This window comes from Micromonospora andamanensis, from assembly GCF_016863495.1.
Classification (GTDB): Bacteria; Actinomycetota; Actinomycetes; order Mycobacteriales; family Micromonosporaceae; genus Micromonospora; species Micromonospora andamanensis.
This window is the reverse complement of sequence record NZ_BOOZ01000001.1, coordinates 57,672-115,342: the sequence shown is the minus strand read 5'-3', so window position 1 is coordinate 115,342 and position 57,671 is coordinate 57,672. Positions and strand designations below refer to the sequence as shown.

Genomic DNA, 57,671 nt, shown 5'->3' with positions numbered 1-57,671 from the left:
GGACCAGCTACCAAAGTCGAGACCTCGGCGTCGACCTTTGTCGGTGCGGGGCCAGCCCGATGGCCGCTGCGGACGGCCGGCCGGCTCGGACACGCTGGCAGCCATGATCGCCGTACATCAGCTCACCAGACGGTACGGACGGCACACCGCCGTGGAGGACGTGTCGTTCCACTGCGAGCCGGGCACCGTCACCGGTTTCCTGGGGCCCAACGGGGCCGGCAAGTCCACCACGATGCGAATGATCTGCGGGCTCACCCCGCCGACCTCCGGTACGGCGACAGTCGACGGTCGCCCGTACCGGCACCTGCCCAACCCGGGCCGGATCGTCGGGGTGCTCCTGGACGCCTCCGCCCAGCACGCCGGGCGGACCGGCCGGGAGGCGCTGACCGTAGCCGCGGCCACGATGGGTGTCGATCGGCGTCGGGTGGGTGAGGTGCTCGACCGGGTGGGGCTGGGCCCGGCGGCGGCCCGGCGGCGGGTGCGGGCGTACTCGCTGGGCATGCGTCAGCGGCTCGGCCTGGCACACGCGCTGCTGGGTGATCCCCGGGTGCTGGTCCTGGACGAGCCGGCCAACGGCCTGGACCCGGAAGGCATCTTCTGGATGCGTGGCCTGCTCCGGGACTTCGCCGACCGGGGCGGCACCGTGCTGCTCTCCTCCCACCTGCTGCGCGAGGTGGAGGCGGTCGCGGACCGGCTGGTGGTCATCGGGGGCGGCCGGATCGTGGCCCAGGGCGGCAAGGACGAACTGCTGGCCGGTGCCGGCACTGTGGTGCGGGCCCGCGACGGTGCGGCGCTGCGGGCCGCGTTGCAGCGGGCCGGCCTGACGGTGAGCGAGGGCTCCGAGGGCCTGCTTGTCGGTGCCGACACCGACGCGGTCGGCGAGGTCGCCCGGACCGCCGGGGTGGCTCTCAGCGAGCTACGTCCGGCCGGCGGCGGCGGCCTGGAACAACTGTTCCTCACCCTGACCGCCACCGCACCGGGCCCTGTCACGCACTCCACCACCAGCGCCGAACCGACCGGGGAGGTCGTCCGATGACCACAGTCAGCACCGCACCAGAGGTCACCCCGGGTCACCGCCCGAGCGAACACCTACCGTCGCTGGCCCGGCTGACCGCCGTGGAGCTGCGCAAGCTCGTCGACACCCGGGCCGGCCGCTGGTTGCTGATCACCATCGGCCTGATCAGCGCCGTGATCGTCTTGCTCCTCCTGGTGTACGCCGAAGCGCCGGAACAGAACTTCACGATCTTCTTCACCACCGCCCTGCTGCCGATCGGGGTGCTCCTTCCGGTGCTCGGCATCCTGTCGATCACCAGTGAGTGGTCCCAGCGCACCGCACTCACCACGTTCGCCCTGGTGCCGCGGCGGGAACGGGTGATCACCGCCAAACTCGTCGCGGTGGTGCTGGCGGCGCTCGGGGCGGTGCTGAGCAGCCTGGCGTTCGCCGCCGTCGGCACCGCGATCGCCGGTGCCACGGGTGGCGCGGGCACCTGGCGGATCGAGGCGGCCCTGGTGGCGCACGCCGTGGTGTTCCAGGTGGCGAGCGTGCTGATGGGCGCCGGGTTCGGGCTGCTGCTGTTGAACACTCCGTTGGCCATCGTGAGCTACCTGGTACTGCCGATCATCTGGTCGATCGTCGGGGAACTGGTCCGGCCGCTGAACCGCGCGGCCGAGTGGCTGGACACCGGGCGGACCATGGAGCCGCTGTTCACGGCCGAGGTGACCGCCGGGCAGTGGCAGCGACTGGTGGTGTCACTGCTGCTCTGGTTGGTCGTGCCGGTGGTCGCCGGTATGGTCCGCACCATGCGGCGGGAGGTGGCGTGAGGGCGTACGGGTCGCCGACGGTGGTCAGCGGTGGCAGCACCGAACTTGTCGTGCTCTGGGTCGGCATTCCGCTGGTGGGCGGCGCGCTCGGTGGGTTGCTGGTGGCCGGGGCGGGCTGGGTCGCCGACCTGCCCTGGGCTCCGGTGCAGGGCCTGTTCCGAGCGGTCGACGGCCTGCCGGACAGGTACGCGCTACCCGGTGGGGTGGGGGTGGGCATCCTGGTCGGGCTGGTGATCGCCGCCATCGGCACCGCCGAGCGGGTACGCGTGACAGTGTCCGGCACCGGCGTGCGGCTGCGCGAGGGCAGCGCCGAACGGGAGATCGAACGGCGCGACACCCGAGCGGTCTACCTGGACGGCAAGCACCTGGTGCTGCTCGACGCGGACGACGCCGAGCTGGCCCGGCAGACCAACGACCTACCGGCCAAGGAACTGGCCGAAGCCTTCCGGGAGCACGGTTGGCCGTGGACGGAGACGGACCCGCACCGCGAGGCGTACCGGCTCTGGGTGCCCGACCTGCCCGGCCTGCCGGCGGGAGCGGACGCGCTGCTGCGGGCCCGACGGGAGGCGCTGACGCACGACCGGGGCGGCGAGGCCAGGGAGTTGCGCGCCGAGCTGGCCCGCTACGGGGTGGTGGTCCGCGACGACAGCAAGCGACAGCACGTCCGGCTCACCCGCCGCGCCGCACTGCCCGACTGACCCGGCCGGCAGTGTCCGTGCCGGCCTGCCGGTGGTACCGGAGTACCACTGTCGGCCGGAAAGTGTCGACTGCGGTACCACGAACCTGACGCTTGGCGCACCTAGCGTTGCGACCATGATTCAGATACGTGAAGTAACCAAGCGGTACGGCGCGAAGACGGTCGTCGACCGCCTGTCGTTCACCGCGAAGCCCGGACAGGTCACCGGCTTCCTCGGCCCCAACGGGGCCGGCAAGTCGACGACCATGCGGATGGTGGTCGGCCTCGACGCGCCGAGCTCCGGCGACGTGCTGGTCAACGGTAAGCCGTACGCGTCGTCGAAGGCGCCGCTGCGCGAGATCGGCGTGCTGCTCGAAGCCAAGGCCGCGCACCCCGGCCGGACGGCGGTCAGCCACCTGCTGTCCCTGGCCCGTACGCACGGCATCCCGCGCTCGCGCGTCGATGAGGTGCTCGGCCTGGCCGGTCTCTCGGCCGTCGCCCACAAGCGGGTCGGCGCTTTCTCCCTCGGCATGGGCCAGCGGCTCGGCATCGCCGCCGCCCTGCTCGGTGACCCGGCCGTGGTGATGCTCGACGAGCCGGTCAACGGTCTCGACCCGGAGGGGGTCCTCTGGGTGCGCAAGCTGCTCACCGGTCTGGCCGCCGAGGGCCGCACCGTGATGTTGTCCTCGCACCTGATGAGCGAGGTGTCGCTGATCGCGGACCATCTGGTCATCGTGGGCCGGGGCAGGCTGCTGGCCGACACCACCGTTGCCGACTTCGTGGCGGCCGAGGGTGTCCGGGTCGTCACTCCCGCCCCTGACGCCCTGCGCACGACGATTGCCGGCCCGGGTGTCACGGTCACCTCGACCGGTGCGGAGGAACTGCTCGTCGCCGGCGCCTCCGCCCGCGTGATCGGGCTGGCCGCGGCCGCCCGCGGCATCCCGCTGTTCGAACTGACCCCGCAGAACGCCTCACTCGAAGAGGCGTTCATGGACCTGACCCGCGACGCTGTCGAATACGAGGCCTCCCGATGAAGATCACTCCTGGTGGCGTCGTCGCCGCCGAATGGACCAAGTTCTCCTCGCTGCGCTCCACCTGGATCACGACCGGCATATCCGTCTTCCTCCTGATCGCCTTCGGCATGATCGCCTCGGCTTCCTTCTCGGGCGACAACCTGACCTCGATCGACCTGGCCCTGTCCGGCAGCGCCCTGGCCGCGCTGTCCGTCGGCGTGCTCGGCGCGCTGCTGGGCGCCGGCGAATACACCACAGGCATGATCCGGGCGACCCTCGCCACGGTGCCGCGCCGGTTGCCGGTGCTCTGGTCGAAGAGCCTCGTGGCGGGGTCGGCCGCCTTCGTCACGATGACAGCCGGCGCCTTCGCCGCTTTCGTGGCGGGGTCGGCCGTGCTCAACGCCGAGATCGGTGCTCTGGACCTCGGCGACGACGGCGTGCTGCGGGCACTGCTCGGCGCTGGCCTCTATCTCGGCCTGGTCGCGGTGCTCGGGGTCGCGCTCGGCATGCTCGTCCGCTCCAGCGCCGGCGCCATCGCGATCCTGGCCGGCCTGCTGCTGATCGTGCCCGGGCTGGCCGCTCTGCTGCCGGACTCGATCTCCGAGGCCATCACCCCGTACCTGCCCAGCAACGCCGGCAGCGCCGTGATGACGCTTACCCACTCCGACGCCACCCTGGCCCCGTGGACCGGCCTCGCGGTCTTCGCCGGGTACGTGGTCGTGACGCTCGCCGCGACGGCGTACCGGCTGAAGACGACCGACGCGTGAGCGGGTAGAGGGAGAATCCGGTGATGAGTAGCCAGGGGTGGCTGGTGGACCGACAGGCACGGTTACGAGCCTTCGACCGTCGCCGCCCGTGGGTGATGGACACCCTGGTGGCCGTCCCGATCGTGCTCTTCAGCATCCCCAACATCATCGAGAATCCCCTCTCGGCGACGATCGCGACCCTGGCTCTGCTACCGCCGCTGTACTGGCGACGGCGGTACCCGTTCCCGGCGTTCCTGGTCACCGCGGCCATCGATCTGACAGAGGGACTGCTGGGCGTCGGTGTCGGTGCCGGAGTGATCCTGCTCGTGATGCTGTTCGGCGTGGCCTCCAGAGGTTCGTGGCGGGCGCTGGCCTGGGCCTCGGGGATCACCCTCGCGCTGCTGGTCGCCCAGATCTATCTGATCAATCCGGTCACGGAGAACCGCACCATCACGCTGTTCCTGGTGATCGGCACCTCAGCTGCCGCGGTCGCGTCCGGCATCGCGGTGCGCACCCGCCGGGCGTACCTCATCGCTCTCGAGGACCGCGCCGCCCGCCTGGAGGTCGAGCGGGATCAGCGGGCCCGCCTCGCCGTCGCCGAGGAGCGAGCCCGGGTGGCCCGCGAGATGCACGACATCGTCGGCCATCACGTCTCGGTCATCGTGGGTCTGGCCGACGGCGGTGCCGCGCTCGCGACCTCGCGGGCTGAGCAGTCCGCCGAACCGCTCCGGTTGATCGGTGACACCGGCCGGCAGGCGCTGTCCGAGCTACGCCGGGTGCTGGGCGTGCTGCGCGAAGAAGACACCGATCCGCAACTGAGCCCGCAGCCGGGCATCGACGATCTCGACCGGCTGCTGCCGAGCGTGCGGGCGGCCGGGCTGCCGGTCACCTACTCGACCTCGGGCGAGCTGCACACCCTCGGCCGAGGCGTGCAGCTCGCGGTCTACCGCATCGTGCAGGAGGCGCTCACCAACACCCTCAAACACGCGGGAAGCGGCGCGACCGCGGACGTCACTCTCGCTGCCTCCGGTGGAGAGGTACGGGTACGGGTACGCGACAACGGCCGTGGCGGACCCGCTGCCCCGAGCCACGGCCTGCTCGGCATGCGGGAACGCGCCGCCATGTACAGCGGGGTGGTGACCGCCGGCCCGACCGAGCACGGCTGGCTCGTCGACGTAGTCCTCAAGGAGCCTGCATGACCACCGTCCTGATCGCCGACGACCAGCAGCTGCAACGGATGGGCTTCAAGATGCTCCTCGACGGCACCCCCGGTGTCAGCGTGGTGGGCGAGGCCGCCAACGGCACCGAGGCAGTACGGAAAGTCGAGCAGACCCGGCCCGACGTGGTGCTGATGGACGTACGCATGCCCGGCATGGACGGCATCGAGGCCACCCGCCGCATCACTGCGGCCGGCTCCCGCACCCGCGTGCTGATCCTGACCACGTTCGACCTGGACGAATACGTGTACGCGGGACTGCGAGCCGGAGCGAGCGGCTTCCTCCTCAAGGACGCCCGCCCCGAGGAGCTGATCGCCGGCATCCGCGCCGTGGCGAGCGGAGACTCGGTGGTGGCCCCCAGCCTGACCCGCAAGCTGATGGATGCCTACCTCCAGAAACCGGCGTCGACCGTCCGTGCGGACCCTCGCCTCGCCACGCTCAGTGAGCGAGAGCGAGAGGTCCTCGAAGCGATCGGACAGGGCGCCACCAACACCGAGATCGCCGAACGCTTCACCCTCACCGAATCCACAGTGAAGAAGCATGTCGGGCGCGTCCTGGCCAAGATCGGGGCGCGAGACCGCATCCAGGCCGTCATCTTCGCGTACGACAACGGCCTGGTCGAACCACGTGCCTGAACGGGTTGCCGCGAACCGGCCGGCTCGCCGGGGGCGGGCACGACGACATCGGCCCACCCGGTTCGCATCGCCAGGAGCGGCAGGAGGGGCCGGCCAGGCGTTCAGGAGAGCAGCGCGGCGGCCAGTGCGATGGCGACGGCCAGCGAACCGGCCGTCGCCGCCACCCGCAGCCACGGCCGGGCCGCACCGTTCAGCGGCAGGGTTCGCCAGCGCTGTACGACCAGGGCCAGCCCGACGCCGGAGGCCACCAGCCCGAGCGGCCAGATCCATCCGGGCACAGCCGACCAGCCACCGAGCTGGTGGCCCAGGGCCGGGTAGACAAGCGCCCAGACGCCTCCCGACAGGACGGTGAGCCGGTCCGCCACGGGGCGACGCGCGGTGCCGATCAGGGTCAGGCCACCGATGAAGGTGAACAGGAGCCCGATTCCGACTCCGATCCAGGTCGGCCGAGCCGGCGAGGCGGTGCCGGCCTCCTCGCGGGGTACCCCGAGCAGCCGCAGCCCGACGGGCTCCACTCCCATGTCGGTGTTGCCGAGCACCACCACGCCCCGGCCGGTGGCCCGGTCGAAGCCGACGTACGAGGAGAAGCCACCTGTGGCGCCGTTGTGCCAGGTGATCTCGTGGTCGCCGTAGCGGGTGGTGAGCCAGCCGTACCCGATGCGGGTGCGGTCGGTGTCGTCGAAGCGCGGGTCCCGGGCCTCGGCGCCGGGTGCGGTACCGGCGGCGGTGGCCGCGACGAGTCGCGCGAGATCCTCGACTGTGGACCAGTAGCCCAGGCCGGCGGGGGCGTATCCGGTGCCGATCCACGGGTCGGGAGTGCGGCCACTACCGATCGTGCCCTCCGCCCGCTCGGCGGGCAGCGCCGCCGCGCTGGTGACCTGGATGGTCGCGGTCATGCCCAACGGGGTCAGCAGTTCTCGGTCGAGCAGCTCGGGATAGCCGGTTCCGGCATCGGCCGCGATGGCCTGGCCGAGCACCGCCATGCCGAGGTTCGAGTAGCTGACCTCGCCGCGCCCGTCGCCTGGTGTCTGGTCGTTCGCGGCGGCGCGGACCCGGTCGACGTCCTGGCCGGCGTACGGGTTGCCGGCCGCGTAGTTGGCCCAGGTCGTGCGAGCCCAGTCGGTGACCGAGTCGAGCACGATCCGAGGCAGCCCGGCGCGGTGGCTGGCCAGTTCGGCAAGGGTCACCTCCCCGGCGGTACCGGTGATCGCCGGCCAGGTCGCGCCGAGGGTGTCGTCGGGGCGTACGGCGCCGACGCCAGCCTGGTGGGCCAGCAGCATGCCGGTGAGCACCTTGGGCACCGAGCCGATCTCGAACGGGGTGTCCGGCCTGACCGGGTTGCCGGCGCGGTCACGGTCACCGAGGCCGGCGGTGCGGATCTGACCTCCGTCGATAAGTGCGACGGCGAGCCCTCGGTAGCCGCTGGGGTCGTCCACGGCGGCCCGGACGGCGGCGGCGAGGTCGGCGTCGCCTGTGGTCTGTGTGGTCAGCCGGGGTTGCCGGGGCATGAGGCCGAGCCCGGCCAGGCCGGCAACGATCCCGGCAACCAGGAGGATGACTGACGTCTTACGCATGAGGGGCTCCTTCCGTTCCTGCCGGGGCGACGGGCGGCTGTCGTGCTGGCCGCCAGTGACCCGGCATCGGCCGGTTGGTGGTGGCTCAGCGACCGGCGGCGGCGAGGATGGTCAGCAACGGCACCACCCGTTCGGCGGGGATGGCGTACCGGCCTCGGCCGGCACTGCGCAGCCAGCCGGCGGCGGTGAGCTGACGCAGGTGGTGGTGCAGTTGGCCGGTAGTGCCGAGGTCCTCGATGCCGGCCAGTTCGGCGGTGCCCTGCCGGCCACCGAGGATCTCGCGCAACAGTCGCAGGCGTACCGGATGGGCCAGGGCGGACAGAATGGCCGGCAGGTCGGCCCAGTCGTCGGCCAGCAGGTCCTCGACGGCCCGACCGTACTGCCAGTCGTAGTGCTGCCCGCCGACGCGGACCGTTCCGGTGTAGAGCACGGCCCCGGAACTGTCGGCGGGCAGCCGCTGCTTGAGCCCGTCGAGCGCCCAGAAGACCCCCTCCAGCGGCGGCGTCGAATCCTCCGCGCCGCCGATCCGCTCGACAAGCGCGGCGACCTGCGCCTCCAACGCCGCCAGCCGCTCCTCCACGTCCGCCATTGCTCGATAGTACGAACTTACGTAGTTACGTGCAAACGCGGGATGATCGACTTTCCGCCGGACGGCCCGCTACCGTCAGTCGTCTTGGGGAGGTACGTCGATGTACGTCGTGTCCGTGATCAACTACAAGGGTGGGGTCGGCAAGACCACGGTGACCGCCAACCTCGGTGCCGAACTGGCCAACCGGGGGATGAAGGTGCTGCTCATCGACCTCGACCCGCAGGCAAGTCTGACCTTCGGCTTCTACGACCCGGACGACTGGCGGGAGCGGCTGCGCGACAGCCGGACCGTGAAACGGTGGTACGACGGCCTGCGCGAGGGCAGCCCGTCGGTCACGCTCGGTGAACTCGTGGTGTCGCCCGGCGCGGCGAACGCCAGGCTCACCGGCACCGGGCGACTCGACCTGATCGCGTCGCATCTGCAACTCGTGGACATCGACCTGGCCCTGGCCCGCAGCGTCGCCGGTGGCGAGGAGTACGACGCCGAACTGTTCCGGGTCCGTGGTTCGCTCGCCGAGGGGCTGCTCGCCGACGGGCTCGACCCGTACGACATGGTGCTCATCGACTGCCCGCCGAACTTCAACGTGGTCACCCAGTCGGCCATCATCGCCAGTGACCACCTGGTCATTCCGGCCAGGGCCGACTACCTGAGCACGCTGGGCATCGACTACCTCTACGGCAACGTGCGGGAACTGGTCGAGCAGTACAACGCCGACGCCCGCCGGTTCGCCACCGTACGCCGGCACCAGAAGGTCGCCCCCGGCGTTGCCGGCGTGGTCTTCACGATGATCCAGTTGTTGTCGCAGCAGCCCATCGCGACCCACCAGAGCTACATGGACCAGGTCCGCAACCTGGGCCTGCCGGTCTTCCCCACCGCGCTGCGGGAGAACGTCACCCTCTACGCGACGAACACCCCGCGCGGCGTGCCGGTGGTCCTGCGCGACCGCGTCACGGTGCCCGCCGTCCGCGACGAACTGCGTCGCCTCGCCACCGAGTTCCTCGACCATCTCCAGCCCGACCGGCAGCCGGCATGACCCGCCGGGTCGACGTGACCGACGCCGTCGAGCAGTTGGCGACGATGGCGAGCCGCGCCGACGGCACCGCGTATCTCTCCCCCTGGCCGCTTCGTGACCTGCGGGAGCTGGCTGCGGAGCTGGGGTTGCGCGGTGTCGGCGGGCTACGCAAGGCGGACCTGGTCGAGCGGCTTGTCGAGCACACGATCGGCTACCGCCTCGCCTCCACCGCGCTGCGCCGCCGCTGATCCGGGAGGACTCAGCCGCCGGTCCTGACCGGCTGCCGTGACCTGCCGCTGCCACCTGTGGCCTGACGGCCGATCACGGTCTGTTCGGCGGTGCGGGCCGTTGGCGCCCGGTCGAGCAGGGCCCGGTACGGGTTGCGCAATGCCCGTTCGCGCAGCCGGGTCGAGCGCACCAGCAGGACCATCGCGCCCACGAGCGCCACCGTCAGCGCCATTGTGGACTCGACGCCCAGCCAACCGGCCGCGGTGGCGAACGCGACGGGCGCACCCACGCCGACCAGTCCGACCAGGCCGATGAGCATGACGAGGACGGGTATCCAGAACTTGTCGTCGTCAGCCGACATGATCACTAAGATCACGAAGGACACCACAATGGCTGCCGTGCAGAGCACCACGGCCACTGCCGCGCCCATCGGCCCCCAGGCCCACCAGCCGATCACCGTGCTGAACGACCGGATGACGGCGATGCCGACCAGGACCACACCGGCCAGCGCCCCGAGCGTCACGGCGACGTTGCGCAGGAAGGTCAGGACCGTGGGCGCCTCGGGCCGCTCGTTGAGCGTCCGCCAGTCCCGCAGGTCGGCGTCGAGCACGCCACCTGTCCACAGTCGACCGGCCAACTCCGTCAACACCGGCATGGGCAGCCGGGTCAGCAACGCGGCCCGCCAACCGGACACCCGAGGCCGCAACGCCTGCACCGCCAGGTCGCGCGCGGCCTCGGGCTCCCGCCGGGCCACCAGGTCGAGCATGTCGCGGATCTCGTACGTGCCGAAGGCGCCGGAGAGCAGTCGCTTGTAGCCGAAGCTGTGCGCCTTGCGATTGAGCTCATCGGTCAGTTCCTTCGACGCCTTGCCGGCGCTGAACGCACCGGGGCGTGCGACGAGGCCCACCGCGAGACGCACGTCGACGGCACCGAGATCGCCCGGGACATCGTCCGCCGAATCGAGAATCAACCAACCGAGGCGGCCCATCGTCCGGGCCATCGGGGTACCCGGCTCGAAGGGCGCCCACAGCCAGTCGTACCACTCCGCGCCCCGCACCCGTCCCGACCGCCGCTCGGCCGACCGCGCCGCCTGGGCGGCCACGGACGCGGCCTCCACAGCCGTGGGGTCGAAGGTGCGCAGTTCGTTCTCCACGTCCGGCGCGCCGACCAGGACGGCCAGTCGCCACGCCGCGCGTACGGCGACCTCCATGTCGCCCGCCCACAGCTGTTCCGCAAGGGCCACTGCGGCGGCGGGGGTGCCGACGGCGGCCAGGTCGTCGACGGCGGCAACCGAGCCGGCGCCGGCCCGGGCGGCGAGGGTCGGGATGGCCAGCTCACCCGTGGCCCGCAAGGCGGTACGGGCCGCCGGTACCCGTACCGCCATCTCACTCAGCAGTTCGATCGCCTCGCGGCGGCGGGACTCCGCGAGGGCCACCACAGCGTCCTCGGCCACCTGGCCGCCGGAGCGCGCCTGCTGCGCCAGGCTGTCGAACAGCACCTGGCCGAACGGCCCAGGATTACCGGCCACCGCACCGAGCGCCGCCAGCACCAGATGCTTGTCCGCCACCGGGCTGCCGAGCAACCGAAGCTGACTGTCCACGATTGTCGCGGCGAGGCTCTCGTCGATCTGCCGGGCCTCGGCGATGCACTCCAGGGCGAGCAGCTTGTCCCGGTCGTCACCGGCGAAGATCTGCCGGACCACACCTGAGGCGTCGCGGTTGGCCCCGGCGCACCAGAGCTTCACCGTCTCCCGCCACCGGCCCGGGTTCTCCCGGTAGAGCCCGAGCAACCGCTCGGGGTCGTCGGCGAGTTCCACTGCCGCGAGGTATTCCTGCAGGGTCAGGTGGGCGAACTCGTAGAGCAGGTTGTTGTCGTCGATCCGGATCAGCAGCCCGCTGCGCTCCACGATCTCGTCGACCATGCGCGGCAGGTGCTCCTCGGCCAGGCGGAACCGGGGCAGGATACGGGCGAGTTCGGCGTACACCTCCGCCTCGCCGATCACCCGGCGGTCGGTGCCCTGGGATCGGCCGCCCTGGGCGGCCAGCGCGACCGCCCGCAACGCCATCAGCTTGTGGCCGGCCTGGTAGCGGGCCAGATTGCGGTGTCGGCCCAGATCCCGGTCCCGGCGCAGCAGGTGCTCGACGGCCTGCTGGTAGAACTCCGCCCGCGAGTTGGTCAACATCGGGCCGGCACCGGCGTCCGCCTCGTACAACGTGCTAATCATGGTGAGCATCAGGGGGCTACGAGCCAGCCTCATCACCGTCGGGCTCGACCGCAGTTCCGCCAGGAGTTGCTCGACGATGTGCCGGGATTCGGTGGACACCTCGTCGCGTTCCCGCCCGGGCGGGTGCTGCTCCGCGCCCGGGCGGCGGGTGAACCAGAGCCGCAGGAAGTGCCGGATACCGGCGTCGTCGAAGCCGGCCACCCGGATCTCCCGATCGAAGACCGGCCGCAGGTCACCGTCGTAGACCGCGTCGCGGCAGGTGACCACGATCTGGGTGGTCGGATGGCGCTCGGCGAACTCCTTGATGTCCTCGGCGACAGCGCCCCGTCGTTCGGTGACCACCTCGTCGAGCCCGTCGAGGAAGACACAGAGCCGGCCACTGGCCAGCGCCATCTCGGCGACCTGCTCCGCGTCGGCGACGAGCGGAGGGGCGGGGCGATGCCGGCGGCGACTCGCCGATTCGTCGTCGAGCCGGCCGAGGACCTCCGCGATCAGTTGCCGGATCGTGCGTCCGTCCCGGTTGGACCTGGCGAGTTCGACGAGCACCGGTACCCGGTCGAACCGTTCGGGCGCCGCCGCCCAGCGCACCATCGAATGCCGCAGCAGCATGGACTTGCCCGCTCCGGCCGCACCGAGGATCACCGTGCGGCGGCGACCCTGGACGTCGCGGTAGATGTCGACCCGCCGGCCGTCCTGCTCGTACTCCAACGGCACGTACACCTCGTCAAGCGTGACCGAGACGTCCCGGAGAAAACCGAGTTCCATCCGGTTGTAGGTGCGCGCGACCCAGGCCCGGTAGCGACGCCACTCGTCGGCCCGGATGCCTCGTCGCCGGCCGGCTACGCGGCCCCAGAGCCGGGCCAGCAGGGCTTTGATCCAGTCGGCGAAGAACTGCTGGATCACCGCGACGAGCACCGCCAACAGGAAAACCCCGACTGCCGCGTACTCCACGCCGAAGGGCAGGTCCGGCAACTGTGGCACGAGGCGGCTCCTCTACGCAGTGAGAGCGGGCAGGAACACACCGTATGGGTGGGCGTGCCGCTCCGCACCGGGCTCCGGTGCCGCAGCCGATGGACCTTCGGACGAGGGAGTCAGGTCAGCCGGGGCGCGGAAACGGACCGCACGGTGATCCCGGATCGACCGCTCGCTCAGGGGTTGACCTCGAGTGCGCTCGAAGACGCAGGCTGGTGCCGCGTCCACGTCGTCCGGACGCAGGAGAGGAGTTCCCCATGCGGTATCGCACGATCGGCAGCGACAGGCGTACTCGTCGCGAGGTGAGCGTGCTCAGCCTCGGCGCGATGCTGTTCGGCACGAAGACCGACGAGGCCACCTCGTACGCCATCTTGGACCGGTTCGTCGAGGCCGGCGGTACCTTCATCGACACGTCGAACAACTACGCCTTCTGGATGACCGGCGGGCAGGGCGGCGACAGCGAGGAACTGCTCGGCCGGTGGCGGCGCAGCCGGGGCATCGGCGACGAGATAGTCATCGCCACCAAACTCGGTGCGCGACCGCTGGCCCCCGGCACCAGCTACCTGGACAACCCGGAGGGGTTGTCGGCGAAGGTGATCCGGGAGTCCGCCGAGCGCAGCCGGGAACGGCTCGGCATGGACCGGCTGGACCTGCTCTACGCCCACATCGAGGATCACCGGGTGCCACTGCGGGAGACCGTCGAGGCTTTCGCCGAGCTGGTCGCCGAGGGCACCGTGGGGCTGCTCGGCGCGAGCAACCACCGGACCTGGCGGGTGGAACGGGCCCGGGCGCTGGCCGCCGCGGCCGGGCTGCCCGGGTACGAGGTGCTCCAGTACCACCGCAGCTACCTGCCGGCCCGGCAGGACGGGCCGACCGACCTCGACGTCGACGGCAACGTGGGCGCGGTCGGTGGCGAGTTGGCCAGCTACCTGCGGGCCGAGCCCGGCCTGACCCTGGTGTCGTACGGGTCGCTGCTGTGGGGCGCCTACGTCCGGCCGGACAAGCCGCTGGGGCCGGATCACGACCTGCCGAGCGTGCCGGTGCGGCTGGCCGCGCTGCGGGAGGTCGCGAAGGAGACAGGTGCGACTGTCAACCAGGTGGTGCTGGCCTGGCTCATCGACGGCGACATCCCCACCATCCCGCTGGTGGGCGTCTCCTCGGTGGCGCAGTTGGACGAGAGCCTCGCCGCCGTGGACCTGACGCTGACGCCCGAGCAACGGCACCGGCTCGACACCGCCTGGTAGCGGGGGCCGGCAGCGTGCCGGGCCGGCCACGGCCCGGATCACTGCCGACAGGAGGTGTCGGGGCAGCCGCCGCTAGATCAGATCTAGCGGCGGCTGCCCGCCGTCTCGCGCCTGTCGGGTGAGCCGACCACTCCCGCCGGCCAGCGTCGTTAAAGCTGGCGGATGGCCACGGGAAGGGAGCATCCTGTCGTACCCGTGGGGTGTGGTGGGGCGTCGGGTCGCGGCGGCCCGGCTCACAGGCGTGACGAACGGAAGGAAACTTCGCAATCATGAGTAGACGCACCACCGGCCTCGCCATCGAGGCCGAGGGTCTGACCCGGTCGTTCGGTGAGACCCGCGCGCTCGCCGGCCTCGACCTCCAGGTTCCGGCAGGTGCCGTGTACGGGCTGCTCGGGCCGAACGGCGCCGGCAAGACCACAGCGGTACGCGTACTGGCCACCCTGCTGCGTCCGGACGGTGGGCAGGCCCGGGTGTTCGGTCACGACGTGGTCTCCGAGGCCGACGCGGTCCGCTCCCGGGTCAGCCTGACCGGCCAGTACGCCTCGGTGGACGAGGATCTGACCGGCACGGAGAACCTCATCCTGCTGGGTCGGCTGCTCGGGCTGCCCAAGTCCGCCGCCCGGCAACGGGCGGAGCAGCTGTTGGCCGCGTTCGGGCTGACCGAGGCGGCCGGACGGCAGGTGAAGAAGTACTCGGGTGGCATGCGGCGACGCATCGACATCGCGGCGAGCATCCTCAACACCCCCGACCTGCTCTTCCTCGACGAGCCGACGACGGGGCTGGATCCGCGCAGCCGTAACCAGGTGTGGGAGATCATCCGGGCGGTGGTCTCGCACGGCACGACGGTGCTGCTGACCACGCAGTACCTGGACGAGGCCGACAAGCTGGCCAGCCGGATCGCGGTGGTCGACCACGGCCGGGTGATCGCGGAGGGCACCCCTGGCGAGTTGAAGTCGTCTGTCGGCTCCGGCACGGTCCACCTGCGGCTACGCGACGCGGACCAGCGGCCCGAGGCCGAGCGGGTGTTGCAGGCCACGCTGAGCGTGCCCGTCCAACTGGAGGCCGACCCGGTGGCGATCACCGCCCGGGTCGGCGGCGACGGCACCGAACTGGACGCCAGCGCGCAGGCCGCCCGGGCACTCGGCGAGCTGTCCCGCGCCGGCATCGTGGTCGACGACTTCTCCCTCGGCCAGCCGAGTCTGGACGAGGTCTTCCTGGCCCTGACCGACCACCCCGCCGTACCGGCCACCGACGAGCGGGACGACGAGCTGGAGGCAGCCCGATGAGCAGCGACACCGCCACCTCGACCGGCCGGGCGCCGACGGTCTTCGTACCCTCGTCCGAGGCGCTCGCGACGGTCCTCGCGCCGGGTGCCCGACCGCCCCGGCCGAGCCCACTGTCGGCGTCGCTGACCTTCAGCTGGCGTGCCCTGTTGAAGATCAAGCACGTCCCGGAGCAGCTGTTCGACGTGACCGCGTTCCCGATCATCATGGTGCTGATGTTCACGTACCTGTTCGGTGGCGCGCTCGCCGACAGCCCCCGTGACTACCTGCAGTTCTTCCTGCCGGGCATCATGGTGACGAGCGTCGTGATGATCACCATGTACACCGGCGTCGGGCTGAACACGGACATCGAGAAGGGCGTCTTCGACAGGTTCCGGACGCTGCCGGTGTGGCGGCCCGCCGCGCTGGTCGGCATGATCGTCGGCGACGTGCTGCGCTACATCCTCGCCGCGCTGGTGATCCTGACCGTCGGGCTGGTGCTCGGCTTCCGCCCCGACGGCGGCGTGCTCGGCGTCCTCGCCGGCATCGGCCTGCTCGTGGTCTTCTCCTTCGCGTTCTCCTGGGTCTGGACGTTCTTCGGGCTGATCCTGCGCAGCGAGAAGTCGGTGATGGGGGTCAGCATGATGGTGCTGTTCCCGCTGACCTTCCTGAGTAACGTCTTCGTCGACCCGTCCACGATGCCCGGCTGGCTCCAGGCGTTCGTCAAGGCCAACCCGATCACCCACCTGGTGTCCTCGGTACGCGCCGCGATGGCCGGCACCACTGACGCCTCGGCGATGATGTGGATCGTCCTCTGGAGCGCCGCCTTCATCGTCGTCTTCGGCACCCTCACCATGTACCGCTACAACCGCCGCTGACCCCCACCCCCCACCCCGTCCCGCCCCCCGCCCCGTTGATCATGAGGCGGGGGTGGGTGGGGTGGGTGGGGTTAGAGGTGCCAGGGGAGGGAGGTGGGTGGGAGGTAGCGGCAGGCGGTGCCGGTGGAGACCGTGACGCGCAGGTGGGCGGCGAGTGGTGGGTGCCGCTGGTCGAGGCGCCGCAGGGTGTCGCGGATGCGGGCGGTGACCGTCTTGCGGGCGCGCTCGGTCTCGTCACCGAGCCGCCGCGTGCGTCCGGCCAGACCGGCGGCGGCCCGCAACTGGTCGATGAGCGCCTGCCGCTCGGTGTCCAGCGCCGACACCCTGGCCTCGTCGCCGCGTCCGGCCGCCAGGTCGATCTCGTCGTCGAGCCGGTCCAGGTGCCGCCGGTACCGGTTCTTCGCCTCGTCGTCGAGCACCTGGTCACCGCCCATCCGGCGGGCGGCGACGAGTTCCGGCCCGGCGGCCGGATCGAGCAGTTCGAACACGGGCACGTCGACTCCCGGGCGGCCGAGCAGCAGGCGCAGGTCGTGCAGCCCTTTGGCGTCGGGCAGATGAACCGTGCTGCCCTCGAAGGTGAGCCGCCAGACGGCGCCGTCGCGCCGGAACTCGTACGCCTGACCCAGGGCACCACCGTTCCCACCCGGCACCGGGGCCGAGCCCGCCGTCACGGGGACAGCCATGGCCGAGCCTGCCGTCGCCGGGCCCGTTGCGGCCGAGCCCGCCGCCGGGTCCGCCTCGGCGGACCGCCCGGGTGCCTCGATGGACGGCATCGCCGATCCGGCTGCGGCGAGTCGGGCCAGCACCTGCGGCACGTCGAGCTGGTGTGCCTCCTGCTCGGCAGCGGCGCGCAGAGCAGCGGCACTAGCGGCATCACCCGGGGCGCCACGAACGGTCAGGACGTCGACAAGCGCGGCCCGGGCGATCAGCGACCACGGGCGGGCGCCCATCCGGTCAGCGGCGGCGCGGGCTGCGGTGAATCCGGCGACGGCGTCGTCCCAACGCTGCTCGGCGGCGTCGATCACGGCGAGCCAGTGATCCACCGGGCCGCTGACGTCGCAGCCGTACAGCGACACGAGCCACTGGCCCCGGTACGGCAACAGCGCCTGACGGGCCTCGGCGCAGCGGCTCGGGTCGGCGACGGTGGCCTGGGCGCGCGCCCGCAGCCACATCGGCGAGATCGACCCGGCGAACCGGGTACCCACGGCTTCGAGCTGCGCGACGAGGTCTGTCGCTCTGCGGTGGTCACCGCGTTCGGCGGCGGTGATCGCCCGCAGCAGGACGAGGTGCGGATGTTCGGCAGTGGTCAGCCCGGCGAGCAGTGCATCGGCGTCGTCGAGTCGACCCCGCAGCAGCAGCAACGCCCAGCGCAGGTGGTGGCCGAGGAAGGCGTGGTCGGAATGTTCCCACTCGTCCAGCTCGCCGAACTCCCGGTAGCAGACCTCGGCATCGGCGAAGTCGCCCCGGAAGGCGCCGATGATGCCGCCGTCGATGGCCGCGGCCATCCGGTGCCGGGGCTTGCCGGTCTGTCGTCCGCCGGTGACGAAGGCGGTGAGTTCGGCGAGGTAGTGCGGGTCACCGAGTTCCAGCAGCGCGACCCAGCGCAGGGAGGTGGACCACAGCTCGGTCTCGCGGTCGCCGTTGCGGCGCGCGACGTCGCGGATCTCGCCGGTGAGGGCGGCCCGTTCGGGGGCGGTACCCAACCCCCAGGTGGAGTCATGGCGTGCCCACAGACTGAAGGTGAGCGCCTCGTCGTCCCGCGTCGACCGGGCGAGCGTCTCAGTGGCGGTCATCAGATCCGCTTCGAGGACGGCCGGTCCGACGCTGTCGTCGGGTTCGCCGATGAGCCGCCGGTACGCCTCGCGCAGCAGTGCCTCGCCGTCGATGCCCGGTATCGGCTCCAGCTGCCAGTGGCGACGCGCGTTGAGCGCGAACCGGGCCAGCGCCGCGTGGTCGTCGACCGTCAGCGCCAGCGCTGTCGCGTCGCCGAGCAGCTGACGCGCCTCCTCCCGGTCACCGCAGTGGAAGAGCTGATCGGTCAACGCAGTCATGATCTTGACTCGCTGGAGGTCGTCCCGCACCACCTCAAGCGCCCGCCGAAGATGAACCGTGGACTCCTCGAGCGCCAGCCGGCACCTGGCGTCCCGCGCGGCTTCGAGCAGCAGCTCGGTCACCCGGGTCGGGTCCAGATGAGCGCCGGCCAGCCACGCGTGGCGGGCAACGTCGGCGGGGATCAGCAACCGGTCCAGCGCATGGTGCTCCTCGACGGCCCGCACCACGGCTGCGTGCCGAGCCCCACGGTCGTCGTCGGTCAGCGCGTCGTACAGCGTCTCGCGGACCAGGTCGTGCACGAAGGCGTACCGGCCGTCACCGATGTTGAGCAGCAGCCGCGCGGTCACCGCGACATCCAGCAACTCGCCGACCCGGGTCGGTGGCAGGCCGACACTGGCCGCCAGAACCTCGCCGTGGAACTCCCGGCCCAGCACGGCGGCGACGGTGAGCGCGTCGCTGACCATGCTGGGCAGGTGGTCCAGCCGACGCCGGACCACCTCCCGTACGCCGGGTGGGATGGCGGCGAGCGCGCCGTCGACGTGCCACAGCCGGGCGGTCTGCTCCACGAAGAAGGGGTTGCCGCCGGTGCGCCTGTGCACATCGTCGACGCAGTTGGAGTCGGGCTCCCGGCCGGCGGTGCGGGCCATCAGCGCACCGACCTCGTCACGGGACAGCCCGGTGAGGCTGATCGTGGTGGCCTTGGCCACCAGCGACATCAGCAACTGTCGCAGCGGGTGGTCGGCGGCCTCCACCTCGGCGTCGCGGTACGTCCCGACCAGCAGCACCCGCTCGAACCAGGTGTGCTGGGCGGCGAACCGTAGCAGTCGCACCGATGCCGCGTCGGCCCAGTGCAGGTCGTCGAGGATCACCATGACCGGCCGGCGCTGCGACACCGCGACAAGGGCTGTGGTGACCGCGTCGGACAGGGCGAACTCTTCCTGCTCGGCCGCATCGCCCAGGTCAGCGACGGCGACCGGCAGCGGGAAGCCGACGTCGCCGCTGGCGGTGGCCGGCACCAGAGCACCCGCCTCGCCGTGCGCGATGCCCGGCACCAGCGAGCCGGCCTCGCTGCGGGCGGTCGCCGGCACCGGAGCACCCGCCTCGCCGAGCAGGAGGGCCAGCGCCGGCTCGGCGGATTCCCGGGCCATCGCCCAGTCCTGCGGCGACCGGCGCAACCTGCGCAGCACCTGGGTCCAGGGCCAGTAGCCGGGGGCACTCGCCGAGTCCCAGCAGGCCCCACCGAGCACCAGCGCGCCCTGCCTGCGGGCCTCGTCGGCGGCGGCGGTCACCAGGGTGGTCTTGCCGATGCCCGGCTCACCGGCGACCAGGACCAGGCCGCCGTGGCTGGCGGTGGCCCGGTCGACCTCGGCCCGCAACAGACCGGCCGGATGATCCCGCCCGATCATGAATCCGCCCGCCTGCGCCCTCATGGCAACCGACGGTAGCCGACCGGGCCGACACGCCGGGCCGTCGCGGTTCAGCGGGCGTCGGTGACCACGTGGGCGCAGGCGACGCAGGCCGGCGGCCCCTGCTCGGCGAACCAGCGGCAGGTACGCCGGATGGCGCAGCGGGGCAGCTCCACCTCCGGCTCGCCGACGGTCTGCGCGTACGACGTGACCAGGCGTTCACCGAGCCCGCAGTGGTCACCTGTCCAGAAGCCGCACCTGCTGGTGACGCACGGACCGGCGAGCCGGTAGCGGGCCTCCACCGGGACCTCCGCCTCCGCCGCCGCGGCGACGGCGACCTCGGCGGGCAGAGCCGGGGTCACGTACGCGACCCGGCCCGCCGGAGTGATCATGCCGAGGAAGACCGTGGCATTGGACGCCGGCGTACTCGGGCACATCCGCTCCACCGGCCCTGTCGCGACCGGCACCCCCGCCGCGACCGGCGGCCCTGACACGCCCGGCGGCCCCTCCGATGCGACCGGCCGCGGCGTCGCGGCCGGTCCCTCCGATTGTCGGATCACTTCTGCAACCAGAAGCCGATGTCGTTGATCTTCTCGCCGAGATCCTGGGCGAACGGACCGTCGATCACCCAGAGGCCGTACCACTCCGGCCGCAGCCGCAGGTTGGCGTGGCCGAGGGCGAGCGGGTTACTGAGCTTGGTGCCGGCGACCGAGAGGGCGGCCAGGCCGGCCTTCTGGATCTCACCGGCGATCTGGCTCTGCTGCTCGGATGTGAGGTCGACGCCGTCGACCACGAAGCGGAACTCGTGGCGTGCCATGGTGTTTCCTCCGGTTCGTTCAGTAGGTGTCGGTACGCAGCCCGCGCCGCAGTGCCGTCCTGGTGAAGGCCGCCCAGCCGGAACGGGAGGCGGCGTCGAGGCGGCCCACCTGATGGCGCCACCCGGTGGCACCGTCGGTAGGCACGCCCCACAGTTCGCGGCACGCCGCGACCGCGAAGGCGACCTGTTCAGCCGACCCGGTGAACCCGGCCGCACCGTCGACCACGCGCAGCCCACCGTCGGCGGCGACCGTCACCTGCCCGAAGTGGTGATGCAGGCTGGCCAGGGTGCCCAGGTGCGCGTGGTCGGCGCGACCGGCGAGGAACGCGTCGAGTGGCCTGTCGTCCACCACCACCCGGATGGCGCGCAGGGTGAACGCCGCCCCGGCGGAGTCGGCCACGCCTACCACCTCCGTGGGGACACTCCACCGACGCGGCGAGTTCGCCGACCAGAACGCCAACCAGTCGCCCAGCCGCTCGTGCAGGTCCGGTTGCAGGGCCGCCGGGGCGGCCAGTCGTGCGGTGGCGATCCCGTCGTGGGTGACCGCCGATGCTGCCGCGCGGACCGGGACGGCCGCCGCGGCGGGTGAGGTGACGACGGTTGCGGTGACCGCCGCGGCCGAGGCGACCGCGGTTCCGGCGAGCAGCCCGCGCCGAGACAATGAGACAGATGGGGATGTCATGGTCCGCCTTTCTCCGACGGCCTAGGCATCCCACGCTATAGACGGCGACAGATCATCTGAATCGCCCTTGTATCGGGACGCCGACATGAATCCCGGTGATCGACGACGGCGTGAACGCGTTCATCCTGCATCGCGTCGGTGCTGGTCAACGCAACGGCTGGGCCACAGTGGTGAGATGGGCCAGGATGGCCTGGTTCGCCTCCCAGCCGTCGGGGAACCTGACCGGCACGTCCAGTTGGGGCGCCTCGGTCGAGGGGTGGGCGTCCAGCAGTTCGCCGATGCCGGCGCGGGCCACCACCAGGCAGGCCTGCCGGTGCCGGGAGGTGAGCACGCAGAGCCGCCCCGATTCCAGGTGGAAGGCGGTGGCGTCCCGCCGGCCGGAGAGCGGGTGCAGCACGATCGTCACGTCGTACTCCCGGCCCTGGAGGCGGTTGGCGGTGTCGACTGTGACGTCCGCACCGGCCTCGCCGAGGTGCGCGCGGATGACCGCGACCTGGTCACGGTGGGCGGCGCCGACGGCGATCCGGTCCGCGGTGACCGGCGCGCCACCGGGCACCTGCTCGCAGACCGCGACCACCCCGCGCCGCAGCACCCGCAGCGCGAGCGCGGCACACGCCGCGGCGGCTTCCCCGTCGGTACGGACGGTGTGCCGGGCCGGCAACTCGTACAGCGCCCAGCCGGTGGCGACGGCCGACTCCACAGCCCGGTCGACGGCGTCACCCGACCCGGCCCCGGTGAGGTGCAGCGCCCGGTCGGCCGGACCGGTACCGGCGCGGAAACCGGTGAACGGGTAGAACGCGCGGGACACGACCGGGGCCGCCGAGGCCGGCAACCGCCAGGAGACCGGCAACCGGTGTACCGGCAGCTGCGGATTGTGCCGCAGCAGCACCGCCACCGCCGACTGCATCGGGTCCCAGGTCAACCCCGCCCACCGACCGGTGTCCACAGTGGAAAATGGATCGAGCTGCCCCGGATCACCCACGCACAGGGCCCGCTCGAACCTGCCGGCCACGCGCAACAGGGCGTCCGAGCGCATCTGGTACGCCTCGTCCACGATCGCCCACGGCCAGCACCCCTCGGTGACCGTGGCCCACTTGGCGGCCGTACCGATGACCACTGCCGAGGCGGCCAGATCGCTCACCTTCGCGGCCACCCGGACCTGCGGATGCGCCCGAACCCGGTGCGACGCCCGGTAGTCGCCTGCGGAGAGCCGACCGAGGTGTAGCTGCGGAGCCTTCGTCGCGAGCCTGTCGATCAGGTCATCGACCTGCTCGTTCGTCTGGGCAATGATCATCAGCGGCTCGCCGGTATCCGCCAGCTCGATGGCGGCCCGCACCACAAGGGTCGACTTTCCGGCCCCCGGCGGCGAGTCGACCACCACGCCCCGGTGCTCGCCCGAACGCAGGTCGGCCAGCACTGCGGTGATCACGCGCTCGGCCTCGACCGCCGGCGGTACGGCCAGCTCCGGCAGCACCGCCAGCTCCGGCGTCAACCCCATCTGCCCCACCGGCCGCACCCTACCGCCAGCTACCCCGTCGCGCGCCCGCCCGCACGCGAGCTGCCTCGTCGCGCGCCCGCCAGGCACCGGATGCGGCATGTCGGGTCTTCCGGCTCCCGGGAAGCCCCGACATGCCGCAATCCGCGACGCGGAGAGCCCGTCCCCCTCGGCCCGGGTCCCCTCACACAGGCCCGCCCCCAACGCCAGGCCCGACGCGACACGCCGCCCAACAGCAGCTGCCACCCGACATGCCGCATTCTGCGGGCAGGCAACGCCGAGAGGTAGCGCGCCGACGCCGAGAGGGAGCAGACCCGAGCGGGCCGGCGACGCCGAGACGCGGCGGAGGGTCAGTGGACGATGACCGGGGTCCTCGGCTGGTCGCCCGGCTGGTCTCCGGGCTGGTCGTCGAGCAGGTGGGACCGTTCCCGTCGCCTGGGCAGGAACGCGGCCGGGATGAACGTCGCCGCCACCAGGGCGAACGCCACCCAGAAGGTGGTGGCGAAGGAGTTGGCGGCGAAGTCCAACCCGCGCTCGATGATCGACGGGTCGGGAAGCTGCTGCGCCAACTCCGGCCGCTGCTGGGCGGCGATCGCCAGGCCGGCCTCGGTGACCGGGTTGCCGTTCTCGTCGGTCAGGCCGGGGATCGGCCGGGAGCCGTTCAGCTCGTTGGTGAGGATCACCGACATCACCGCGGCACCTACGGAACCACCGATCTGCTGGAGGATGTTGACGAGCGTGGAGCCTCGGGCCACCTCGTGCCCGGTGAGCGTCTTCAGCGCCGAGGTCATGATCGGCATCATCGTGCCGCCCATGCCCAGACCCATCACGAACAGCGAGCCGCAGAGCAGCACGTACGAGGTGTCGGCGTCGAGCTGGGTGAAGGTGAAGAACCCGGCGAGGATGAGCACCAGCGCGAACGGTACCGTCCGGCCCACCGGCACCTTGTCGGCGAGCATGCCGGCGATCGGCATGGTGACCATGGCGCCGATGCCCTGCGGGGCCATCAGCAGGCCGGCGTGCAGCGTCGACTCACCGCGCACCTGGAGGAAGTAGCTCGGGAACAGCAGCCCGGCACCCATGAAGGCGATGATGAAGACGAACATGGTCAGCGCCGCGATGGTCAGCCTGCGGTTGCGGAACAGCCGCAGGTCGAGCAGCGGATGCTGGGGCTTGAACGAGTAGAGGACGAACGCCACCACGAGTACGGCACCGATCAGCATCGGCCCCCACACCTCGGCGTCGGCGAAGGTGCCGGCCTCGGGCAGTGTCGAGACGCCGTACAGGAACAGGGCGAGACCGGGCGAGAGCATCAGCATGCCGAGGAAGTCGAACGACTCGGAGGGCTGCGGGCTGTCCTTCGGCAGGGCCAGCTGGGCGTAGACCAGCGCGACGACGCCGATCGGCAGGTTGATCAGGAAGATCCAGTGCCAGCTCGCCACGTCGATCAGCCAGCCGCCCAGGATCGGGCCGCCGATCGGGCCGAGCAGCATCGGGATGCCGAGCACCGCCATCAGCCGGCCGATCCGGTTCGGCCCGGCCGCCCGGGTCATGATCGCCATGCCGATCGGCATGAGCATGCCGCCGCCGAGACCCTGCAACACCCGGTAGGTGATCAACTCGCCGATCGTGTCGGCGGTGGCGCACAGGCCGGAGCCGATGGTGAACAGCGCCAGGGCCATCATGTAGAGGCGTTTGGTGCCGAACCGGTCGGCGGCCCACCCGCTGAGCGGGATGACAGTGGCCAGGGCGAGCGTGTAGCCGGTCATCGTCCAGGCGACGCGGGCGTACGAGGCGTCGAACTCGCTCTGGAACGTCGGCAGCGCGACGCTCACCACCGTCACGTCGAGAATCGACATGAGCGCACCGAGCACGACGACGCCGGCCACCTTGAGCACCGCGGCGTCGAGCTTGTCCGAGGTCGGGACAGGCTGCGGTGCCGCGACGGATTGCTGTGTCACGAGGTCTCCTGTTGTCGGAATGTCCGAAGGACGAGCGGTGGTGGCCGACGTGGCACCAGGGCCGGCGCGACGGCGGTGGTGAAGCCCGCACGGCACAGTAGCTCCCGCCAACGACACTTCGCCGCCCGTTTAGCGACCAGCAGAGCTTTCTGTGAGCACGGCCACGGTGACTCTGTGGCGTGAGGCGTGGCCGGGCCGGAAACGGGTAGGCGCGGCACGCCCGGCGGGGCCGGGCGGAGGTGGGAAGGTGGTGCCAGCGTGGCGAAGTACCTGGTCACAGCGACCTACACGATTCCGGGCATGGCCGGGCTGGCCAAGGACGGCGGGACCGCGCGGGCCGAGGTGGTCAGGGCTTTGATCGAGAACGCCGGCGGGCAGGTGGAGGCCGTGTACTACGCGTTCGGCGAAGTCGACCTGTACGTGCTCTGCGAGGTGCCGGACAACCTCACCGCCGCCGCACTCGGCATCACCGTGCGGGCATCTGGCGGCGTCGACGCCCGGATCGTGCCGCTGCTGACCACCGAGGAGATCGACGCCGCCGTCCGGCTGCCGGTCACCTACCAGCCGCCAGCTCCGTGACGCCTGTCGAGCCGGACGGAAACTCGCCGCCCAGCCCGACCCACCCAGGCCACACCACCGAATGCCCGACGGGTGCCAACACGACATGCGGCATCTCGCGGCCTCGCGCGCATCAGAAAGCCCAGAATGCCGCAACGCGCGACCCCCACAGCCCAGTCAGCGGTGGCGCTCCCCCACCCGGTACGTGACCAGGTTCGGGTCGGCCCGTAGCTGCTTCTGGGTGAACTTGATGGTGTCCCAACCCTTGGCCGAGTACAGCCGGGTCTGGTCGGCGTACCACTGCGAGTTCGGGTTCGCCGACTGCGAGTAGGTGAGCAGCTGCCGGCCCGACGGGCCGCCTCGACCCAGCTCGACGGCCATCAGGTACGAGGTGCCGTGCCGCACCTTCGGGTAGCCGACGCCTGGCTGCACCTGGTTGATGATCATGTTGAAGACACCAGCCTCCGGCCAGCCGCCGTGGATGGGGATGCGTTCCGCGCCGCGCGGTTCGGTCTGGATGTCGCCGAGGCGGGCGTCCAGTGGGATGGCGCCGAGCAGTTTCACGGCGTCGGCGAGTGCCGTGCGCACCCTCGGGTCGTCGACGGCGAGCCGGTTCGGCGTGGTCAGCGGGGCGGCCGGGTCGAACGGGTCGGCGAAACGCAGGCCACCGGCGCGGGCGAACTCGGTGAACACGTGCGAGCCCCGGCTGCCCAGGTCGACCCGGAGGTCCCAGCGACGGAGCGCGGCACAGGCGACCGTCAGGTCGACAGTGGTGCCGTCCGAGGCGGTGGCCGTCGGCTGGGCTTCGCAGAGCCGGACCAGGTCGTCGCGGACCAGTTCACCGCCGTACGCCCGGTTGCCGAGCGTCACGTCCCACAGCCGGCCGGCGGTGAAGCCCCGGCCGGGCAGCCCGTCGGTGCCGGCGAGGCGCTGCCGCACCTGGTGCACGCCGAGCCGGGTCCACAGGCTGCGGACGGTCCGCTCGTCACCGATGATGCGCGGGTACCCGACGAGCGGGCGCGCGGGGTTGGCCAGCCAGTAGCTGTCGTTGGAGTTTGTCACGTAGTCGTCGCGGACAAGCGTGGGCAGGTTCGCCGGCCCGAGGATGCCGGGCACCGCCGCGTCCCGGTCCCGACCCAGCTCACACGACGACCGGGAGCCGTCGAGGACGGCCTGGCCGCTCGTGGCGTACAAACTCTGGAAGGAAGCTGGGATGCACGCGGCCGCGAGGGAGTCGGTGACCCGGGGCACGACGGAGTGGTCCGCGTAGAGGGCCCGCCCGTACCGGTCGGCGGCGATGACGTTGACCCAGGGCAGGAACTGCCGCCGGTCCAGCACCGACCGCAGCTCACCCACCGACCTCGCCCGGCCCATGGCGAGCCAGCCGTCAAGGGCGCGGTTGTTCGTGGCGTTGACGTCGGTGATCGCGTACGCCGTGTCGGTGGTCCAGTCGAAGCGGCCCGGCACCACGACGACGGGGCCGAAGTGGGTGTCGTAGAGGGTACGGCTGACCGGTCCGGCGGGAGTCTGGACGGTGACCGTGCGGGCCGTCATCTTCCGGGTCCGGCCGTCGTAGCGGTAGCTCGTCGGGTCGCCCGGCACCAGAGCGAGTTGATGCCAGACGAAGCGGCGGGCGGTGGAGACGGTGTGCGACCAGGCGACCTTGCCGTTGTGTCCGATCTCGATGAGCGGGTCACCGATCAGGGCCGCGCCCTCCACGTCGTACCGGCCGGGCACCTTCAGTCGCATCCGGTAGAAACGCTCGTCGCCGTCCCACGGGAAGTGCGGGTTCGCCAGCAGCATGCCGGCACCGCTGGTGGTGGCGCCGCGTCCCAGACCGTACGCGTTGCTGCCCACCCCCGCCGGCGCCCCGTCGCGGGCGGCGACCACGGCTTCCGCCTGCGGGGCCCGCACCGGCGCGCTGTCCGCACCCGGTGGCGCGGCGACGACGATGCCGTCGGCGAGTGCGCCGGAGCTGGCCCGGACCATTCGGGCCCAGTTGGCCCGCCACAGATCCAGCTCGGTGATCGGACGCACCCACTCCTGCCCGGCGCAGGCCGGGTCGTTGATCTTCTTCTGCGCGCCCCGCAGGTAGGCGTTGTAGCCGGCGGCGAAGCCGCGCATCTGGTCGCGTACCTCGTTCGAGGGTGCGCGGAGGCCGTCGCGCCGGCCGACGAGCCAGCGCTCGGCGGCCCGGTCGTCGATCGCCTTCTGGTGGAAAAGGTCGCTGGCGACGTTGTCGGTGGCCGCGCCGAAGAACCGGGACCGCTGCGCGCTCACCGTCACCACACTCTCGGCGATCAGGCAGATGTTGTCCTCCGCCTGGGCGTACCCGACGCCGTAGCCGAGGCTGGCGAAGTCGCGCGCGGTGATGTGCGGTACTCCGTACGAGGCCCGCTGGATCAGGGCCGAGTAGCCGCCGCCGTGCGCGACAGCGGTCCCGCCGGTCACGGCGAGGCCGGCGGCGACCAGGCCGGTGGCGGTGGCCGCGGCGACGATCCGTCGCCCCCTCATCGGACAGCTCTCTTCATGGGACGTCCTCCCCGTATGTCGACTGTGCCCGATCAACTCGTTGCCCGATCGAGGCTAATCACATCGACCGATCCGGCAATCCGGGATCACCACCACCCTCATCCGGGGCAACCCGCAGAACGCCCGCCCCACCTCGCCACACTCGACCGTCCCGACGGAGAACGCCAGTTGACGGTGGTGCGTTGATTGCAAGCCGCCCGGAGGCGACCCAGGGTTGCACCGGTGCTGACAAGATTGAGGACGGCGGCACTGATGCATAGGGGGCCCGATGCCGGTGGACACCTTTGTCGACCGCGAGCGCGAGTTCGAGGTCGCGATGGCCCAGGTGCAATCGGCCTGCTCAGGTCGCGGAGGTTTCCTGATCATCGACGGTTCGGCGGGCATCGGCAAAAGCGCAATGCTCGCGAAACTCGCCGAGTCGGGAGGTGCACCGACGTTTCTGTCAGTGCGCTGCCACGCGCAGGTAGGACAGTTGACTGCCTATGGACCCTTGGTCGACTTGGCATGGCTCATTGAACAGAGCGCTCCGCGCCACCGCCGCCTGCTGCGCCGCTCCGGTGAGGGGATGAAGACGCGGTGGCCCGAACTGCTGACTATGGTGCCTGGTGTCGGAGAGGCGCTGAAGATGGTCGCTGAATCCCTGTCGGGACCAGTACCCGGCGCACCGCTGGTGGATCACCGTACGGCTGCCCGCTCGATGGCGGAGGCAACGCTTGCGTTGCTGAGGGCGAAGCACCCCGCTGTTGTAATCATCGACGATGTACATCGTATCGACGGGAGTTCCGGCGCGGCGCTGTCCTATCTCGCCCGCGCCGTGCAGGACCAGCCGGTGCTGTTCGTGTTGGCGCTGCGCCACGACGAAACGCCCGACAATCCCGCTGCCCAGCAATTGATCGACGAGTTACAGACGCAGGGGGCCCGCCGGGTTCGGCTCGGCGGTCTACCGCCTGCGGCGGTCGAACAACTCGGTCGCCTGCTCGTCGGAACGACGTCTGCCCAGGTGACCCGGCGACTCTGTGACCAGACCGGCGGGCATCCCCTCCTACTACGCTATTACCTAGACAGGGGACAGCCGCTTGCCGCACTGCCAGCCGCTGACAACGCCGGAACGGTTGGCCTGCGGGCGGGGGATGACACCGATGCGCTTCTCACACGTGTTCGGCTGGTGATCCAGGCGCGATTGCGGCGACTGTCCTCGGAAGACCTACGTCTGATGTCTATCGCAGCCATACAGGGCCGCTCATTCCATAGCAGCGTGGTGGCGAACATCGCGGGGCAGGACCACGACGTGGTGGCACATCGGCTACACCGGCTGGCGACCGAAACGGGCATGGTGTACCCGGTCGACGCCGACGACTGGGACGACGTGCTAGACGCCGATCGTTACGCTTTCGAACACGACCTGCTTCAGGAAACCCTCTACCGGGACCAGACCGAGCGGCAGCGCCGCGAACGGCACCGCAAGGTTGGCCGCATCCTGTATCAGCATTCGAGGGACTTCGCCGACTTGAACCAGGAGCTCGCGTTGGACCTGATCCGGCATCACCGACTCGGTCGCGACTGGCTGTCGGCAGCGAAGGTAGCGCACGATACCGCCTGCCGCCTGGCTGGGACCGGTACCTCCACCCGCGAGGTCATCGCGATCGCCGAGCAGGGTTTACACGATGTCAGGCGCGCAGCACCGGTGCCAGACGCCGATCGGCTGCGCGCCCAGCTGATCGAGCTGCTGTTGACCGCAAGCGAGTTGAGCTGGCGTACCCGGCCGGAGGCAGACGGCAGTGTACGTCTGGAGGCCCTGTCGGCCGAGGCGTTGGAGGCCGCCCGCACCGCCAACGACGAGGCACTCGGAGTCCGGGTGCGATACCTGCAGGGCAAGGTCCTGCTCTACACCCGTGGTGTCCCGGCCGCGATCGGCCCTCTGCGGGACGCCTGGGAGACCGCCCTAGCCAGTGGCGACTCGAGGAACATCCTCCTGGCTGGCTGTGAGTACGGGCGGCAACTGCCGAAGGTGAACGTCGAGTCTGGCCTCGACGTTCTCCGCCGGACCGAAGAGGCCGCTGGTGACCTGCCTGACAGCCTTGACGATCCCGTGCTGCAGCGCGCCCGGCACATGACTGCTTTGCAACTGGGGGTCAGCCTCTTCGACGCGGGACGGCTCGGGCCGGCCCTCACTCGGCTCCGGGCCTCGGTGCCCACCGTCCGCCGCAAGCCCGCGCTCGGGCTCTTACCGATAGGCCTCAACTACCTGGCGCAGGTAGAGACCGCGATCGGCAACTACGTGGAGGCAAAGCGGCTGCTGACCGAGGCGACAACGCTTCATGACGGCAGCGAGCCGGACGGCTGGCACGCCGTCAACCTCGCGTATCTCGGCAGTCGTGTAGTGCTGGACCAGCACGACTCCGCCGGACTTGCGCTTCTACAAGAGGCCCGGATCGAGGCCGAGGCGACCTGGCAGGCGAACCTCGCCCCGCTCGTGGCAAACCTCTACGCAGCGAGCCTCCTCGCGCTGGCCAACAACAACCCCGCCATGATGGGCCAAGCGTTGAGCGTGCTCAACGACACCTTGGCAGAGACGCGACGTACCGGCATGCGGCGCAGTGAGATAACCGCCCTGTCGCTGCTCGGCGAGTGGCACTTCTTGGAGGGCACGTTCCCGCAGGCGATGGCTTTCAGTGAGTTGGCCGTTGACCACATCAGGGATGCCGGCTGGCAGGTCCCGGCTGTCTGCGTGGAGGAAGTGCTGTACCGGCACAGCCGCATCCAGCAGGCGCTCGGCGACGAGCAGGGGGCACGAGAATCTGTGATCCGTGCCGTGGCGGAGGTGAACCGCAAGGCCGACAGCCTGGACGGCGATGCTCGCGTCCAGTTCCTCCGCGAGGTTCCCTTGAACAATGCCGTCCTCGCAGCAGCTGGCTGACACCAAACTCGCACGGTCAGGCTGGGGCGGTTCGGAGCCCTCGGATCAGGAGGGCGGCCAGGTGGCGGGGGTTGTAGCGGGAGCCGGCTGAGGCGCCGATGCAGGGTTGCCGACGCCCTGCAACAGGTTCGGCGGGTCGATCGGGTTGATCTGGCCGGCGTCGACGGCGGCGTTCAGCAGCAGCGTGACCGTCAGCATCGGGTGGTCGAGGAAGTACGCGTGCAGCGGCTCGAAGGCGGCGGCGGCGGAGTGCATCGCCTCGGCCAGGCCGTGCTTGGGGTCAGGAAGTCGACGAACAGGTCGATCCACGCGGTGAGCGCGTCGTACGGGGTTGGGCTGCTCGCCAGAAGGGCCCTCCAGGTCCGGGTCACCGCCCCGGTGACCGGTTCCGGGCTGCCGATCGTCGTGTTCGCGCACGGCTCCGGCGGCAACATGGACATGTACGGCCGCTTGTCGAGCACTGGGCGGCACACCGCTTCGCGGTGCTCCAGCCGACCCACCTCGACTCCCGGACCCTTAGCCCGGAACGGGTCGCCCTGATCCAGCGCGCCACCACTGCGTACCTGCGCAGCGCGCTCGTCCCAGGTGACCAAGCCTGGAAGCGGGTGGAGCCGGGAGCGCTTGGCCGGATCGAGTCCCGATGAGCATCTCGCCCAGGCCACACGACCGGTCCGAGCCATTCGCCGACAGGCACGCCCGGCCTCTCGGGTGGTCGCCGGATCACGTGAGCGATCCCTCTGTACGACCAGGCGTCACGAGCCGGGCGTCCTGGAGCAGCCGGGTGAGGGCGCTCATGGCTACCTGGAAGTCCTGCCGATCCGCCGCGTGGAACCGCCGGAAGAACCAATCAGGTACGCGGGCCTGCCCCTGCCGACTCCGGAAGATCAGATCCTGGACCTGCCGGGCCAGGGTGAGCAGTTCCGCCGAGGAGGCGTCGGCGCCTCGCTCGACCGTAGCGGCGATACGCTCCTGCATCACCGCCAGTGCGCGCTCTCGTTCGGCCGCCACGTCCCGCTGGCTGCGGTAAATCTCCAGGCCGAGCAGCAGAGCGCCGAGTGACGGCACGTACCACTGAAGCAGCAGCTGCGAGACGGTGAGCTCGGCAGTCACCCCGAACACGACTCCGAGCAGGCCCCACGCCGCCGTACCACCGAGCACCATGTGCGCGTAACGACGACGAACCCGGGCACCCCAGCCGAGATTCTGCTGCTGACAGGCGAGCACATCGTACGGGCTGGGCAGAAGCGGCACCTCGTAGTAGTCGCGTAGGTACGTCTCATCGCCCCGGTACGCCCGGTGCAGGCGACTCACCTCGGGGGCGCTCACCTCGCCTCCGGCGGCCAGGGCATTCCAGGGCAGGCCGAAAAGTCGCACGTCGAACATTTCCTGAAGCGCGGCGGCGCGGCCGAGTTGACCGCGGGACCAAACGCCCAAGCCGACCGCGTTCGCCAACGCCCACAGGGCACCGACGGCGGTGACCAGCGTGGACGACACGCCGGTGAGGGCTACCACGGCGCCCGTCACACCGAGCAGGATAGAGAGGATCATCCGGAGGTTGTCGAGCCGTTGCGCCCGGGCATGGCAGACCGACATGGCCCGCAGCAAGGCCATCATCTCGGGCTCGGTCTGGCGACTGAGCAGGGACTTGGCGGGGTCGGTCACGGCGGCCTCCCGGGTCCGGTAACCGATTCTAAATCCAGAGCGTTAGATGTGACCCATCGCTCCCAAGAGGACACCTCAAGTGATCAGCTAGTTACTTTTTAGTAGGTTTTGGGCTCGCATGAGGGTGACGTGCTGATTGGTCCGACAGTCAGCTAGATTGAGCCGACACACAGGCACGTGTCGCTGTCCGGACGGGCAAACCCCACTGGCCCGCCCGCCCGCACCTTGGAAGGTCCAACGAGGGACATGGGCAAAAGACCCGCCTACGACAGTCGGCTCGCGGATGAGCGCATCGCTTCGGCCGTGGAAGCTTTCACCGGCGCGAGCAACGTCCGAGTCGTACGAGAGTTTCGGCCCGGCCCGCAATACAGCGACGCCCTCCTCTTCTGCGTCGCGTTGACCAGCACTGACCGAGGTCGATCACTGATGCAGAAGCGGATCGTCAAGGTGGTGCCGGCCGACTCGGCGCTTGAGCAGGCAGATGGGCATCGCCGCGCACAGCGGTCACATCCGGGCTTCGCTCAGCGCCACATCGTCGAGCAGGTCGGCTGCTGCCGAGTTGATGACGACCGCTACCTGTTGATTCAACGCGTTGCCAACGGTGGCGACGAAGTGAAGAGTCTCGCGGAGTTGACCGACGACGAGCAGTCGAAGGCAATCCCGAAGATCGCCGCGTTGCTTCTCAACGACTGGAACGCCGCCGACGCGGGACCGAACGGAGCTGGTGTACCGACAGCCGATACCACTGTCGGTGGGTTCATTCGGCAGGAGGTGGCAGCGCTTGCCACAGAGGAGTCAGTGCTGGCCGCGGTCCGCGAACTCGGATTGTCGGCGACCGCCGACGCGTGGCTCGATCTCGGCGACGTACGTCGCCCGAACCCACTGCACCTGCTCACCTGCTCCGATTCGCCGCTGAGCGGGCGCCCAATCGTCTACTTCGCCGGCCACACGCACGGGGACACCCACGGCGGTAATGTACTCGTGCCGCGCCAGAGTGGTGAATTGCAGTACGAGCAGTTCCTGCTTGTCGACTGTGGCGGCTACCGAGACGACGGAGCGCTCACCCGGGACGTGTACTTCCTCCTGATGACCACCCTGCTCAGGACGATCGCACCGCGTACTCCCGACGGGGAAGCTGGCGACAGGATGCCCCGGAACCAGGCCGATGCCCTGCGCCGATACCTCATCGACCCCGACCGCTCGCCCCCTGGAAGTCTGCTGCCGGGGCTGGCTCAGCTGATCAAGGGCGTTCACCAAGTCGGACTGACCTATGCCCGGCAAGCGGACTGCGGACTGGAGTGGCGCCAGCAGCGGACGCTGGCATTGGTCGCCCATGCACTGGTCTGCCTCACCTTCACCAACCTCGGTGAGCCGGGGCGCCGGTGGTGCTGGGATCTCGCGGTGGAGGCGCTGGAGGCGTATCACCAGGCTCTGCCGAAGGAGGATGGCGCAACGCTGATCCCACCGACGGCCTCGGTGCTGCCGGTCTTCCTGCCGCCCACCGCCCGGACCGGCCCACACGGCAGAAAGAGCCCGGCGGTCGGCCTCGACCAGCAATTGTTGACCATCGGTCCCCGACCACTCTGGATCCACGACCCCCGGCCGGAGACTCCCCTCGTGTCGTCTGCGGGGCAGACGCCCGAGCCGGCACCCCAGGACCTCGGGACCTCCCGACCAGCATTGGACGACGCGTCCGCTCACTGGCCGGCAAATCCGGTGACCAGCCCTATCGGTACGGGTGCCGGCACTGTGACCCCGGTCGGCACCGGCCTCGCCGAATCGGAAACGAGTGCTCTGCCCAGCTTTTCCGTTCCGCGAAGTCCCGCTCCGCAGCCTCGGCAACCACACCATGACCGCTCCGCAGGGCCCGTCCCGCCGCCGCGCCGCAAGCTACGCCTGCCCCACCTCCGCACCTTTGCGGTCCCGCTCGCCAGTCTGGTAAGCGTGGCCGGCGCCGTAGGGCTGATCCCGCTGATTGAACGGCGCAACGACAATGTCAATGCACCCAATCAGACCATCTCCCCGTCGCGGGCGCCCTCGTCCGCCTCATCTCGGAACAGTGGCGCCCGTAGCGCTCCGCTACCCGACACCCTTGAGAAGCTCGCCGACGACGTCGCCGCACTGCCGGAGGACTCACCGCAGGGCAGGTACGCGTGCGCGCACCACGAGGTGAAGTCGTGGAACGGCAACCAGGAGAATCCCGAACTGGTCAGCCACCACCGGTATGAGCTGTGGTTCACTCCCGAGCAGTCTGGCAAGCGGATCGAGACGGAGTTCGAGGAGGGCGCGCCGGTCGGCACCACGACCTCCATCTTCTCCGAGAAGAGGATGACCGACGTCATGCCGATGCCGGCGGACGGCCCGGACGCACTACGCGACCAGCTACGGCGGGAGTTCCGCAAGCAACCACCTGAGTTACGCGACGCCGCCGGCATGATGCGGCTGGTCGTCAGGTTCTACCAGTTCCACCCGCTCGATCCGGCGCAGCGGTCGGTCCTCCTGCGAGAACTCGCCAGGACGCCGGGGATTGACTTCGTCGGTAGGTACGTCGACGAGGCCGGGCAGCGCGGGGCCGCCTTTCGGGCCGAGGACCGAGAGGGCAGGCAGGACACCCTGCTGTTCGATGCAACCGGCCGGCTGCTCAGCTACGAACTCAGCCGCGACGACGTACTCCTCAGCCAGTACCGATATCTCGTCAACACGCGCACGAACACCATGGACGATCCCTGCGAGTAGGGGCCTGCCTACGAGCAATGCCGGTACACGTAGTTCGCCCAGTTCCGATGCGGCGCGGCGTCGCTGCGGACCCGGTTGCCCACGCCCACGCGAAAGAGCTCCTGGCTCTGATGGTAGTAGAAGGCCACATAGCCGTTGCCGAGGTTGTAGTGCGCAGACTCGACCCGGAACTGCCAGCTCCAATTGGCGAGATTCTGCCAGCCACAGGAGGAGAGCTTGCCGCGCGGGTAGCCGTAGTGTGGCCACTCGTAGAAGCAGAACCAACCTGAGGGGCAGTCGGCCACTCCATAGACGCCCACCGCGGGCTTGAGGGTGACGATCAGTTCGCCGTCCTGGTAGCTGATCTCATTGTCGTTGAGCACGGTGCCGCCCGGATGGACGGCGAGGTACCGCGTCAAATCCACCGATACGGCGGATCGCTCTGTCGGCCCGGCCAGAGCTGGTGCGGGCGCCGTCACTCCCAGGAGCAACACGGTGAAGATCGCCGTAAATAGCGGACGGACAGAAACGAGAATCGGCATCTGGAACCCCCGCAGCGCAGCATTCGATGCCGGACAACAGTCCGGAAGAACGAGCCCACCCTCCTCGTCGAGGCCACCGCTCTCAAACCCAGCCTAGGAAACTCCCAGCCCAGATCACCATCAGCAGCCCCAAGAACAGCTCCTCACCATTCTCCAATTGCCTCAATTGCATCTAGGGAAGCAATTGCCCTATGCAAATTCGCATCCACCACCTTCGGATAACGGCACGATGGATCCGCATGACGGGTATCCCGGCGACGGGAAACCTCACTGTCGCAACGGCAGGAATCATCTGCGGGCCGTGCAATGCGACAGACCTACCAGCAGCCTCAGCGATTGATAGAGATGGATGTTGGCCGCTACCATACGCACTATGCGTGCTCGTCGGGTAACTCTTGTCGCAGTCCTCGGCATCGTGCTCGGGCTCTCCGGCACCGCCGTCGCCCGTGCGGCCGACGATCCGGTCCTGACCACTCCCGGCGCACCGGTGGTGGTGGCGAACGAGCCGCACCTGCTGACCCTGACCTGGTCACCGTCGACCTGGATCGGTGAGCCGGGCGGGACGCCCATCCGGCACGAGGTGCGGGCCTGGCTCGGCCCCAACGTGTACCGCAGCCTCGGCACCACCACCGGCACCGACCTCACCCTGACCGATCTCGCGCCGGGCACCGGATACCGGCTCACCGTGTGGGCGTACACCGACGGCGGGTACTCCCTCGACTCGGCGGTGACCCCGGTCCGCACCGCGTACGGCAAGGCGCGGGTCAGCTACCGGAACCTGAGCTGGTCGCCGACGGACAACCAGATCCAGCACGTCCTCCAGGTCGTCAACACGGGCACCGCCCCGCTCGACCTGGCTGACGTGCGGGTCCGCTACCACCTGACGTTCGAGGGTGGGAACACCTCGCTCGTCACCAACTGCGACTGGGCGGCGATCGGCTGCGCCAACGTGCACCGCCACATCCAGTACTTCCCACCACCCCTGCCGCCGGGCCCGCCACCGCCCGCCTCGGCGACGCCATCGCCGCCCGCCTCGGGATCGTCAATGGCACCCGCGACGACCACGTCGCCGCTGCCGCGGACTCCGACGCCCACCCCGACGGTCTTCCCGCCGCCCGGCACCCCGATCCCCGGCTGGATCGAGTTGACCTTCGCCGCCGGGAAGCTGGCCCCCGGCGAGTCGACAGGCCCCATCTACCTCCGTCACCACCGTCCGAACTGGTCGGCGATCGACGAGCGCGACGACCGCAGCTGGCAGCAGGCCACCGGCGAGTGGGCCGACAACAGCCGGATCACCCTCGACGTCAACGACATCCGCGAGTACGGCGACACGACCGCGTGAGCTGGCGCCGACCTCGGGCGCGGCCAGCACATCGGGCCTGACGGTCAGGCGAGCCGGAACAGTTCCTCGACCGGTCCCCAGTCCAGCCCACCACCAGGAGCGAGAGCGGCTTCACCCCAGGAGACACCGAGCAGCCCTTCGTCCGAGTTGCAGGCGAAGCCGACGAGCAGCGTCCTGGGCTGCGGGGTGAGTTCCTCGATGGCCGCGCGCAGCAGTGTCCGGTCCCGGGCCTCGTCCGGCGTCGCGGGCATGCCCGGCAGGGTCGGCTCGTCGTAGCCAGGCGCCGGCCCGAAGAGGATCAGCAGGTCACGGACGAGCTGGTTCTTGAGTCGCCCCCGCACGCGTCGCATGTCGAGACCGCGGCGCTTGGCGTACATCCAGGGCAACAGCAGGTGGTTACGGCAGATGGTGACGCGCACCTGCGCGCCGGGCGGATGCACGTCCTGCACATCCGGCAGGTCCCGGAGGTGCTCGTGCAGCGACTCGTACTGCTGCTTCCAGCGGGTCGGGCCGAAAGCATGATCCGTGTCCAGCGCCGACGCCTCCCGCGCGTTCTGGGCCAGCTCGACGGCCCGCTGGAGGGCCTTGGGTATCCGCGCCCGCAGGTCACGGACCAGGTCTGGGCCGAACTTGTCGACCGACCATTCCGACGGCTCGTCATCAACCCCCACGCCAATCACCCCTTGTATCGAGGCGGTCACTGACCGATACAAGGTCTCACATCTTTCGATGTGATTAACACCCCCCGAGGACACGCGGTCGTCAGAGAATCGTGGGTAGGTGAATCCGGTCGGCGGGTATCCCGGTGGCGGGAAGTAGTTGCCGGGCGAGGTCGAGCATCGCGGGCGGGCCGCAGACGTAGACGTGCTGGCCGCAGCTGTGGTGATAAAGCCCCAGGCTCAGCGCGTAGCCCTGTTCGGCGGGGGTGACGAACGGGTCGTGTGAGAAGGCCGGGACGACTGTCAGCCAGGAGTTTGCCTGGTCCAGCTTGTCCAGACTGATCGCGTCGTAGAGGTCGGCCACTGTGCGTGCGCCGACGATCAGGGTCACCCGGCTACCGTCCGGCCCGGTGGCTACCTGCTCGACAAGGGCGCGCAGCGGTGCCAACCCGGTGCCGCCGGCCACCAGCAACAGATCCCGGGCAGCGGCTCGTCCCGCCCCGGCCGGCGCTGCCCTGGCGGATGCCGCCTCGGCAGGGCCGCCAGGAGGGGACGGCTCCGGGGCGGTGGGCAGGCTCAGGCCGATGTCGACGGGTGGGCCGAGGTGGAGCAGGTCGTCGGGGCGTACCTCATGGACGAGGGTGCGGGAGACGGTGCCGGCGGGGACCGCGCGGACATGCAGCTCGACGGCGTCGTCGGGGCGTGGGGCGTTCGCCGGGCAGTACCAGCGCCACCGGCCGGGATGCTGCGGCAGGCAGACCGGCACCGCCTGACCGGGGCGGAACGGCAGCCGCCGCCACGGGCGTACCGTCAGGATGACGATGCCGTCGGCGGCCAGGTCGCGGCCGACCACCTCAGCCGGCCAGAACGCCGGCCCGTCGCCCATCCGCCCGGCGGCGCGCTCGATCAGCGCCCAGGCCCGCCGCCACCGTCGCTCCCAGCCGACCTGTTGCGGGCACAGCCGTGGTGCCACAGGTGCCAGCGCGGCACCGATGAGCGGGCCGTGCTCGGGGCGCAGCCGGTACCGGCGGTGGACCCGGCCGAGCACCGCCAGCAGCGCCAACCGCCCGGCCCGGTCACCACCGCCGCCGACCAGGCGGGCCAGCGCGGCGACGACGAGCGCCGTCGCCCGTTCCGGCAACAGCCCCGGGGAGTACGCCTGCAGACCGGCCCGGAAGCTCGCGGCAACCTCGCCCATCACCGCGTCGTCGCCAGCCGCCCCGGTCACCTGCGCTCCCCCGCCGAATGCCCGTGGGGTCGACACTCGGCGTGCCGGGACTGCCACTGCCGCAACGCCTGCCGGATCCGCTCCGACTCGGTGTTCGCGGTGGTCAACTCCCGGTGCAGCCGGGCCAGTTCGTCGGCGACCCGGTCGAGATAGTCGTACACCTGAGCGGGGTCCAGGCCCCGCCAGCGCCTGTCGAACTCGGCGGCGCGGACGTGATGCGATTGCAGGCGTTCCCCGGACAGGTAGATCATCGCCGCGGTGCCTCCTGCTCGGCGATGAGCGCCTGCACCTGCCTGTCGCTGAGGCCGCGCCGGTCCAGCACCCGCCGCCCCCACCGATGCAGCCGGCACGGATGCGGCGCGCGGTCGTTCCGGCAGCGCGGCCCCTCGGGCCACTGCTCCGCAGCGTGTACGGTCACCGCCCGCACCGCGAAACCGACATCCTCTGCTGTCACGTACGGCGGCATCGGCAGCTCGCCGAGCACCTCGTCAATCGAATCCATGTCCCTCCCCTGCTGTGGTTGCGGCACCGAGGCGGGCGGGGACGGCGCACCGTCGGGGGTCGGCACCACCGGAGCCCAGCACCCGCCCCGGGCCATACGTTCAGCCTCGGCGAGTGATTGACCAGGAACTACAGCGCCGAAGGAGCCTGCCTGACGCAGAAATGAGGCATCTGCGTACCCACCTTGTCGACGCAGGGTTACTACAGTGACCGCAAAGGAAGGGAGATCGGCAGTGGCCTTGAAGCGACACCGGCTCTGCCAGCGGCGCAAGGCTCTCGGATACAGCCAGGAGCGTCTGGCTGATCTGCTCAGCGTCGAACGGTCCACTGTGGTGCGCTGGGAGAATGCGGAAACTGATCCGCAGCCGTGGCATCGCACCCGCATTGCCTCGGCGTTGGGCGTTACGCTCGAACAGCTCGACGAAATGCTCGTCGACGTGTCGGTGGCAGCGCATCGAGGACAGGCCGTGAGGGACATGGAGCGTGATCCCGTTTCCGCCGCCGCCAGGTCTGATCTCTTGAGCGGCCTTCGGACCTTCCTCAGCACCTATCTCACGGACTCAGCACGACCGGCACCACCGCTGCCAGAGGTCCGACGCGCTGTGGGCAGGGTGCACAACCTCTACCAGCGAGCGAGCTACACATCAGCGGCCCGCCTGATGCCGGACGTGCTCGGCCAGGCGACGGCCCTGAGTAACAACGCCGCCGGCATACACCGAACCAGCGCTTTTCGACTGCTCGCCGCCGCCTACATCGCCGCATCGAAACTCGCGGCCAAGGTGGGTGACGGTGAGGCGGCCCTACTGACGGCGGACCGCGCATCCACCGCCGCACGCCTGGCCGACGATCGGGCGCTTACTGCTGTTGCCGCCTACCAGGCGGCCTGCGGCTTGATGGGGCAGCCGGGAAGGTCGGCAGAGGCCGAGCAGGTGGTACGAACCAGCATCGACTCCTTGGCTTCGGCAGAGCCAACCTCCGATCCTGACCTGCTCTCCGCTCAGGGTGCGCTACTACTTCTTGCTGCCGTCGTGGCTGCTGGTCAGGGCGACACGAAGCAAGCGGGCTACTTCCTCACGCGTGCCGAGCGGCTGGCAACGACGTTGGGCGCCGGCCGCAACCGGCTGTGGACCGGCTTCGGCCCGACGAACGTCGTCATTCACGCGGTGTCGGCCGCCGTGCGATCGGGTAACGCGGACCAGGCAGTGGAGATTGGCGCTCGGCTCGACACGTCGCGACTGCCCATCGTGCTGATCGGTCGAAGGGCACAGGTGCACGTCGACCTGGCGGCGGCAGCGCTGATGTCGTCCAATGACAGGTCAATCTGCGTGCTTCACTTGCTCGAAGCCGAGCGGGTTGCCGCCGAGATGGTGTACGCGAACGTACAGGCCCGCACGCTCCTGCTCAACCTGTTGGCTAAGGAGCGCCGGACGGCGACGCCAGGGCTACGGCCTCTCGCGGAGCGGGCCGGACTGCTGGCATGAGCCAGTCACGCGTACTCGCCCTGGTCGTTTGCGCGGCGCCTCCGGTGCTGCGGATCGGTGAGCTGATCGATCTACTACAGGAAGACGGCTGGACTGTCTGTCTCACCGCCACCCCGACCGCCGCGACCTGGATCGACCGGAAGGCGCTGGCAGAGCAGACCGGGTACCCCGTGCGGGTGGAATGGCGGAAGCCGGACGAGCCGGAACCTCATCCACCGGCCACGGCCGTCGCCGTCGCGCCCGCCACCTTCAACGTCATCAACAAGTGGGCACAGGGCATCAACGACACTCTCGCGCTCGGGATCCTCAATGAAGCGCTCGGTGCGGGCATCCCGGTCCATGCGTTTCCGAACGTCAAGGAGCAGTTGGCCGCACACCCGGGCTACGCCCGACACCTGCGACTGCTACAGGACGCGGCGGTCGCCGTGACACCTCTACCTGCTCAACTGGATTGGTATACAGCCGTTCACCGTCTCCGGATCGCGTAACCTCGGGCACTCAAGTGTCCGTCGGTGTATTGCAGGCAGCACGACCCGGCTCAGCGGCGCGGGTGCGGTACCTGACGGTTGAAGCGCGGCTTGAGGGCCAAGACCAGCGCTTCCTTCGTACCCTCCGGGTTGTCGGTCTCCTGCCAGCGGATCTCCCGCCGGCCCAGCCAGTCGGCGATGTCGTGCGCGCTCGCCACCGGAACCTGCTTGTCGAGAATCTGGCCGACCTGCTCGTGCAGCACCGACGACTCGCGATTGCCGGTCAGGTGCTGCCGGAGGCGGTTGCGTAGGTTCCCGGTCCGACCCACGTAGATCACCGTGCCGTCGTCGAGGACCACGTGCACGCCGGGCGCGCGGGGAGCATCGGCCACAGCCTCCACTGTGTACGGCACAGGAGACGTGAAGCCGGCCAATAGGTCGTCGCTCAAGGGCTCGGGCATGCCCGGGAGGCTACTCCCCGATGACCGCGCACGAGCCGTCGTAACCCTGAAGTTGCGGAATTAGCGGGGCGGGCCGAATGACCTGCTCGACTAGCTGATAGGCACTTGTCCGATGCCGTCGGCTATCGGCTCTTGCGAGTCGCCCGGTGGCCCCGCCACTCGCAGGCGGCACGGAGCAACGGTCCGTGGTGAGGGCCTGGTGTGGACCGCTGCTTGCGCTCCCACAGGCACACCAGCCCGTCGGCGAAGGCGTACAGCGCTTCGTCGGAGGCGTGCGCCCATGTGGGGATCTGCGCGGCCCATGCCTCGGCTTCGGCTGGTGGATGACCGGCGCGGACGAGACGGACCAGCATGAGGGCGGTGTCGATCCACGCCGCGCCGCGCGCCGGGCTGGACCAGTCGACGAGCCGCAGCCGGTCGGCGACGAGGAAGTTCCGCGGCGTCATGTCGGTGTGCAGCAGCGTGTCGCCGTCGACCAGGCCGGGCGCGATCAGCCCTCGCCAACGGTCAGCGAAGCGCTGCACCTGGACGGGCGGGCTGGGAGTCAGTAGGCGGCTCTGTGCGGTGAGCAGGTCCGCGACCGCAGTCAGATCCGGCGAGCCCGGCGCAAGGTCGGGATGCCGGCCGGCAACGTACTCGAAGCCGAGGATCAACCAGCCTTCCGCTTCGACCGTCCAGTGCAGGCGGGGTGCCCCGTCGGGTAGCCAGGGGTTGACGCGGGCCTCGTTGCGGTAGAGCCAGGCTGCCAGTCCTTCGGTCTCGCCGCCCTTGCAGAAGACCCGGCCGGTGTCGGTGTCGACAACGGCGGCCAGGTCGCAGGAGGCACCGGTCGGTACGGAGTAGGCGGCATGGACCGCACCGGTGCGTTGTTCGATCTGCCGGCGTAACTTTTCGGGAAGCTCGTGCCAGTCGCGGCGACGCGGCATCCGGTGGCCTCCCGAGGGCGAGCGGTCCCGGGCAGTTTATGCCCGGGACCGCTGGTGGCCCGCCTATCGAGTCGGGCTGTCGGTGCAGCCGGCGTGACACTGGGTGCATTCGGCTACCCGGCCACCCCACAGTTCATGATCGACGGCGAAGCCAGCGGCGGTGATCGCGGCCACCGTCCGGGAGATCGGAGCACCGATCGGCTCAGGTCCGGAGGGCGGCTCCTCCGAAGTGGGCTCCGGTTGGTGGTGGATGAACCGACCGGCGATGCGCTGGCAGAAGTCGGCGTACTCGCGGGTGTGCAGGATGAACGTGTGCCAGCCGATGTCGACCAGGTCGCTCGGCCCGAGCGGTCCGGTGGCGGTCGCGCAGGTCCCGAGGAAGGCGAGCGCCTGATCGAGGATTCGGGCCGGCAGGTCGGGGGCGAGTTCGGGGTGGTCGTGAGCGATGCGGGCGGTCAGTTGGGCGAACAGCTCGTCGGAGACGAGCGCCCGTCCGGTGCCGACTCGGTCGATGGTGAGCATCCTGCTCCTTCCGTCGGGTGGTCTCACCGCAGGCTGCGCCCGGATGCCCTCGATCCTCATAACGCTGTGGGCATTGCCGATATACGTGGCGCGTATACCGCAAGCCCAGGGAGGCGTTTGAATGGTTAGGCTCGACAGAGCGCAATGGACACAGCCGCCCGCGAACGGCGAGGTTGCCGGTGACACCTGCGAACTGCCCCCGCTGCGGGGCACGCCTGGCCCGCGACAACGACAGCGGACGCTGCGCGCCCTGCCAGGCCGCCGAACGCGACAGGCTGAGCGCACCGCCGGAGGTTCCGGCGTCGTTCTGGTCGCATCCGCCGCTGCGGGCGGCCCTGGTGGAACGACACCTCGGACGGGTGATCCGGGCGTACCGACACCACCCGTACCACGGAAGGGCAGCGTTGCCGCAGGCCGTGGTGGCGAGCTGGTTGGGAATCACCCAGGCCCAGCTCAGCCGCGTCGAGAACGGCCCCCCGCTGGTGCACCTGGACCGGCTTGCCCACTGGGCAGCGCTGCTGCGCATACCCGCCGGACACCTGTGGTTCCACGTCGTGGATGGAGAACGTGTTTGCGGGAGCAGGTCAGCACCTCAGGCGATTCCAGGGATCAAAGGTCCGGACGAGAGCCGACGGATGTTGCTGGCAGGCATCGCCGCCGTGGCTGCCGGCGCGGGGCTGCTTGGCGGTGCCACCGCTTCAGGATCCCGGCGAGTTGGCACTGCCGATGTCGCGCGCTTGAACGCCGTTCTCGACCTATACCGGTCGGTCGACTATGAGTGCGGCGGTGGGGTTCTCTACCAGGAGGTGGCCCGATTCGCGGAGTCGGTATATCGGATGCTCGACTGGTCGCACCCCACCAGCCTTACACCTCAGCTCGTCGCCGCTGTGGCTGCGGCTCGGCAGGTGGCTGGCTGGACGGCCTTGGATGCGGGGCGACACTCGGACGCCCAGCGACACTTCGTCGCCGGTGAGCGGGCAGCCCTGGCCGCTGACGATGGCTCCTTAACCGCCATGATCCGGTATTCGCAGGCCAAGCAGCTTCAACACCTACGACACAATCGGGACGCCCTGGCTACCCTTCAACTCGCTCGCGGACAGCTCGGCTCCCAGGCCATGCCTGCGGTCAAAGCCCTGATCCTGGGGGCGGAAGCGGCCTCGTTAGCGTCTCTGGGCAACTACGCAGCCGCCGATCGAGCGCTCGGTGAGGCCAGCTCGCAGTTCGAGCGGATTCACCCAGATCGGGAGCCGGGCTGGATGGCGTTCTACGACCGTGGGGAGTTGCTGGCTCAATACGGCCGCGTCTACCGCGATAAAGCCCGTCAGGACAAGAAGCACGGGTCGGCGGCGGTGCGCTATGTGGCGGATGCGATAGCTGCCTTCGGCCCTGGGAACGTGCGGAGCAGCGCGCTCAACGAGGTCGGTCTGTGCAGCGCGCTCTTTCTCGCCGACGAACCTGAGCAGGCGCTAGACGTTGGGCGCCGAGTATTGCGCCAAGCCGAGGGCATCAGCTCGGCACGGGTGATCGATCGCGTCGCCAACCTGCGCCGTGATATGGCACGACACCGAGAGCTTCCAGAAGTTGCCACGTTCGCGCAGGACCTCGCCGCGCTCAGGGCAAGGGTGTGAGCGTGGGTGCGACCGGCCGGTTCACCGAAGAGGCAATGACAAAGGCCATGCGGCAGATCGCCGCCCGGCTTGCCGTCCCGACCAACGATGCACGGCTGCTACAGCTCACAAACAATGCCGTCTTCGCACTCCCTCAGGCGAAGCTGGTCATCCGGATAGCACGGACCCATCGGCTTCATGACCGTGTGGCAAAGGTGATCGACCTCGCGCGCTGGTTCGCGGCGATCGACGCACCCACGATCCGGCTCGCCCCGGTCGCCCAGGAGCCAATAGTCGTGGATAGCCTGCTCGCCTCGGTGTGGACCTACGTCCCGCCCACAGCCCCTGCTCCCACGGTCGACGATCTCGGAGAGGTCCTGCGGGAGCTCCACTCCCTTCCCGCTCCGCCGATCGCACTCCCGGAGTGGGATCCGATCGGCGATGCGCGCCGCCGGCTGGCCGACGCCGAAGGGCTCAGCCAAGACGAGTACGACTTCCTCTCCCGGTGGTGTGACCGCCTGGAACCGCAAGTGACAGCACTAATGGGGCAGGTGCCCCCTCGCCTCGTTCACGGAGACGCCCACGTTGGCAACCTCCTCAGAGAGCCCTCCGGCCGTGTCGTCATGTGCGACTTTGACGCCACCTGCCTCGGCCCCTGGCAGGTCGACCTCGCGGCAGTCGCTGTTGGCGAATCTCGCTTCGGTGGGGCCGGCAACCACGCCAGACTGGCTGCCGCCTACGGCTTCGACGTGGTGACCGACCCGTGGTGGCCGCTGCTCCACGAAGCACGTGAGCTGAAAATGATCGCTGCGGCCACGCCGCTCATGGCTAGTTCTTCCGCCATCAGGGCGGAGTTCAGGTGGCGTGTCAGGTCGGTACAGAGCAACGATCACGACGCGCGCTGGACGCCCTTCGCCGACCTCGCAACGCCTGCCAAGGAGTAGCAACCCGCCGCCTGGACGTGGCTCCCGCTGAATCACGTCAAATACCGGTGTCTACCTCAATCTTGTTCAGGTCGCCTGCTGTCTGACTTACGACAAAACTGTGTCTCGATTGTGGACATCAGTGGAGCTTTCCTCACGCAAGGTGCGACTGCCGAGCGGCCGAATAGATGCCACATCCTGATCTGCTGGCTAGGGTTTCGGCTCCGCACTCATCTACCCCCTAGCTACCCCTTAGGACGGACGTGGGAATCCTCAAGGAGATGCAGCGGGCGCACGCACGCCAGGTACGCGCTCAACGGCAAGTTCACGCTGCGGCCTACCGGCACCACCGACAGCTGCAGCGGGAGGCGGAGCGGGCCATGAAGGAAGCCCAGCGCGCTGCCGCGGTGAATGAACGCGAACGCAAGCGGCTCTACGCCGAAGCGCGAATCGCGGAGGTGGCCGCCATGAACGCAGACCTCCAGCTCCGCCTTGACACGCTAGACAACCTCCTGGCTGCGACGCTCGATGTTGACGATCACATTGACTTCAGCCGACTGAAGAAGAATGTGACTCACCAGCCTTTCAATCCCGGCAAGCTCGGTTCCCCTCTGCCGCCGCCGGATTGGCGCCGTTTCAAACCGTCGCCACCGACGATCTTGAGCAAGATGTTCGGGGGACAGGCCAGGTATCAGCAGCAGCTCGCCATCGCGCAGCACGCGTTTGCCCAATCTCAGGCGGAGCATGCGACCGCCGAGGCGGACCGCCAGCGGAAGCTTGCCGCTGCACACCAGAGTTATCAGCGTCGCTGCGCCAAGATTGACGAGGAGACCGCCGCACACAACGTCGAGATAGACCGGTTCGCCGCCGCGTTTGCCGCCGGGGAGCCTGCGGTGGTCGTCGAGTACTTCAGCATGGTGCTCGGCAACTCGGTCTACCCCGACGACTTCCCGCAGCAGTTCCGGCTGGCCTACGTCCCCGAGTCCCGCCAGTTGGTCGTGGAGTACCACCTGCCGACGCTCGATGTTGTCCCACCGGTTCGGGAGTACCGATACGTCAAGGTCCGCGACGAGATCACCTCGGCCACCCGACCCGCGAAGGACAGCAAGGAGCGGTACGCCGACCTCGTTGCTCAGCTCACCCTGCGTACCGTGCACGAACTCTTCGAGGCCGACCGTGCTGGACTCGTGGACACGATCGTTTTGAACGGCATCGTCGACACTACGGATCCGCGCACCGGAGCCTCGGTGCAGCCCTGCCTGGTGACGCTGCGGACGACCCGCGACGTGTTTAGTGGGCTGCACCTCGGCATGGTCGAACCCAGCGCCTGCCTGCAGCATCTCAACGCCTCGGTGTCGAGGCGTCCGGCTGAGCTGGCACCCGTCCGCCCAGTGTTGGAGTTCGACATGGTCGACAAGCGCTTTGTCGACGAGGTCGACGTGCTCGCCGACCTCGACCAGCGGCCGAACCTGCTCAAGTTGAGCCCCACCGAGTTCGAAAGTCTCATCCAGAATCTGTTCGCGAAGATGGGATTGGACACCAAGCAGACCCGCCCCTCCCGTGACGGCGGAGTGGACTGCGTCGCCTTCGACCCTCGGCCGATCTTCGGCGGCAAGGTAGTCATCCAAGCCAAGCGCTACCGCAACACCGTCGATGTCTCGTCTGTACGAGACCTCTTCGGCACGGTGCAGAACGAGGGCGCGTCCAAGGGAATACTTGTGACCACCAGCGGGTACGGGCCAGCGTCATACGAGTTCGCCTCCGGCAAGCCGCTGGAGCTGATCGACGGCTCCAACCTGCTCTTCCTGGTCGCTGAACACGCGGAGGTGAAGGCCCGCATCGACCCGGGCGAGTTGGACTGATCGATGACGACCGGAATCGACAGCCGGCCGAGACCGACCTGGATCATGCATTTTACGCACATCGACAACCTGCCGCGCATCCTGAAAGCCGGTCGGCTCTTCTCGGACGCCGGAGTCGGCCCGCAGTTGTCGACCAACGTCGGCGCTGTGGAGATCAAGACTCATCGACGGCATCGGCCCGTCTCCTGCCCGCCGGGTGGCGTCGTGGCCGACTACGTACCGTTCTACTTCGCCCCGTGTTCTCCGATGATGTTTCGGATCGCATGTGACCACCGGGACGGCAAGCGGGGTTGCTATCCGGGTGGGGATGATCCGCTCGTCTACCTGGTGAGCACGGTGGAGCTGGTGCATGCTGCCGGTCTCAGCTGGGTAGCGAGCGACGGCAACTGTGCCTCCGGGCTCACCACATTCTCGACCAAGCTCGATGAGCTGACGACTCTCGTCGATTGGCCGTTAATGCGAGCGAAGGTCTGGAAGGACATCCCCGAGGACCCTGACCGGAAGCGCCGGCGGGCTGCCGAGTTCCTGGTACATCGGGAGTTTCCCCTCCGCCTACTCGCCGGTTGCGCCGTACGGACAGCGGAACGGCGGGAACAGGTGAGGCAGGTCTTCCGTGACGCTGGCATGATCGAGCCGTACGTTGATGTCAGACCGAACTGGTACTACGGCTACACGCGGAGGGAGGTGCGCTGATGATCATCGTGAGTCATGGCAACCTGCTGACCGCTGATGCCGACGCGTTGGTCAACACCGTCAACACGGTCGGAGTGATGGGCAAGGGCATCGCTCTCCAGTTCAAGCGCGCCTACCCGGCCAACTACGCGGCCTACCGCGCGGCCTGCGCAAAGAATGAGGTCCGGCTGGGCCGGATGTTCGTGTTCGACTCAACCCGCCTCGGTTCCCGCAGATACGTGATCAATTTCCCCACCAAGGCCCACTGGCGGGCCAACTCGAAGCTATCCGACATCCAAGCCGGCCTCGCTGATCTCGTCCGCGTCGTGCGCGAACGGCAGATCACCTCGATAGCGGTGCCCGCCCTGGGCTGCGGTAACGGCGGGCTGGACTGGGACGAGGTCCGACCAGCTATCGAGCAGGCTTTCGCCGAGCTTCCCGACGTGCAGGTGCTGCTCTTCCCACCGGAGGGGGCACCGGATCCGGCCGAAATGCCGGTAGCCACCGAGAAGCCCTCGCTGACCCCCGGACGAGCCACCCTACTGCGGGCCATCGACGACTACCTCCAACGAGCACGGGCTCTCGAACCCCGCGACGGTGTCACCCTCCTGGAAATCCAGAAGATCGCCTACTTCCTCCAGGTCCTGGGGCAGCCGCTGCGTTTGGAGTTCGCTCGCGGTCGGTACGGCCCGTACGCCGAGAACCTCAACCACGTCCTCGACCGGTTGGAAGGGCACTACCTGACCGGCTTCGGCGACCGGTCGGCACGGGTCGAGGAGCTCCAGCCGATCCGAATCACCGCCGACGCCACCGAAGCGGTCGCAAGTTGGTGGGCGGCCCAGGGCTCGGCACCGCCCGACGCCCTGGAGCAACTTTCCCGGCTGGTCGACGGCTTCGAGGCCCCCTACAGCCTTGAGCTGCTGGCCACCGTGCACTATGCGGCTACGCTGACTCCGCCAACCAGCGACCTCGCCGAGTTAACCGAACGGGTTCGCAGTTGGAGTGGCCGCAAGGCGCGCCTTTTCACAGGCCCACACATCAAGCTGGCCTATGACCGGCTTCAGTCAGCCGGGCTCCTACCTGTCCTGAATCCTGCGTGATCGCTGGCGATGCCGAGCTGCTCGCCCGCACGACGGTGAAGATCAGTAGGAATGAAGGGGTTCCCGGGTGACGGACCTTGAGCGGGGTGTCTACGAGCACATCCTCACGCGCGACCTGGCCGACCAGCTTCAGCGCGTCGACTCCGCGCTGATCCAGCACGCGAACCTCGACCCGACCGACGCCCCGGATGCCCTTGCCCGGCACATCGCCTCCCTGGCCCACCGCGCCCTGCAGGCCGTGGCCGGCGACGACAAGCTCCACCGCCAAGTCGAGTTGGCCAACCGCATCGCGGAAGCGATCGCCACCCTCAGCCCACAGGCGGCCACCGTCCAGGACCAGATCGCCGACGCCGAGCGCCTCCTGCATGCCATCGCGGCCCCGCCGACCCCACCCGCGCAGCCCGTCTTCCCGGTGCGCCCCACCACCCCACTCTCGTCCGGTGCGCTCCTCGTCAACGGTCGCCACCAGCCGCGCATCGGGCACGAGGTCACCCATGAGATGGCCTCCGCTGACCAGGTCGACCTACTTTGCGCGTTCATCAAATGGCATGGCCTGCGCATCATCGAGCCGGCCATCCGCGACCTAATCAAGCGAGGCGGACGCCTCCGGGTCATCACCACGACCTACCTCGGCGCGACAGACCAACGCGCCCTCGACCGCCTCGCCGAACTCGGCGCCGACATCAAGATCTCCTACGAGACCCGCACCACCCGCCTGCACGCCAAAGCGTGGCTGTTCCGCCGCCACAACGGCATGACCACCGCGTACGTCGGGTCGTCGAACCTGTCGAAGGCGGCGCTTGTCGACGGGTTGGAGTGGAACGTCAGGATCTCCAACGTCGAGCAGCCGTACGTCATCGACACGTTCACCGCCACCTTCGAGGACTACTGGCACGATCCGGCGTTCGAGGACTACGACCCTGGCAGGGACGCCGACCGGCTGCGCACAGCGCTGCGCGGGGAGCGGCGCGAGGAAACGCCCACCGAGATCGCCAACCTGGACGTGCGGCCATACCCGTACCAGGCCGAGGTGCTTGCCGACCTGGACGCCGAGCGGAAGGTCCACGGCCGCTGGCGGAACCTGGTGGTGATGGCCACCGGTACCGGCAAGACGGTGGTGGCGGCGCTCGACTATCGCCGGCTGCATCGGGAGAAGGCCGTCGACTCGCTGCTGTTCGTGGCGCATCAGGAGCAGATCCTGCGGCAGAGCCTGGCGACGTTCCGGCAGGTCATGGGGGACGGCAGCTTCGGCGAGACGCTCGTCGGGGGTCGGGCGCCGCGGCACTGGCGGCACGTCTTCGCCTCGATCCAGTCGCTGCACCGGCGGGAGATCGACCCCGAGGCGTACGACATGGTGATTGTCGACGAGTTCCATCACGCGGAAGCGCCGACGTACGCCCGACTGCTGGAGCGGCTGACGCCGCGCGTACTGCTGGGATTGACGGCGACGCCCGACCGCAGTGACGGCGGCGACGTGCGGCGGTGGTTCGATGGTCGCGCCGCCGTGGAGCTGCATCTGTGGGAGGCGTTGGAGCGGCAACTGCTCGCGCCGTTCCAGTATTTCGGGCTGCACGACGATGTCGACCTGTCGCAGTTGCGGTGGAAGCGCGGGCAGGGGTACGACCCGGCGGAGCTGGACGGCGTCTACACCGGCAACGACGCGCGGGCGCGGATGGTGCTGCGGGCGGTACGGGACAGCGTCGACGTGGATCGGATGCGGGCGCTCGGGTTCTGCGTGAGCATCGGGCACGCCGAGTTCATGGCGGGCTGGTTCGGCAGGCATGGTGTGCCGTCGGCGGCGATCACGTCCCGCGTCGACGCCGTCGGTCGGCAGGCCCTGCTCAAGGAGTTCAGGGACGGCACGGTCAAGGTGCTGTTCACAGTTGACCTGTTCAACGAGGGTGTCGACCTGCCGATTGTCGACACGATCCTGATGCTGCGGCCCACCGAGAGCGCCACGATCTTCCTTCAGCAGCTCGGCCGTGGCCTGCGCCTGGACGACGACAAACCCTGCCTGACCGTGCTCGACTTCATCGGCGGGCAGCACGCCAACTTCCGCTTCGACCTACGGTGGCGCGCTTTGACCGGGGTCAGCCGCCGCGCGATAACCGAGGCGGTACGCGACGACTTCCCGTCCCTGCCGAGCGGCTGCCACATCCAGCTCGACCGGGTGGCCAAGGACATCGTGTTGGCCAACCTGCGCTCTGCGATGCCGACCTCGAAGGCCGGGCTGGCGAAGGAGTTGCGGCTGCTCGGGGACGTCAGCCTTGACGTGTTTCTGCGCGAGGCCGGCGTGGAGATCGAGGACGTCTACCGGTCGGCAGGCGTCGGCGGGTGGACCGGGCTGCGGCGGCTCGCCGGGCTGGAGAGCTCGCCGGGCGGTGCGGACGACCGCGAGTTGGGCCGGGCGATCGGCCGGATGCTGCACCTGGACGACCCCGACCGGATCGACAGGCTGGCCCGGGTGGCGGCCGGCGAGCGGCCGGCGGCCGGGCGGCTGTGGGACATGCTGCACTTCGACCTGTGGGGGCCGAATGTGCCACTCACCGAACGGGAGGCGCGGTTGGCCCGGCTCTGGGCCGAACCGGCGCGCTGTGCCGAGCTGCGGCAGGTAGCCGAAGTGCTCCGCGACCGAATCCACCGGGTGACGGTGCCGGTCGACGGGCTGCCGCTGCGGGTGCACGCCCGGTACAGCCGCAACGAAGCGTGCGCCGGCTTCGGCATGGCGAAGCCGGGGTCGCTGCGGGAAGGGGTGAAATGGCTGCCGGACGCCAAGGCCGACATCTTCTTCGTCACCCTGGTCAAGTCCGAGCAGCACTACTCCCCCACCACGATGTACGCCGACCGGGCCATCACCGACACCCTGTTCCAGTGGGAGTCGCAGAGCACCACGTCGTCGGCGTCAGCGACCGGGCAGCGCTACATCAACCACGCTGCACGCGGCTCCACCGTGCATCTCTTCGTACGGGAGACGAGGATCCCGGACCGCGACCTGGGCGCGCCGGCCTACCTGTACGCCGGCCCGATGACCTACCAGGAGCACACCGGCGACCGCCCGATGCGGATCATCTGGCGACTGCACCATCCGCTACCCGCCGACATGTACGCCGCCGCCCGCGCCATCGCCGCGTAAGCCTGTGTGGCTATGGAACCGGCACGACCTGTCTCACCAACGCCAGCATCCGGGTGCGGTCCGCAGTGCTGACAGACATCTGCTTCAGGCCGGCTGCTTGGGGTGCGCCGAAGAAGCGGTGCAGCACCTCCGCGGCCTGGCGACCGGTGATGCTGCCCGGCCAGTCCGCGACCCGCAGCCCGGCCGCATAGGCCGCAGTGATCAGCCGCCACAGATCAACCGCGTCCTTCGCCGCGAATCGTCCGCGGTAAGCAAGTGCCTTCAGACAGAGCGCGGAAGCCACGTCCGGGAGCATGACGCGCAGGCCGAGGGCCTGACCGCTGGTGAGCTGGACGTGAACGTCGAGTAATTCGGCAGGCCGGTGCAGCGCGAGCACGAGGCCGGGCACCTCGTCGACCACCAGCTCACCGTGGCGTTGGTTGGGCACCAAGGCACCCCGGTACGACGGCGCGAGGATGTCGACCACCAGCGTCAGCGGCCCATGGGGATCTTCAATCTCGCGTATGAAACGGTTGGCTGCCTCCCGAGATGTGTAGCCGCGCTCGACGAGTTCCGCCGGTAGGCGAGGGTCAGCGATGACGGTGGGCAGGGCGGCGAAGTCGGCGTCCGCCGTCTCGCGCAGTGGCACCTGTGCGGAGACTCCGTGCAGCGCGACGAGCAGCGTGACCATGTGACCGCCGACGATCCGGTGGTCGAGTTCGAGCGCGGTGGTGATCTCCGCGAGGTCGGCAAGGGTGAGGAATCCGGCGTCTGCGGCCCGGCTGGTCGAGACGAGCGAGACAGAATGCGGTGCCACCGGGGTCGCCCCGGTCATGCCGCATGCCTCTGATCATGATGGCGTTGACGCAGCACGTTCCACACGCGCTGAGCCGCCTCTTCGTTGTCGGGGCCGGGCGAGCGCCGGACGTCCCAGAGGACCTGGAGCGGATCGGCGAGTGGGAGGCCGGGTGCCGCCTTACCGGGCGGCGGCCACAGTCCCGGATCCCTCGGCACCGTGAGTTCGATCGTCGCCTCCTTGTCACCAGCGGGAACGAAGCCCACGTCGGCCAGGTTCACGCCATCGCGGGCGTAGAGGATCGCGCGCGTCGGGGCACGCCATGGAGCGATGATGTCCGCCGCGACGTCGCCGGACACGACGACGCCAGCAGCATCTGTTTCCGCGACCAGTCCGACGACAGTCCGAGCCTGCTCGACCGCTGGCGTCAGGCCGTACCAGTAGGTGCTGATGCCCCCCGGCCCCGGATAGGTCGACAGCCACCACCGGATCGCCTCATCGAGGTTCCGCACGACCCAGCCGGTAGGCATACGGCTTACCAGGTCGTCGTCAGCTAACGCGGCTAGAGCCTGGGAGATCCGTGGTTGGGAGACGCCGACAAGGGCGGCCAGTTCCTGCTGGGTTGCGTACGGCTGTTGAATCAGCCGGCGGACCAGGGTGAAGGTGCCCCACGGCACCCGGCCGCGCTTGGCCGATCGCCTTACCGCCGCCGTTGGGGGCCGCAGCGTGACCCGTACGCCGTCGAGGCGCAGCACACCCGTCGCCTGCCGCTCGCCGTCGATCAGCCATGACCAGCCGGCGGCCTCGACTGCTTCCCGAACTGCGGCCGTCGCCGTCGGCATGATGATCAGGCCCGGTCCGGGGTGGCGGTCGATCGTAATGGCGATGTCGCGCGGGGTCAGCGGAGCCGGGGAGGCGATGATGGTCACCGTGACTCGGGCATCGAGGTAGCCCAGCTCAGCCCGGTCGGCTCCACGTGGCACGAGCGTGACCCCCGCTTCAGCCAGAGCGTGCCAGACGGACGTCGATATAAGCATTACCCACTCTCCTTGGATAATACTTATACACCCTGTTCGCCCGCGTCTCCACCAGGTTGCAGTGGTGAGTTCGTAAGTATCGACAAGCACCCTTGACACCGACGTCGGGTGTCAAGCATCCTTGACGTGACAAGGTCACTTGACACCGGGAGTGTTTGGTTGAGGAACGACCTCCGCGAGCTTCGGCAGGCTGCGGGCCTGTCCCAGCGGGAGCTTGGACAGGCCCTCGACGTCTCCCGACAGACGATCAATTCCATCGAGACCGGCCGCTACGACCCCTCGCTGCCACTGGCCATTGCCATCGCTCGCTATTTCCAACGCAACGTTGAGGAGATCTTCCATGTCGACTGAGGGTCGCAACACGACACGCACGATGGTCCTCGTCGCTGCTCTGCTGGCGATCGCGGCGCTGGTGATCACCATTGGTCTGGTGCTGCGGGAGCACGCCCCCGGCAACATGGGCGTCGGGTTCCTCCAGGGAGCTGCGATCGGGCTACTCGCCATCCTGCTGATGGCGTGGCGGCTGCGTAAGCGACCGGAGCGCGCGACGACGTTCGAGCGGGCCTGGTCGCAGACGGGTGACGAACGCGACGACGCCGTGCTGACCCGTGCCCTGGCCGTGCTGGGCCTGGCCGCGTTCCCGCTCACCGCGGCGTCGGCCATTGCCGTCGCAATCGGTGCCGAGCCGATGATCGTGCTCACGCTGCTGCTCTTTGCGCAGATCGGCATCGGTGGGGTCGCCTTCCCGGTCATCAACCGCCGAAGCTGACCGGGTTGACCCCCCGTAGCGACTGCCGCTGCCGCTGGTCGGCGCGAATCAGCGCCTCCCGATAATTAGTCCGGATCTCCGCAAAAGGCTGCCGCGCAGATTGTTCTTGCTGATCGATGGCGGTGAAGGGTTGCCTGATCGGGGGCGACGTGCACAGGATACGGAGACGCTCGATCAGCGTGCGTAGATCCACCGGTGCCTGGGCGACCCCGGGGCCTGTGGTCTTCCACCTATGAGGAGGTTTCGTGGCACGACGCCGCTTCGCGGGGATAGCAGCCAGCGCCATCGTCCTACCGTTCTTCGTCATCGCCCAGCCGGCTCCGGCCTCGGCCACCCCGGAGGCCGCGACCGTCAAGCCGGTACCGGCGCCGGCCACCGGGCTCGCCAGCGATGTCCGGGAGCTGACCCGCAAGGACTTCACCTTCAACGGGCAGCGTCTGGAGGCCCCGACCCAGTATCAGCCGCGTACCCAGGCCCGGTCGAAGGCCGCTGCGGCCGACACGCCGCCGGTCGGTACGGTCCGGCAGTGGCTGGCCCTTGACGACTACCAGGGCATCATCTACCTGAAGGACTACACGCTGCGCGGCGTGGGCGACAACATCGAGGTGTGGGTCGCCAACGACACGGAGTTCCCGGAGGGTGACTGCCGCCGGCAGGTTCCGAACTCGACTGTGGTCACCGACGAGCAGGTCGCCGGCCTGGTCCACGAGTTCGACACGAACATGTACCCGAAGTCGACTGCCGCGTTCAGCACCCCGCCGGAGCGGGACGGCAGCAACGCGCAGATCGACGGTGACTACACGGGTGCCGGCAACCGGACCGTCACGCTCGTCGACAACGTACGCGACGACAACTTCTACGACTTCCCGGCCGCCCCGAGCTACATCGCCGGGTTCCACTTCTCGCTCTTCAACGAGCTGCTCGACCGCAACATCATGACTGTCGACGCGTTCGACTGGGCGCACCGCACCGGCGCGAACCCGCCGAACGAGCCGACCGACGACCTGTGCACCAGCCGGCCGGCCCGCCCGCAGTTGTACGAGGGCACGTTCATCCACGAGTGGCAGCACCTGGCGCACTACTACACCGACCCGTTCGAGACGACCTGGCTGAACGAGGGTCTCTCCGACTTCGTGCAGACGCTCGCCGGGTACGTCGACGCCACGGCCCGGGTCGACGAGCCGGGCACGGACAGCCACATCTACTGTTTCCAGGGCTTCGGCATCGTCCAGACGGACTACAACACGAATCCACGGGACTGCGGCGGCCCGGAGAACTCGATAAACCTGTGGAACGAGGGCAGTACCTCAAGTGGGGTGCTCGCCGACTACGGCAACGTCTACTCGTTCGTGCTGTTCCTGTACGACCGCTACGGCCTGGACTTCATCTCGCGGCTGCACCGGGACGGTGAGCTTCAGGGCTTCGCCAGCCTTGAGGCGGCGTTGAAGGCCGAGGGCGTCAAGGACATGTACAAGGTGATCCACGACTACCAGACGATGAACCTGGTGGATCGGATCGTCGGGAACTCCAAGCTGGGCGTCATGCTCGGGGTGGACAAGCGTCGGGTGACCACGGCCAGCCTCGACGCCACTGTGAACCTGGCCAACCCGGCCTCGTTCGCGGCTGGCGGCGCGGCACCCAACGGCGCCGACTACGTCACCTTGCAGAAGGCGAACGGCAAGCCGTTGAGCCGGGGCGACCTGCGGTCGATCAAGTTCCAGGGCGCGAAGACGCTGCCGGCGGTCCCGCTGGCCTGGCAGGTCGTCAGCGACGACCCGGACCGCAGTGGCAACCCGGTGCTCTGGTCCGGCAACGGCAACAGCCTGGACGTCGCCGCGGTCACCGAGGTGAGCGTGCCGGCCGCCGACCCGACGCTCACCTTCCTGGCGAAGTACGGTGCCGAAGCCGGTTACGACTACGGCTACGTCAGCGTCTCCACCGACGGCGGCGAGACCTACACCGTCATCCCCGGTGAGGAGACAGTTGCCGGTCCGCTCGGCCCGGCGCTGAACGGCACCACCGACGGCTTCGAGCCGCACTCGTTCGACCTGTCCGCGTACGCCGGGCAGGACGTGCTTGTCAGCTTCCGGTACGTCAGCGACGGCGGGGTCAACGAGGGTGGTCTGCTGATCGACGACATCTCGGTCGGCGGCACGCTGGTCAGCGACGGTTCGAGCCTGGAGCCGTTCGACTCGCCGTCCGAGATCAACCCGACGCCTGTGGCGAACTGGAACGTCAGGTTCGTCGGCATCGACGAGAAGCTCAAGCTGGCCTACCAGGTGGAGGTCGACGGCAAGTCCGGCTTCACCCTCGGTCTGATCCAGACGGCGCTGCTTACCGCCTTCCCGAAGGTGGTCGCCATCGTCGCGTACGACGAGCCGACCGAGCAGGTCACGCAGTACGCGCCGTACAGCCTCACGGTGAACAACGTGGTCCAGCCCGGCGGCGCACCGCTGAGCTGACCTGAGCAGGAACTCCCGGTGCCGCGCCGTGCGGCACCGGGAGTTTTCTGTTTCGCCTGGCGAAGCTGCCGGATCCGGCGACGCGGCCCGGCGTCGGTCCCTAGCCTGGCCAGCAGAGGCATCGTCGGGGGCGAGCAGCGGGGGAAACCATGACCAACGCGATAGGTGACGCACTTGATGGCGTACAGGAGGTCGAGCTGACCGTGACCGGCCGCCGGAGCGGGCGGCAGATCACCCAGCCGGTGTGGTTCGTGCAGGAGGACGACAACGTGTTCCTGGTGCCGGTGACCGGCTCGGACAGTCAGTGGTACAAG

At 69.4% G+C, this 57,671-nt stretch carries 50 protein-coding genes and 1 pseudogene (1 of these 51 only partly in view); 29 read left to right on the top strand and 22 right to left on the bottom strand.

The features are described from left to right. Positions 1-103: 103 nt before the first annotated feature. The 7 genes from Van01_RS00495 to Van01_RS00465 all read left to right on the top strand — a co-directional run bounded on the left by Van01_RS00495 (position 104) and on the right by Van01_RS00465 (position 6,108). A complete protein-coding gene (locus tag Van01_RS00495) occupies positions 104-1,036 on the top strand; it encodes an ABC transporter ATP-binding protein (RefSeq protein WP_203997688.1) in 933 nt (310 codons plus the stop codon). After that, positions 1,033-1,821 carry an ABC transporter permease subunit gene (locus Van01_RS00490; protein WP_203997683.1) on the top strand — a complete coding sequence of 263 codons (789 nt, stop codon included), beginning with the start codon at positions 1,033-1,035 and terminating at the stop codon, positions 1,819-1,821. The genes Van01_RS00495 and Van01_RS00490 overlap by 4 nt, the downstream gene beginning before the upstream one ends. Next, positions 1,818-2,519 carry a YqeB family protein gene (locus Van01_RS00485; RefSeq protein ID WP_203997680.1) on the top strand — a complete coding sequence of 234 codons (702 nt, stop codon included), beginning with the start codon at positions 1,818-1,820 and terminating at the stop codon, positions 2,517-2,519. The genes Van01_RS00490 and Van01_RS00485 overlap by 4 nt, the downstream gene beginning before the upstream one ends. Before the next feature lie 115 nt (positions 2,520-2,634). Further along, entirely contained in the window at positions 2,635-3,531 is an 897-nt protein-coding gene (locus tag Van01_RS00480; protein WP_203997677.1) for an ABC transporter ATP-binding protein, read from the top strand. After that, complete coding sequence (locus Van01_RS00475; protein ID WP_203997674.1) at positions 3,528-4,277, top strand: ABC transporter permease; 750 nt, start codon at positions 3,528-3,530, stop codon at positions 4,275-4,277. Before Van01_RS00480 ends, Van01_RS00475 begins: the two co-directional genes overlap by 4 nt. 23 nt (positions 4,278-4,300) lie before the next feature. Beyond that, positions 4,301-5,455 (top strand): sensor histidine kinase, encoded by a 1,155-nt coding sequence (locus Van01_RS00470; protein ID WP_203997671.1) that lies wholly within the window; start codon positions 4,301-4,303, stop codon positions 5,453-5,455. Next, a complete protein-coding gene (locus tag Van01_RS00465) occupies positions 5,452-6,108 on the top strand; it encodes a response regulator (RefSeq protein WP_203997668.1) in 657 nt (218 codons plus the stop codon). Before Van01_RS00470 ends, Van01_RS00465 begins: the two co-directional genes overlap by 4 nt. A 101-nt stretch (positions 6,109-6,209) precedes the next feature. Here the strand turns inward: Van01_RS00465 and Van01_RS00460 are convergent, their stop codons facing one another. After that, positions 6,210-7,682 (bottom strand): serine hydrolase domain-containing protein, encoded by a 1,473-nt coding sequence (locus Van01_RS00460; protein WP_203997665.1) that lies wholly within the window; start codon positions 7,680-7,682, stop codon positions 6,210-6,212. Positions 7,683-7,767: 85 nt separating this feature from the next. Further along, complete coding sequence (locus tag Van01_RS00455) at positions 7,768-8,271, bottom strand: ArsR/SmtB family transcription factor (protein ID WP_203997663.1); 504 nt, start codon at positions 8,269-8,271, stop codon at positions 7,768-7,770. Between the two features lie 100 nt (positions 8,272-8,371). Here Van01_RS00455 and Van01_RS00450 point away from each other — a divergent pair, with 100 nt between their 5' ends. Continuing rightward, on the top strand, positions 8,372-9,304 hold the full coding sequence (locus Van01_RS00450) for a ParA family protein (protein ID WP_203997659.1): 933 nt from the start codon (positions 8,372-8,374) through the stop codon (positions 9,302-9,304). Next, positions 9,301-9,531: a Rho termination factor N-terminal domain-containing protein gene (locus Van01_RS00445; protein ID WP_203997657.1), complete on the top strand. Its 231-nt coding sequence runs from the start codon at positions 9,301-9,303 to the stop codon at positions 9,529-9,531. Before Van01_RS00450 ends, Van01_RS00445 begins: the two co-directional genes overlap by 4 nt. Positions 9,532-9,542: 11 nt before the next feature. Here Van01_RS00445 and Van01_RS00440 read toward each other — a convergent pair whose 3' ends face one another. Then, the gene (locus Van01_RS00440; RefSeq protein WP_203997653.1) at positions 9,543-12,716 is read right to left on the bottom strand and encodes an NACHT domain-containing protein; all 3,174 of its coding nucleotides are present in this window, start codon (positions 12,714-12,716) and stop codon (positions 9,543-9,545) included. Between the two features lie 248 nt (positions 12,717-12,964). Between Van01_RS00440 and Van01_RS00435 the strand changes: the two genes are divergently transcribed. From Van01_RS00435 to Van01_RS00425, 3 genes are all read left to right on the top strand, one after another. After that, positions 12,965-13,951 (top strand): aldo/keto reductase, encoded by a 987-nt coding sequence (locus Van01_RS00435; RefSeq protein ID WP_203997650.1) that lies wholly within the window; start codon positions 12,965-12,967, stop codon positions 13,949-13,951. Between the two features lie 269 nt (positions 13,952-14,220). Further along, positions 14,221-15,237 (top strand): ATP-binding cassette domain-containing protein, encoded by a 1,017-nt coding sequence (locus Van01_RS00430; protein WP_203997646.1) that lies wholly within the window; start codon positions 14,221-14,223, stop codon positions 15,235-15,237. After that, a complete protein-coding gene (locus Van01_RS00425) occupies positions 15,234-16,091 on the top strand; it encodes an ABC transporter permease (RefSeq protein WP_203997644.1) in 858 nt (285 codons plus the stop codon). The genes Van01_RS00430 and Van01_RS00425 overlap by 4 nt, the downstream gene beginning before the upstream one ends. Positions 16,092-16,162: 71 nt before the next feature. On the opposite strand, the gene Van01_RS00420 is transcribed toward Van01_RS00425, so the two are convergent. From Van01_RS00420 to Van01_RS00395, 6 genes are all read right to left on the bottom strand, one after another. After that, positions 16,163-19,573, bottom strand: coding sequence for an ATP-binding protein (locus tag Van01_RS00420; protein ID WP_203997641.1), 3,411 nt, complete (start codon positions 19,571-19,573; stop codon positions 16,163-16,165). Positions 19,574-19,620: 47 nt separating this feature from the next. Beyond that, on the bottom strand, positions 19,621-20,043 hold the full coding sequence (locus Van01_RS00415; protein ID WP_239098791.1) for a hypothetical protein: 423 nt from the start codon (positions 20,041-20,043) through the stop codon (positions 19,621-19,623). Positions 20,044-20,105: 62 nt separating this feature from the next. After that, on the bottom strand, positions 20,106-20,366 hold the full coding sequence (locus Van01_RS00410; RefSeq protein WP_093401959.1) for a hypothetical protein: 261 nt from the start codon (positions 20,364-20,366) through the stop codon (positions 20,106-20,108). 19 nt (positions 20,367-20,385) lie between these two features. After that, the gene (locus tag Van01_RS00405; RefSeq protein WP_203997638.1) at positions 20,386-21,048 is read right to left on the bottom strand and encodes a hypothetical protein; all 663 of its coding nucleotides are present in this window, start codon (positions 21,046-21,048) and stop codon (positions 20,386-20,388) included. A 145-nt stretch (positions 21,049-21,193) separates the two neighbouring features. Beyond that, complete coding sequence (locus tag Van01_RS00400; RefSeq protein WP_203997720.1) at positions 21,194-22,546, bottom strand: AAA domain-containing protein; 1,353 nt, start codon at positions 22,544-22,546, stop codon at positions 21,194-21,196. Positions 22,547-22,893: 347 nt separating this feature from the next. Then, positions 22,894-24,504: a DHA2 family efflux MFS transporter permease subunit gene (locus Van01_RS00395; protein WP_203997634.1), complete on the bottom strand. Its 1,611-nt coding sequence runs from the start codon at positions 24,502-24,504 to the stop codon at positions 22,894-22,896. A gap of 258 nt (positions 24,505-24,762) precedes the next feature. On the opposite strand from Van01_RS00395, the gene Van01_RS00390 reads away from it, so the two are divergent. Continuing rightward, positions 24,763-25,083 (top strand): GYD domain-containing protein, encoded by a 321-nt coding sequence (locus tag Van01_RS00390; protein ID WP_203997631.1) that lies wholly within the window; start codon positions 24,763-24,765, stop codon positions 25,081-25,083. A 156-nt stretch (positions 25,084-25,239) separates the two neighbouring features. Here the strand turns inward: Van01_RS00390 and Van01_RS00385 are convergent, their stop codons facing one another. Next, entirely contained in the window at positions 25,240-27,576 is a 2,337-nt protein-coding gene (locus tag Van01_RS00385) for an acylase (protein WP_203997628.1), read from the bottom strand. 286 nt (positions 27,577-27,862) lie between these two features. On the opposite strand from Van01_RS00385, the gene Van01_RS00380 reads away from it, so the two are divergent. Beyond that, on the top strand, positions 27,863-30,511 hold the full coding sequence (locus Van01_RS00380; RefSeq protein WP_203997625.1) for an ATP-binding protein: 2,649 nt from the start codon (positions 27,863-27,865) through the stop codon (positions 30,509-30,511). A gap of 45 nt (positions 30,512-30,556) precedes the next feature. Here the strand turns inward: Van01_RS00380 and Van01_RS00375 are convergent, their stop codons facing one another. Continuing rightward, positions 30,557-30,820 carry a hypothetical protein gene (locus Van01_RS00375; protein ID WP_203997623.1) on the bottom strand — a complete coding sequence of 88 codons (264 nt, stop codon included), beginning with the start codon at positions 30,818-30,820 and terminating at the stop codon, positions 30,557-30,559. Here Van01_RS00375 and Van01_RS33910 point away from each other — a divergent pair. After that, positions 30,815-31,032, top strand: a pseudogene (locus Van01_RS33910) (hypothetical protein); the annotation flags it as partial. The gene Van01_RS00375 and the pseudogene Van01_RS33910 sit on opposite strands and share 6 nt — an antisense overlap. Before the next feature lie 199 nt (positions 31,033-31,231). Here the strand turns inward: Van01_RS33910 and Van01_RS00365 are convergent. After that, positions 31,232-32,173, bottom strand: coding sequence for an S-4TM family putative pore-forming effector (locus tag Van01_RS00365; protein ID WP_203997617.1), 942 nt, complete (start codon positions 32,171-32,173; stop codon positions 31,232-31,234). A gap of 426 nt (positions 32,174-32,599) precedes the next feature. Here Van01_RS00365 and Van01_RS00360 point away from each other — a divergent pair, with 426 nt between their 5' ends. After that, entirely contained in the window at positions 32,600-34,909 is a 2,310-nt protein-coding gene (locus tag Van01_RS00360) for a hypothetical protein (RefSeq protein ID WP_203997614.1), read from the top strand. 8 nt (positions 34,910-34,917) lie between these two features. On the opposite strand, the gene Van01_RS00355 is transcribed toward Van01_RS00360, so the two are convergent. Beyond that, complete coding sequence (locus Van01_RS00355; protein WP_203997609.1) at positions 34,918-35,430, bottom strand: peptidase inhibitor family I36 protein; 513 nt, start codon at positions 35,428-35,430, stop codon at positions 34,918-34,920. Between the two features lie 373 nt (positions 35,431-35,803). On the opposite strand from Van01_RS00355, the gene Van01_RS00350 reads away from it, so the two are divergent. Next, entirely contained in the window at positions 35,804-36,772 is a 969-nt protein-coding gene (locus Van01_RS00350) for a cellulose binding domain-containing protein (protein WP_203997606.1), read from the top strand. A 44-nt stretch (positions 36,773-36,816) separates the two neighbouring features. Here the strand turns inward: Van01_RS00350 and Van01_RS00345 are convergent, their stop codons facing one another. The 4 genes from Van01_RS00345 to Van01_RS00330 all read right to left on the bottom strand — a co-directional run bounded on the left by Van01_RS00345 (position 36,817) and on the right by Van01_RS00330 (position 39,161). Further along, a complete protein-coding gene (locus tag Van01_RS00345; RefSeq protein ID WP_203997603.1) occupies positions 36,817-37,443 on the bottom strand; it encodes a hypothetical protein in 627 nt (208 codons plus the stop codon). Positions 37,444-37,534: 91 nt separating this feature from the next. Beyond that, positions 37,535-38,659, bottom strand: a complete 1,125-nt coding sequence (locus Van01_RS00340) for an FAD-binding oxidoreductase (RefSeq protein ID WP_239098790.1) — start codon at positions 38,657-38,659, stop codon at positions 37,535-37,537. Further along, a complete protein-coding gene (locus Van01_RS00335; protein ID WP_203997600.1) occupies positions 38,656-38,910 on the bottom strand; it encodes a DivIVA domain-containing protein in 255 nt (84 codons plus the stop codon). The genes Van01_RS00340 and Van01_RS00335 overlap by 4 nt, the downstream gene beginning before the upstream one ends. Continuing rightward, on the bottom strand, positions 38,907-39,161 hold the full coding sequence (locus Van01_RS00330) for a hypothetical protein (RefSeq protein ID WP_164449974.1): 255 nt from the start codon (positions 39,159-39,161) through the stop codon (positions 38,907-38,909). Before Van01_RS00330 ends, Van01_RS00335 begins: the two co-directional genes overlap by 4 nt. 232 nt (positions 39,162-39,393) lie before the next feature. On the opposite strand from Van01_RS00330, the gene Van01_RS00325 reads away from it, so the two are divergent. Both Van01_RS00325 and Van01_RS00320 read left to right on the top strand, forming a co-directional pair. Continuing rightward, entirely contained in the window at positions 39,394-40,641 is a 1,248-nt protein-coding gene (locus tag Van01_RS00325) for a helix-turn-helix transcriptional regulator (protein ID WP_203997597.1), read from the top strand. Next, positions 40,638-41,129 carry a flavoprotein gene (locus tag Van01_RS00320; RefSeq protein ID WP_203997593.1) on the top strand — a complete coding sequence of 164 codons (492 nt, stop codon included), beginning with the start codon at positions 40,638-40,640 and terminating at the stop codon, positions 41,127-41,129. Before Van01_RS00325 ends, Van01_RS00320 begins: the two co-directional genes overlap by 4 nt. Before the next feature lie 50 nt (positions 41,130-41,179). On the opposite strand, the gene Van01_RS00315 is transcribed toward Van01_RS00320, so the two are convergent. From Van01_RS00315 to Van01_RS00305, 3 genes are all read right to left on the bottom strand, one after another. Then, a complete protein-coding gene (locus Van01_RS00315; RefSeq protein ID WP_203997590.1) occupies positions 41,180-41,569 on the bottom strand; it encodes a nucleotide excision repair endonuclease in 390 nt (129 codons plus the stop codon). Between the two features lie 122 nt (positions 41,570-41,691). Further along, positions 41,692-42,495, bottom strand: a complete 804-nt coding sequence (locus Van01_RS00310; RefSeq protein WP_203997587.1) for a hypothetical protein — start codon at positions 42,493-42,495, stop codon at positions 41,692-41,694. Between the two features lie 63 nt (positions 42,496-42,558). Continuing rightward, on the bottom strand, positions 42,559-43,017 hold the full coding sequence (locus Van01_RS00305) for a glycine-rich domain-containing protein (RefSeq protein ID WP_203997584.1): 459 nt from the start codon (positions 43,015-43,017) through the stop codon (positions 42,559-42,561). A 179-nt stretch (positions 43,018-43,196) separates the two neighbouring features. Between Van01_RS00305 and Van01_RS00300 the strand changes: the two genes are divergently transcribed. From Van01_RS00300 to Van01_RS00275, 6 genes are all read left to right on the top strand, one after another. Further along, entirely contained in the window at positions 43,197-44,645 is a 1,449-nt protein-coding gene (locus Van01_RS00300) for a helix-turn-helix domain-containing protein (RefSeq protein ID WP_203997582.1), read from the top strand. 35 nt (positions 44,646-44,680) lie between these two features. Next, positions 44,681-45,568: an aminoglycoside phosphotransferase family protein gene (locus Van01_RS00295; RefSeq protein WP_275410224.1), complete on the top strand. Its 888-nt coding sequence runs from the start codon at positions 44,681-44,683 to the stop codon at positions 45,566-45,568. A 359-nt stretch (positions 45,569-45,927) separates the two neighbouring features. After that, the gene (locus Van01_RS00290) at positions 45,928-47,409 is read left to right on the top strand and encodes a restriction endonuclease (RefSeq protein ID WP_203997578.1); all 1,482 of its coding nucleotides are present in this window, start codon (positions 45,928-45,930) and stop codon (positions 47,407-47,409) included. 3 nt (positions 47,410-47,412) lie between these two features. After that, a complete protein-coding gene (gene darT, locus Van01_RS00285) occupies positions 47,413-48,102 on the top strand; it encodes a type II toxin-antitoxin system toxin DNA ADP-ribosyl transferase DarT (protein ID WP_203997575.1) in 690 nt (229 codons plus the stop codon). Continuing rightward, complete coding sequence (darG, locus tag Van01_RS00280) at positions 48,102-49,181, top strand: type II toxin-antitoxin system antitoxin DNA ADP-ribosyl glycohydrolase DarG (protein ID WP_203997572.1); 1,080 nt, start codon at positions 48,102-48,104, stop codon at positions 49,179-49,181. Before darT ends, darG begins: the two co-directional genes overlap by 1 nt. A gap of 67 nt (positions 49,182-49,248) precedes the next feature. After that, entirely contained in the window at positions 49,249-52,314 is a 3,066-nt protein-coding gene (locus Van01_RS00275) for a DEAD/DEAH box helicase (RefSeq protein ID WP_203997570.1), read from the top strand. Between the two features lie 10 nt (positions 52,315-52,324). Here Van01_RS00275 and Van01_RS00270 read toward each other — a convergent pair whose 3' ends face one another. Then, entirely contained in the window at positions 52,325-53,110 is a 786-nt protein-coding gene (locus Van01_RS00270; RefSeq protein ID WP_203997567.1) for a hypothetical protein, read from the bottom strand. 14 nt (positions 53,111-53,124) lie between these two features. Next, positions 53,125-54,018 carry a winged helix-turn-helix transcriptional regulator gene (locus tag Van01_RS00265; RefSeq protein ID WP_203997564.1) on the bottom strand — a complete coding sequence of 298 codons (894 nt, stop codon included), beginning with the start codon at positions 54,016-54,018 and terminating at the stop codon, positions 53,125-53,127. 267 nt (positions 54,019-54,285) lie between these two features. Here Van01_RS00265 and Van01_RS00260 point away from each other — a divergent pair, with 267 nt between their 5' ends. From Van01_RS00260 to Van01_RS00245, 4 genes are all read left to right on the top strand, one after another. Continuing rightward, positions 54,286-54,477 carry a helix-turn-helix transcriptional regulator gene (locus tag Van01_RS00260; protein ID WP_203997561.1) on the top strand — a complete coding sequence of 64 codons (192 nt, stop codon included), beginning with the start codon at positions 54,286-54,288 and terminating at the stop codon, positions 54,475-54,477. Then, complete coding sequence (locus Van01_RS00255) at positions 54,467-54,895, top strand: hypothetical protein (protein WP_203997558.1); 429 nt, start codon at positions 54,467-54,469, stop codon at positions 54,893-54,895. The genes Van01_RS00260 and Van01_RS00255 overlap by 11 nt, the downstream gene beginning before the upstream one ends. A gap of 245 nt (positions 54,896-55,140) precedes the next feature. Then, positions 55,141-57,357, top strand: a complete 2,217-nt coding sequence (locus tag Van01_RS00250; protein WP_239098789.1) for a choice-of-anchor J domain-containing protein — start codon at positions 55,141-55,143, stop codon at positions 57,355-57,357. A 149-nt stretch (positions 57,358-57,506) separates the two neighbouring features. Continuing rightward, positions 57,507-57,671, top strand: the 5' portion of a protein-coding gene (locus tag Van01_RS00245) for a nitroreductase/quinone reductase family protein (RefSeq protein WP_203997556.1). It continues 189 nt past the right edge of the window; only the first 165 of its 354 coding nucleotides appear in the window; its start codon is at positions 57,507-57,509; the stop codon falls past the right edge of the window.

Excerpts from the sequence above, each read along its gene's own strand:
- Van01_RS00495 (WP_203997688.1), top strand. The coding sequence starts at position 104 with ATGATCGCCGTACATCAGCTCACCAGACGGTACGGACGGCACACCGCC.
- Van01_RS00490 (WP_203997683.1), top strand. The coding sequence starts at position 1,033 with ATGACCACAGTCAGCACCGCACCAGAGGTCACCCCGGGTCACCGCCCG.
- Van01_RS00480 (WP_203997677.1), top strand. The coding sequence starts at position 2,635 with ATGATTCAGATACGTGAAGTAACCAAGCGGTACGGCGCGAAGACGGTC.
- Van01_RS00475 (WP_203997674.1), top strand. The coding sequence starts at position 3,528 with ATGAAGATCACTCCTGGTGGCGTCGTCGCCGCCGAATGGACCAAGTTC.
- Van01_RS00470 (WP_203997671.1), top strand. The coding sequence starts at position 4,301 with ATGAGTAGCCAGGGGTGGCTGGTGGACCGACAGGCACGGTTACGAGCC.
- Van01_RS00465 (WP_203997668.1), top strand. The coding sequence starts at position 5,452 with ATGACCACCGTCCTGATCGCCGACGACCAGCAGCTGCAACGGATGGGC.
- Van01_RS00460 (WP_203997665.1), bottom strand. The coding sequence starts at position 7,682 with ATGCGTAAGACGTCAGTCATCCTCCTGGTTGCCGGGATCGTTGCCGGC.
- Van01_RS00455 (WP_203997663.1), bottom strand. The coding sequence starts at position 8,271 with ATGGCGGACGTGGAGGAGCGGCTGGCGGCGTTGGAGGCGCAGGTCGCC.
- Van01_RS00450 (WP_203997659.1), top strand. The coding sequence starts at position 8,372 with ATGTACGTCGTGTCCGTGATCAACTACAAGGGTGGGGTCGGCAAGACC.
- Van01_RS00445 (WP_203997657.1), top strand. The coding sequence starts at position 9,301 with ATGACCCGCCGGGTCGACGTGACCGACGCCGTCGAGCAGTTGGCGACG.
- Van01_RS00435 (WP_203997650.1), top strand. The coding sequence starts at position 12,965 with ATGCGGTATCGCACGATCGGCAGCGACAGGCGTACTCGTCGCGAGGTG.
- Van01_RS00430 (WP_203997646.1), top strand. The coding sequence starts at position 14,221 with ATGAGTAGACGCACCACCGGCCTCGCCATCGAGGCCGAGGGTCTGACC.
- Van01_RS00425 (WP_203997644.1), top strand. The coding sequence starts at position 15,234 with ATGAGCAGCGACACCGCCACCTCGACCGGCCGGGCGCCGACGGTCTTC.
- Van01_RS00420 (WP_203997641.1), bottom strand. The coding sequence starts at position 19,573 with ATGAGGGCGCAGGCGGGCGGATTCATGATCGGGCGGGATCATCCGGCC.
- Van01_RS00410 (WP_093401959.1), bottom strand. The coding sequence starts at position 20,366 with ATGGCACGCCACGAGTTCCGCTTCGTGGTCGACGGCGTCGACCTCACA.
- Van01_RS00405 (WP_203997638.1), bottom strand. The coding sequence starts at position 21,048 with ATGACATCCCCATCTGTCTCATTGTCTCGGCGCGGGCTGCTCGCCGGA.
- Van01_RS00400 (WP_203997720.1), bottom strand. The coding sequence starts at position 22,546 with ATGGGGTTGACGCCGGAGCTGGCGGTGCTGCCGGAGCTGGCCGTACCG.
- Van01_RS00385 (WP_203997628.1), bottom strand. The coding sequence starts at position 27,576 with ATGAGGGGGCGACGGATCGTCGCCGCGGCCACCGCCACCGGCCTGGTC.
- Van01_RS00380 (WP_203997625.1), top strand. The coding sequence starts at position 27,863 with ATGCCGGTGGACACCTTTGTCGACCGCGAGCGCGAGTTCGAGGTCGCG.
- Van01_RS00360 (WP_203997614.1), top strand. The coding sequence starts at position 32,600 with ATGCAGAAGCGGATCGTCAAGGTGGTGCCGGCCGACTCGGCGCTTGAG.
- Van01_RS00355 (WP_203997609.1), bottom strand. The coding sequence starts at position 35,430 with ATGCCGATTCTCGTTTCTGTCCGTCCGCTATTTACGGCGATCTTCACC.
- Van01_RS00350 (WP_203997606.1), top strand. The coding sequence starts at position 35,804 with ATGCGTGCTCGTCGGGTAACTCTTGTCGCAGTCCTCGGCATCGTGCTC.
- Van01_RS00335 (WP_203997600.1), bottom strand. The coding sequence starts at position 38,910 with ATGATCTACCTGTCCGGGGAACGCCTGCAATCGCATCACGTCCGCGCC.
- Van01_RS00330 (WP_164449974.1), bottom strand. The coding sequence starts at position 39,161 with ATGGATTCGATTGACGAGGTGCTCGGCGAGCTGCCGATGCCGCCGTAC.
- Van01_RS00320 (WP_203997593.1), top strand. The coding sequence starts at position 40,638 with ATGAGCCAGTCACGCGTACTCGCCCTGGTCGTTTGCGCGGCGCCTCCG.
- Van01_RS00315 (WP_203997590.1), bottom strand. The coding sequence starts at position 41,569 with ATGCCCGAGCCCTTGAGCGACGACCTATTGGCCGGCTTCACGTCTCCT.
- Van01_RS00310 (WP_203997587.1), bottom strand. The coding sequence starts at position 42,495 with ATGCCGCGTCGCCGCGACTGGCACGAGCTTCCCGAAAAGTTACGCCGG.
- Van01_RS00305 (WP_203997584.1), bottom strand. The coding sequence starts at position 43,017 with ATGCTCACCATCGACCGAGTCGGCACCGGACGGGCGCTCGTCTCCGAC.
- Van01_RS00295 (WP_275410224.1), top strand. The coding sequence starts at position 44,681 with ATGACAAAGGCCATGCGGCAGATCGCCGCCCGGCTTGCCGTCCCGACC.
- Van01_RS00290 (WP_203997578.1), top strand. The coding sequence starts at position 45,928 with ATGAAGGAAGCCCAGCGCGCTGCCGCGGTGAATGAACGCGAACGCAAG.
- darT (WP_203997575.1), top strand. The coding sequence starts at position 47,413 with ATGACGACCGGAATCGACAGCCGGCCGAGACCGACCTGGATCATGCAT.
- darG (WP_203997572.1), top strand. The coding sequence starts at position 48,102 with ATGATCATCGTGAGTCATGGCAACCTGCTGACCGCTGATGCCGACGCG.
- Van01_RS00255 (WP_203997558.1), top strand. The coding sequence starts at position 54,467 with ATGTCGACTGAGGGTCGCAACACGACACGCACGATGGTCCTCGTCGCT.